The following is a 57,671-nucleotide window of genomic DNA, read 5'->3' on the forward strand; positions in this document are numbered from 1 at the left end:
TTTTCATTCGGCGCACTTTGCGCGGCTCTGGCGCTTTCTGCGATGTTCCTGCCGTTTATATGTCTTTCTGCCGTGAATATTGTTTGTTGGCGGTTCTGGGCGTTCGCGTGCGCTTCTGGCTGTTGTTTTATGGCTTGGCGGCTTGTTTTACGGTGGTATGTCTCTTTTATGCCGCTGTTTGCGCGCTTTGTGCGTGGTTTCGTTGGTTTCCTTCTTTTATCTGTCGTTTTATTGTTGTCCGGCGGTCGCCGTTTTTGCGTTTGTTGTGTGCGGCGGTTTCTGCGCTTTGTCCGGTTGTTTTTGACGGCGGTTTGTTTGTTCAACATTTCTGTGCTGATCGTTTCTTTTTGTCGTTGGTTTGTTTTTTTTGCGCCAATTTTTCTTTATTGTTGATGTCCGTTTTTATATTTTTTTCTGCCGTTGAATGTTGTTTGTTGGCGATTTGTGTTTTTACATTTCCGCATTATAAATCGGAGTTTCTCTCGGCTTAACGGTTTGTTTTGCGTAATATGTCTTTCTTTTCTGTTGATTGCGCATTTTTGTCTTTTTTTTGTATGCTTTGTGAGTTGCTTGTCTTTTTTTTCGCATTTTCTGCTGTGGTTTTCTTTCTTTTGACGCTTTTTCTCCTTTTCTTCCCTGTCTAAAACAGAATTGACCGGGGGCTTAGCCCGTGCCGGAGCGGCGCGCAGGCGTTGAAAAAGCGGTTTTTTGCCGTGTGCTGTTTTTTTTGGCGGTTGAGATTGGCGGTCGGCGGACTATGGTCTTTTTTTTTCTGTCGGGTGGCCGCTTTTTTAATGGAGCGGAAGCGGAACTGCGCAGGGACGGTGTGGCGGTGTTTGTGGGGCCGTGCGCTTTTTGCCTGTTTTTTCGTGTGGTGCGCTCCTGCTTTTTATTTTGGTTTTTGCATTTAACTTTCTGTTAAAAAAGTGCTTTTAATTTACAATTCGGGGTTGCAGGGATATAATATTTGTATGACAGATTTACTTACTGATTCAGAATTTGAAAAATTTCGCAAAATTATTTACGACAAGAGTGGTATTACTTTTTCGGCAACAAACCGTTCGATTCTTGATTCGCGCTTAAAGGAAAAATTGCGCGAAAAAAATCTGGCTTCGGTTCAGGATTATTATAATTTGATTATGTCGGATGAAGGCGAAATGAAGACGATGCTCGATTCTGTTACGACTAATTTGACTCGTTTTTTTAGAAATCAGCCGCATTTTGATGCTCTTGTTCATTATGTAATTCCTCATATTATTGAAGAAAAAAAGAAAACTGGTGGAACTGTTATTAAGATTTGGAGCGCCGGCTGTTCTACTGGTGAAGAACCTTATACGATTGCAATGATTTTAAAAAGTCTTTTGCCTCCGCCTTATACTTTCCAGATTACGGCTTCTGATATTTCTTTGAAGTCTCTTATGGTTGGTCAGCAGGGATTTTATCCGGAATCTAGAATTCAGGGAATTCCTTCAGAATATTTGTCAAAGTATTTTATTAAAACCGAAAACGGTTATCAGGTTTGTAAGGAATTGATTTCTACAATAAAATTCGACTACCACAATCTTAGAAACGATTCTGGTATGAGAAATCTTGATATTGTTTTTTGCCGTAACGTTTTGATTTATTTTGACGAAGCGGCTCAGAAAGCGTGTATTGACAGATTTTGGGACGCTATGGGCAAAAAATCTTATCTTTTTATCGGTCATTCTGAATCGCTTTTTGGAATGGATACGAAATTTGAATTTTTAAAGACAGACTGGGCTTGTCTTTATCAGAAAAATTTATAGAAAAAAATATTTTGCTTAGATGAATTTGATTTGCGGCTCTTTGTAAATATATTTTTGTTTGAGCGCGCATTTCTTTCGATTTTGTTATGGGAGATTTAAAAATGGACGACATTTCGGTTTTGGTTTGTGATGATTCTGCGTTAATGAGAAATGTTATTTCGCGGGTGATTGACAATACTCCTGGAATGAAAGTTATTGATAAAGCGATGAACGGGCAGTTCCTTATAAACAAACTGGAATATACAAAGCCTGATGTTATTATTTTGGATATTGAAATGCCTGTTATGACGGGAATTGAATATCTTCGCTATCGTAAGGAACATGGTCCTGATATTCCTGTAATCATCTTGTCTTCCATTGCTGAAAAAGGTGCTGCCGTAACCATGGAAGCTCTTGAACTCGGTGCCTGCGATTTTATTACCAAGCCAAACGGTTCTGTTTCTGTAGATATTAACTCTGTTGCTGACCGTCTGATTGAAATGATTGCTTCTTATGGCGGAGCTCAGGCGCGTTTTAATGGAAAAAATGTATACAGCACTGATTTTTACATTCGCTTGAATTCGGAGCGTGCGATTGAAAGAAAACTTCATGAGGCTCTTGGCGATAAAGCTAAAGATGTCGTAATTCCTCCTCCGAAGCCGATTCCTATTCCAAAAGATTTTGAAACTTCTATTCCTCGCGAAAAGAAAAACATTGTTGCTATTACTCCGTTGCATGCTCCTGGAAAAATTAAGCTGATTGCGATTGGAATTTCGACTGGCGGACCTAATGCGTTGCGCGAAGTTTTTGCAAATATTGATCCTAATGTTAAGCAGCCGATTATTGTTGTTCAGCATATGCCTGCTGGTTTTACAAAAGAATTTGCTGCAAGCCTTGACAGAATTTGTCCTTTGAGCGTAAAGGAAGCGGAAGATAAGGATATTCTTGAAGAAGGGCATGTCTATATTGCTCCGGGTGATTTTCATATTGTGGTTGAAAACAACGGTTTTGGAAAATATCAGATTCGTACAAACCAGCTGCCTCAAAGAAATGGGCACAGACCTTCGGCAGATGTTATGTTTGAGTCTGTTGCAAAGGTTTTTAAGTACAATGCTCTTGGTGTAATTATGACCGGCATGGGAAAAGACGGCGCTGTTGAACTTGCAGAAATGCGTAAGCAGGGTGCGTGGACTTTGGGACAGGATGAAAAATCTGCCATTGTTTATGGAATGCCACGTGTTGCATGGGAACTTGGCGCTGTTCAAAAACAGGTTGCCTTGGACAAGATGGCTGAAGAAATAAGCAGCCTAGCAATTTCAAATTATTAGAATGAATATTTAAATATTTAAAATTAAAAGAAGAGCGGTGATTGAGTTTTGAGCAATTTTAGCGCAACATTCACCGCTTTTTTTATATTTTTTGTTTTATGATTGGCGACAATGGTATGAATGTTGCCCTGCTAAAGATAAAAACTGCCAGTTCGCCTAAGAAAAATGCTGCGATTCCCGCTAAAAACCTTATAGTTTCGCTAAATTGAATATTTGCCGGAAAATTTGTCATTTTAAACAGGGCAGGGGCAAAAATAAGTCCAAGAATGCAAAGTGTTATGGGCAGGAAAAGTGCGCAAAGTCCCTGCAAAATTCTGACTGGAGTTTTTAATGCTATGCGGACGATATTTCCTTCTTCGAGGTTAAAATTCTTTACGTTTAGAGCTGTAAATGTCTTTGCGCTGTGCCTGCATGTCCTTATCGAAGGGCAGTTTATGCAAGCTGACGAAAAAACTGAAGCCAATAAGACTTTTTGAGAATTTTGCGAAACAGTAATGACCCTGGCAAAATTAAGCATTTATCTGTCCAAAATTTTTGATTGCTTTTAACTGCTCATCGCAGAGTTTGTAGCCGACTTTATTGCCTGTTTCTTCGTATGTGTCGCGTAAGTTAAAGAGCGCGTCGTAATAATACGGATCGATTGTAATTGCCTGTTCAAAGGCTTCGGAGGCGTTTTCGTATTTTTCGAGATTAAAGTAGATTACGCCGAGTGTGTTCCAAAGCCGTGAATTGTTGCAGTTGTTTTCCAATCCTTCATGGCAGAATTGTAATGCTTCGGTTGTAAGGCCAATGTTAAAATCAATTAAAGCAAGCATTTCTATTACCTGATCATCTTCGGCTTCGATTGAATAGGCCTTGTCCAAAGATTCTTTTGCACGCAAAAGGTCGCCTGTGTCTCGGTAAGTAACGCCAAGATTATACCAAAGGCGGTAGTTGTTTTTTTCCAAAGTGATTGCCTTTTGAAAACATGCAATCGCTTCTTTATATTCGCCGTTGGCTGCAAGTTTTATTGCCTGAGAATTAAGTTGTGAAACGTTTTCTTTTTTTGCCGGCATATTCGTACTTCCGTTTTTACTGTGGTTAACGCATTGAATTGAAAAGTTCTTCAATCAAGGTGCCGATTTCTGTTTTTGTTCCGTAAAGCAGTGCAAGTTCCTGGCTTTTTTGTGTTACAAGCTCAGAACCTTTTTTTGCCGCCTGCTCAACCGCTCCGCTCTGTGTTAAAAGCTGAATCGCTTTTTCGACGGCTGGACTTTCAATTCCTTTATTTTTTGCCTGTGTAAAATATTGGGCAAGTATTTTTTCGTCCTGTGGATTTTTTTGCAGATGAAGAAGAACCGGCAGAGATTTTTTGCCTTCGACAATATCATCTCCGCGTTTTTTGCCTGGATTTCCGGTTGTAAGGTTTTTTACATCGTCAATAATCTGGAATGCAACACCAATGTCCTGAGCGATTTTTCCAGCTTCTTCGATTTCTGAATCAGTTCCGCCACCTGCAAGAATTCCGAGTTTGACCGCAAGTCGTGCGAGTGTTCCTGTCTTGTTACGAACCATGGCTGTATATTCTTCGATTGAAGGAATTAAGTCCGGATTTCTGTGCCATTTAATGTCCATTGCCTGGCCGAGATGCAAAAGGCGCAGTTCTTGCAGAAAAAGTTCGTAGAGGCGAAGTTTTTCGTCTGAAGAAAGATTTAACGCTTTTATTGCAGTTGTTGCTTCAAAATAAAGCCAGCTTCCTGCGTTTATGGCAACGTCCATTCCGTAAGAAATGTGCGCGCATGGTTTTCCGCGGCGTGTGTCTGCTCCGTCTTCAATGTCATCGTGAATAAGGCTTGCAGTGTGTGCAAATTCAACAAGCGGAGTTAAACCGTAGGCTTTTGTTAAATCTACATCTGTTTTTTTTGCCTGGGCTGTCATTTGCGCGCAGAGCACGAGAAGCAAAGGACGCCATCTTTTTCCGCCAAGCGAAACCAAATGTGCGCAAGGCTGTGTTAAAACCGAAATATGCTCCTGATTTATGCACGAATCTATTTTTCCGAACGACAGTTCTTTCCAGCTGTCATTAAGTTCTTGCGGCAGAAATTTTTGTAGAGAAAGCTCAATTTTTTCAAGGCGAGATGTAAATTCTTGTTTCATAATTTTATTATAACTCAAAAATCATATTTTGTGTACGAGTGATTTTGAATGCGTGAAGGATTGGAAGGGCGGCTTATAAAGCCGTTGCGGAACGAAGTGGAGCAATGGAGGCGGAAGCCGGAACCCTGGAAAGCCTGACGGCAATTTTTTGCCGGCACGCCCTTAAAAATCCAAAAAAAAGCAGTAAACTTTCATTTACAAAACAGTAAAAAAATGAGTAAAATTTGCCGATTAAGAAATATGGCATCGAACAGTTATGAAAAACCGGATTTTTGGTCGCAAAAAGCTTTTTCGGAAGGGTATTCTGCGCGTTCGGTTTATAAATTAAAAGAAATTGACGAAAAATTTCATATTCTCAAAAAAAACAGCACGGTTTTGGATTTGGGTGCGGCTCCTGGAAGCTGGACGACCTTTTTGCTTAGAAATTTGAGTCCGGAAAGCAAGGTTGTTTCCTGCGACTTGAATCCTCTTGCAAAAGATGTAAAGGGTGACAATCTTGTTTTTATCCAGGGCGATTTGACTGACAAAACTATTTTGGAAACTATAAAAAAAGAAGGTCCGTTTGATCTTGTGGTTTGCGACGCTGCTCCTAAAACAACAGGTAACAGAATTGTCGACACTGCGCGTTCTCAGGGACTTGTAAAAATGGCGATTTATTATGCCCAGACAATGTTGCGTCCGGGAGGAAATTTTGCGGTAAAGGTTTTTCAGAACGGAGACCAGCAGTCGCTCTTAAAAATGATGCGCGAAGTTTTTACTTCTGCAAAAGGTTTTAAGCCTGTTGCCTGCCGTGCCGAAAGTTTTGAGACTTATCTTATTGGAATAAATAAAAAAAATGTTTAAGGCCGTTTTTTTATTTGCAATTGCGTCTGATAATTGCATTGCTTGTATTATAGACAGGATAAAAAATGAAATTTAAAAATATTGATTTTGCTGGTTTTAAAAAGAAAATATTTAGCATGAAAACTCTCGCCTGTTTTTCTGTCGCCGCAGCTTCTTTTAGTGTCGTTTTGACGATCGGACTTTTTTTGCAACCTGAAGAGCAGGAAGAAAACGGCCAGGGAGGTTTTGAAACTCCAGGGTTGCCTGTTGTTACAGAAAGCGAGGTTGCCCTTGTCGAAGAAGAAAATCTTAACTTGAGCGAGATTTGCTACACTTCTTACCGCGTGCATTCTGGAGATATGATTAGCGTTATTGCGTCAAATTTCGGAATTACGGAAGATACCATAATTTCTGTAAACAATATCCGTTCTTCCAGACTTTTGCAGATTGGAACTTATTTAAAAATTCCTTCGATTCCCGGAATTCTGTACACTGTGCGCAAAGATGGCGAGACTTCTCTTTCGATTGCTGAAAAATATAAGATTGACAATGCAAAGCTCTGCGCAGTAAATAAGGTTTCGGAAAGCGACTCTCTTTCTGCCGGAACAATGCTCTTTTTGCCGGATGCTCATCTGGATTGGGTTACCCGTCAGGAAATTAACGGAGATTTGTTTAAAAAACCGGTGCATGCAAGATGGTATCTGTCTTCCGCTTTTGGATGGAGAAAATCGCCTTTTACAGGAGCGCGTTCTTATCACAGCGGAGTAGATATGGCCTGTCCTCAGGGAACAAGAATCTATGCGGCAATGGACGGAAAAGTTACATCTACCGGTTTTAACAACACTTACGGAAATTACGTGATTGTAACCCATCATTCTGGTTATAAAACGCTTTACGGACACATGAGCGCAATTGCAGCTGTAAAAAATCAGTACGTAACACAAAATTCTGTAATCGGCTATGTAGGAAGCACAGGTTTGAGCACAGGACCGCACCTGCATTTTACGGTTTTTAAAAACGGCAAGCAGATAAATCCTCAGAATTTGTGGAATTAGACGGCAGCTTTTCCGGCTTTTCGCCCTTCCGCTATTCGCTCCATTTGAGCGGCACTGAGCCGCTCAAACTGACGGGGCTACAATCCGGGCTGTGGAAAACTTTTTTTATAAAATCAAAAAATCTGTAAAATAAAGCCTTTGAATTTTCTGTAAAATCAAAATCGAATTCAATTTTTCTAAAAGTTCTGAATTTATTTTTTCTTCGTTTTTTTTAGCCAGTTCTTCGGCTGTCTGTTCAGAAAAATAATTGAGTATTATTTCGCGCATTTTTTTCAGATTCCGGTCTAGTTCTTCGTAAAAAGTATGGTCGTCACTGTATTCGATGTATGGCGTTATAAGCACGATTTTTGTTTTTCCGTTTTTGCCGGGTTTTGTTGCGGCGCGTAGTTTTCCGATTTTTGTAAAGGCCTTGCTTTTTTGAGAAGAAAAACTTTTAAATTCTGCCTGATTTAAAAATATTTTTTCGCTGTCTTGCAATGCGTCTTTAGTTTTGCTTTTTGAGCGCAAAATTGAGAAAATAATTCCTGTCAAAAAAACAATCGCCGCGAGAAAAACTAATATTCTTGTTAAAATTTTATTCAATCTGTCCATTTTATTCTTTTGTTTCTGAGCCGGCATTTAATTCAAAATATGGCTCTAAAATTGAGTAAAGCCTGTTTTTTATTCTTTTTAAATTTGGAGAATTTCCGTTTGTTTCTGTCACAAAAATTGAATTTTCGTAAGTTTTTTGTTCTTCCTGCGAAACAGAAAATTTCTGCCCGATTCGCGCCTTTACGTGGATTCCGTCGGTAAGCCATTCCTCAGTGAGCAAGATGCCGTTTTTGCGTATGTCGTTTAAAAGCGCGTGTTTTTCTGTTGGAATTATCAAGTTTTGGACTTTGCCTAAGAGGCTGTCGCAGATTTTTTGAGTGAGCTGCTCAAAACCGTCATGATTTAAGGCGCTTATTTTTACCGCATTGCTGAATTCGGCATAAAGCCGGACTGCCTGCGGACTTTCCGCTTCGAGAGAATCTGTTTTGTTCAGTACGATTATTCGCTTTACCTTATCTGCTTTTATTTCTTCAAGAACAGAAACGACTGTTTTATACTGTTCAAAAACATTCGGATCGCTAGAATCAAGAACGAGAAGCTGCAAATCTGCGTTTTTTGCTTCTTCGAGGGTGGATTTAAAGGCGTTTACGAGAGAATGCGGCAGGTTTGAAATAAAGCCGACTGTGTCCGTAAGAAGAATTGAGCCGCCTTCTTTTAAGTTGAGCCTTCTTGTTGTTGGGTCAAGGGTTGCAAAAAGCTTGTCTTCGACAAAAACTTCGGCTCCAGTGAGTGCGTTGAGCAGGGTTGATTTTCCGGCATTTGTGTAACCGACTATTGCACAGGACGGACATGGCGTTCTGTCGCGTTTTTTGCGCTGTGTCTGGCGGTCGAGCACAACCTGGGAAAGTTCTTTTTTTACAAGTGCAATCTTGTCGCGAACCTGTCTTTGATCGAGTTCGAGCTGGGTTTCGCCGCTGCCTTTTGAACCGTAATTTCCGCCTCGTTGTCTTGCAAAGTCTCCGTACATGTGGGCAAGCCGCGGAAGTGAGTATTCGAGTTTTGCAAGCTGCACCTGAAGAACGGCTTCTTTTGTCTGCGCCCGTGCGGAAAAAATCCGTAAAATGACTTCCTGCCTGTCAAAAACTGCAAGTTTTGAAAGTTTTTCCCAGTTGCGCTGTTTTCGCGGTTCAAGAATGTAGTCAAAAATTATTGCATCTGCCTGAAGCTCTTTTGCAAGTGCGCAAAGTTCCTGAGCCTTTCCTGAGCCGATTCCATAGGCTGGAGAAGGTTCATAGCGCGTCAAATTTACGCTTCTGACTGTTTCTATTCCGAGTGTTTTACAAAGACCTTCGAGTTCTGCAAGCGGAACTTCCGGCTGGCCAATAAGCAAAGCTTTTATTTTTTGATTCTGTTCTTCTTCAATTTCTATCATGTTCTAGCGTTTATAAAATGCGAATTTTATAACAAAAATAGTATAAAATATTTTGTAAAAACAGTGAATTCCTTACTTTTTTTTGCCGATTTTAGATAGAATAGAGAAAATATTTTTTAATTTGCAGGTGAAATTTTGACTTCGAGTCAGAAATTTTCTGTAAGTTTGCTGATTTCTGTCGTAATTTTTGCTTTTTTTTCGGTGATTACACTTTCTGGACAGTTTGATTCTATTGAAGCAAAATTTTATCAGCCGGCTGTAAGAAAACCGATTGAACAGAAAATCAGGGAACTTTCGGAACAGGAAAAACAATATAATCAGATTCTCTTTGAGCGTTTTGCTTCTTTTGCTTCGGACGATTCTGTGCTTTCTTTTACAAAATCAGTTTCGTCGGACGAGGAAGTAAAGTCGCGTGCTTTGGCTTGTGCAAAGATTTTTTCTTCGTCGCCTTATTTACAGGGAATTCGCATTGTTGATTCTAACGGCCGGAAAATTCATTACAGCAGTTTTGAAAGCGACAAAAAAAAACAAAACGAACGCTCGACGGTTTACGAAGATTATTCGAATTTTGTAAAAAACGGGCAGGAAGTTGAATTTGAGCTTTTGGATTGCAAAAACGGCCGGAAATTCAAGATTTTTAATGATTTTGAAAAAAAACGCATAATTTATTCGTTGCCCTTTATTGGAAAAGATAATTCTGGAAAAATTTCGCAGCAGGCAGACGTATTTTTTTATTGCGGAACCGAAGATTTTCTAAGATTTTTGTATTCAAAAAATAAAATCAGTCTTTCGGAAAAAGATGGAGCGGAATATCTTTTTACAGGCAATTCTGATTGCGCAGGTTATATTTTTGGACTTCCTTATTCAAATTCTGAGCTTTTGGGAAACGGTCTGGAAGCACTGCGCGAAAATGTCCGTAAAAAGGTTTTGAATTTGGCTGAAAACAGGCGGACTGAACTTTTTGAACAGAATGTTGGTTTGACAGGAACTTATCTTCTTTTGGATAAAACTGAAGATTCAAGCGAGCAAATTGATTCTGAAAAAAAAGAATTTTCGACGGAAAATGCAGAAGAAAATAAAGAGCCGCTTTCTGCAAGCTATAATTTTGCGGTTTTTACGAAGATTGTGGATTTGGGCGAAGAAAATTTTAGTTTTCTCTGTTTTGTTTATGACGGTGGAATGTTTAAAATTTCCCTCGAGCTTCGTATTCTTTTGTTATCTCTCGTTTTTCTAACCTTGTTTTTGACGATTTTTTTGATTTTAAACTTAAAACGTGATGATTTGAGCGTGATAAAAGCGAGAATAAACCGTTTTCAGAAAATTTTTGCCGAATCGTACGAAAATTCCAAAGAAAAACTTCCTGGCGAAGAACTAAAAAAACGAAAAAATGAATTAAAAGAAGAAATTAAAAAAAGCCTTGGCCGTCGCGGAAAAAAATATCCCGCCGAAATTGATGCGCTTTTTGAAAACGGCTGGGCAGAGCTTTTTGAAACAACAATTTTTTCAGATTCCCCGAAAAATTCTCAGTTTCAAGAAAGCGTAAAAATAGACAGCACCGAATTAAAAAATGTTCTCGAAGAAATTTTGGGCAGCGGACAACTGAGCATTAACGTAAAAAATCAGGAAAACGCAAAAAAAAGCGATGTCCAGAAGAGTTCAGACGAGATTGAGCCGGTTGAAGAAGCCGAAATCGTAGATGATGTTGAGCCGGTTGAAGAAGTTGAAAGCGTAGATGACGTTGAACCGGTTGAAGAAGCCGAGAGCGTAGATGATGTTGAGCCGGTTGAGGAAGCCGAAAGCGTAGAAGATATTGAACCAGTTGAAGAAGCCGAGAGTGTAGATGATGTTGAAACGGTTGATGAGGCTGAAAACGTTGATGATGTTGAAGCGGTTGATGAGGCTGAAGCCGATCGTGTAGCTGCAATTGAACCAGTTGAGGAAGCCGAGAGCGTAGATGACGTTGAGCCAGTAGATGAAACCGAGAGCGTAGACGAGATTGATCCGGTTGACGAAGTTGAGAGCGTAGATGATGTTGAAACGGTTGAAGAAGCCGAGAGCGTAGATGATGTTGAGCCGGTTGATGAAATCGAGAGCGCAGACGAAATTGAGCCGGTAGATGAAACCGAGAGCGTAGATGAAATTGAGCCGGTAGATGAAATTGAGAGCGTAGACGAGATTGAGCCGGTTGATGAAGCCGAAAGTGTAGCTGCAATTGAACCAGTTGATGAAGCCGAAAGCGTAGACGAGATTGAACCGGTTGATGAAACCGAGAGCGTAGATGAAATTGAGCCGGTAGATGAAATTGAGAGCGTAGACGAGATTGAGCCGGTTGATGAGGCTGAAGCCGATCGTGTAGCTGCAATTGAACCAGTTGAGGAAGCCGAGAGCGTAGATGACGTTGAGCCGGTAGATGAAATTGAGAGCGTAGACGAGATTGAGCCGGTTGATGAAGCCGAGAAAGTAGACGAGATTGAACCAGTTGAAGAAGCCGAGAGTGTAGATGATGTTGAAACGGTTGATGAGGCTGAAAACGTTGATGATGTTGAAGCGGTTGATGAAATCGAGAGCGTAGATGACGTTGAAACGGTTGAAGAAGTTGAGAGCGCAGACGAAATTGAGCCGGTAGATGAAATCGAGAGCGTAGACGAGATTGAGCCGGTTGAGGAAGCCGAAAGCGTAGACGAGATTGAGCCAGTTGATGAAACCGAGAGCGCAGATGCTGTTGAGCCGGTTGATGAAACCGATAGCATAGGCGAAACCGAGAATGAAGACGACACTGAAATTCAATTTGCTGATGGCGAAAAACTGGATTTTAGCAGTCCAAAACCAAAAAAATTGGATTCTGATGAAGACTTTGAGTTTGCAGAAGATTTTAAGGTTGGTAAAATAGATTTTTCATTTTTGGACGAAGACGAAGATAATAGCGAAGAAGAACAAAAAATGCAAATACCAGAAGACGAAATTGTAGAACAGCAGGAAAAAACTGACTTTATAGAAACATCAGAAGATTCTCAAGATTTGCCAGAAACTGAAAAAGTTGAAGAAGTTGAAGAAGTTGAAGAACTCGATACCTTAGAAACTCTTTCTAATCAGGAAGCGACACGTCCGTTTATGTTTGCTGGATTTGCTCAGTCAAAAAACAATATTACCGACTTAACTTCGATAAACTCAAAAGCTATTGTTGAAAGTGAAGATGGAACGTTCCATATAGAAGGCGAACCTGAAAAAACAGATTACGTTCTTGACAGAAATTTGGAAGAACTTGTTGAATCAGTGATTTGGAAAAAATAAAATTCTGACACTGTGGAGCGACCGTACTTTAATCCATCTGTTGAAGTTCTATTGCAATTTCTTCCATTTCGCGGTCTGTCATTGCAATTGTTTCGGCAACGCGGAACAACTCTCTGCGTACGCTTTCCGGAACTTTTGTCGAGGTTTTGTAGTGCAGTTCATGTTCAAGACTTGCCCAAAAGTCCATTGCAATTGTGCGGAGTTGAATTTCGACTTTTACATTGTGAGTTGTTTCCGAAAGATAAACTGGAACTTCAACAACAAGATGAAGGCTTCTGTAGCCGCTTTCTTTTGGATCTTTTATGTAATCTTTTTCTTCGATTAAACTTATGTCCGGTTGTTTTAAAAGAATGTCGCGGACTTTGTAAATGTCGGAAATATAAGGGCAGATTACTCTAATTCCTGCAATGTCGTTGAGATTTTTTGTCATTGATTCAAAGTTGAACGGCAGATGTTTTTTTTCGAGTTTGCCAACTATGCTCTGCGGACTTTTGATTCGAGTTTTTACGGTTTCGATTGGATTTCTGCGTCCAGTAACTTTATTTTCTTTATTTAGAATGTCGAGTTTTGTTTCAAGCTGCTTTGTTGCGCTTTCGTAAATCATCATTATCTGCTGAAACTGGATTGCGATTTTGTAAACATCGTCCGGATTCGACAGAGTTTTTTCTATTATTTCAGGAAACTTATTTTCTTCCTCAGTCACATTTTGCATTATTTTACCTTTTTTAAGCTTTAACTCTAAAATAAAATATAATGATGAAAGTTACTTAAAGGCAAGTTTTTTGCCGAATAAATCTTCTCTCCGAGCTTTGCTTCTTTTTTAAAGTCCCAGAAGTTCTTTTGCCGTTCCAAATGCCGTATTCTGTTCGAGTTTTGCTCCGCATTTTTGAAAAAGAGGGAGCAGACTGTCCGTAATTTTTTTATTTTGCTCGAAAACTTTTTCGTTTTTTGAACCATAAACGAGAGTCAAAATTAAAAAAACAAGTGGAGTTACGTTCGAAGTTTCTGTTTTTTCTGTCATCTGCGGTTTTGCAATTTCTGGAAAATCTGTCAAAAACATTTCGAGCGTATTCCAGCTGTGAAAACTTATCAGCCTGTAAATGAACGTGTTTGGAATTGAAGTCTGAACTTTTGTTCCGTCTTTTTTTGTAAATGAAAAATCCGCACGTCCATTTGCCTTGTTTGTGGCGGCGCCTTTTTGAATTAGCTTTTTTGCAGTTTCTGCATCGTCGGTTTCGGCGGCGAGATAAAGCGCGGTGTTTGACATTTTTGCGCCGGAATTGATTTTGAATTCGTCTGGATTTTTTATTGAGCCGATTATAAAGTCAATTATTTTGTTCAACTCATTCAGCTTTGATTCAATTTCCTCGTCGCGGCAATAATATGCGTAGAACATGATTTTTCCAAGTCCTGATTCTATGTAAGTTTGTTTCATGCTGTGGCTTACTGTCAAAAATGCTTCTTCCAGCCGTTCTTTGCTTGCGTGGCTCAGGTCAAAACTTGAAAGCAGCTGGTTTGTTCGGAAATCTGCCATTCCTTTTGCATAAGAACTGCTTCCGCCTTTTATTGTTGATTTTGTCTGGATTGCAAAGTAGAGAGGGGAGATTCCTTCGATTAGGCGTGTGTTCAAATCTTCGTTTTTTGCCGCTGTTTTGAATTTTTTAAGGTCAGGATTTTGAATTGCTGACAAAAGCTTGTCTTTTGTGTTTGGCTTGTAGTCGGCAATTGCTTTTTCTTCTGCCAGTTTTTCGTTTTTGAACATTTTTGGCGCAAACTGAGTCCAAAACTGCTCTTTTTCATTGAAATTTTTGAAGAAGTTTTCGTCCAAAGGAGCGACCATTTTTTTAGAAACACCGTATTCCCAGACTTTTAGAGCCTGTTTTTTATTTTCCGTGTACATAAAAAAGGTAAATGCCTGCTGGACAAATCTTCCTGTGTATTCTTCTGCCTGAGAAATTGAATCGAATGCGTTTTTGTAAAATTCTGTGGCAGCGTTAAAGTCGAGTTCTGCTGTTGCGACAAAAGCCTTTAACCAGTTTACAAAAAAATCTGAACGTGCAGGCGCAATTTCTTTTGTCTGTTCATAAAATTTCTGCATGTCCTGGTTTTTGTAAATGTATTCTTGCATGACAGAGCGCCAGATATAAACGAGAGTCTGTTCTTTTGCAAGCTTGTATTCAAATGAATTTTCGATTTTTTCCGAATTTGAATTTTGGGTCTGTTTTTCAGTGTTTTTTTCAGCTTTTGTCATTTTTCTACCTGTTCTTGTAAACTTCTAAAAAGTGGGTTTTTAGAGATACATTTTATTTTTTTTCTGTAACTTCTTTTGCGCGGTTTAATGCGGCTTCAATATTGTCAAAAATATTTTCACGGCCGATTTTGTCTGCCATGCCGGTTTTTTCGCAGAGCATGTAAGGCTGTGTGTGAATTCCTGAGAGAATTATCTGAATTCCCTTTCTGTCGCAGGCCGCTTTTGCCTGTGTAAGAGCACGGATTCCGCCGGCGTCGAGATAGAGCGTATTTCTCATTCTAAAAATAATTGCTTTGACGTCTGCCCCGGCTCTTTCCATTGCAAATTCGAATTTTCGTACTGTTCCAAAGAATAAAGGACCGTCAATTTCGTAAACCATTACGCCTTTTGGAAGCTCAATATGTTCTTCGCTTCCGTTTCCCTTGATTCCTACGACAACTGTGCGGCTTCCTGACTGCACTTCCGACAAATCAATCATCTTTTTGATAAAGAAGAATGCCGCAAACATAAGTCCGACACCGATTGCATAAGTCAGGTCGACAAAAACTGTAAGAAGGAAGGTTACTGCAAGGACAGTAATGTCTGATTTTTGGCCTTTTATGAGCGAACGGATTGCTGGAATTCCTGCCATGTTCCACGCTACCTGCATTAAAACTGCTGCAAGAGCCGCCATAGGAATATATTCAACATATTTTCCAAAGCAAACCATAATCAGAAGAAGAACGACTGCATGAACCATTCCTGCAACTGGAGTTCGTCCGCCGTTGTTGATGTTTGTTGCTGTCCGGGCGATTGCTCCTGTAGCTGGAAGACCACCAAAAAGCGGACTGAAAATATTTGCGATCCCCTGGCCGATAAGTTCGTTGTTTGAGTCGTGTTTTGAGCCGATCATTCCGTCTGCAACAACTGCGGAAAGAAGGGATTCAATGGCTGCCAGTACTGCAATCGAAACTGCCGTAGGAAAAACAGTTTTTATCGTTAGTAAGTCGAGGGCTGGAAGTTTTGGAGATGGAAGTCCTGAAGGAATTTTATATCTGTCGCCGATTAAAACTGTCTGTAAACCGAATTTTTTGTTCAGAAAAATGTGAATTACGGTTGCAAGAATAATCACGATTAAACTTCCAGGAACTTTTTTTGTAACCTTTGGCCACAAGAATATTGTCGCAAGGCTTACGGCAGCCATTATAAATGAATACCAGTTTATTGTGCTGAGAGAAGACGCGTAAACAAGAATTTTTCCGGAAAAGGTTCCAGGCATTTTTGTGTATTCGTTTCCCAAAACCGTCATTGGAAATTCTGGAGAAAGTCCAAGAAAGTCGCCTATTTGGCCTGTTGCGATTGTGACTGCAATTCCTGCTGTAAAACCGACAACAATCGTATACGGAATGAATTTTACAAGTCCGCCGAGTTTAAATGCTCCGAGAAGAATAAGAATAATTCCTGCCAAAACTGTCGCGGTTGCGAGTCCTGAAAATCCAAGTTGCGGATTATTTACGATTGCATAGATGATTACGGTGAATGCGCCTGTCGGACCGCCAATTTGAACTTTTGTTCCGCCAAATGCCGCAATACAAAAGCCTGCAATGATTGCCGTATAAAGTCCAGTTTCCGGACTGCATCCTGAAGCAATTGCAAAAGCGATTGAAAGAGGAAGCGCTACGATTCCAACAATGATTCCTGCAATAAAATCTTGCGAGAATTTTTTGAGCGAATAGCCTTTTAGAGAGTAAAGCAGCTCTGGTTTGTACATCTTTTTCTCCGTGAATAAAAGTCAATGGATTGAAGGGCATCTCCAAAAAATAAAAACTGGCGGTTCCCTTGGTTTGATTGAGATTTATTGAATGAATTTGTTTGTGAAAAATATAGAACATTATTGCGTTTTTTGCGTTTATTTTCAATTCATTGCAATTTTTTACTGTTTTTGTACGGTTTTGAAAAATTGCAATTTTCAAATCTTCCCAGTACAATTTTCTCGTTATGAAAAGTTGCGCAGAATTTTTTTTATTTTCGATTTTCTGTTTTTCTTCACTTTTTTCGGGCTGTAAAAAATATCCTGAAATGACGCTTGAAGAAATTGATGCCTTTCGCTCAAGTGCTTCCGACGGAATCCTCTCAAAAACAATCAGTAAACCTTTTAAGGATGAAGGCTGGAAAATCGGTAAAAACGGCGGAGTCTGGAACGGAACAATTTCTGCCGATCCAAAAAGCTTTAATCTTTTGATTGCAGAACGCGACGCCTCAACTTCCGGAATTTTAAGTTATCTTACGGACAGCCTTGTCGATTACAATTATGTAAAACGTGAATGGCAGGCCAGGCTTGCAGACTTTGAAATTTCTACTGACGAAAAAAATGGAACTCTCGACGTAATCTACACTTTGCGCGATGACATTTTCTGGAGTTTCTACGGCAATTCGCAGCAAAAAGTAAAAATCACCAGCGATGATGTTGTTTTTTGGTACGATGAAATTTATGGTGATGAAGAATGCGCTTCGTCAGCGTACAATTCGCGTTTTATGGCTATGCCAGACGGAAGCGAAAAAGAAATCACGATTGAAAAAATTGATTCACGAAAATTTGTTTTTCATTTTCCGAGAATTGTGGCGGAGCCGATTTTAGCAACAAATATGAGTTTTGGACCTGCGTTTATTTACAAAACGGCAAAGGATAGTGGCGGAGTTTCTGCTCTAAGGCAGATTTTTAGCGTTGCGGACGATCCAAAAAAAATTCCTTCATGCGGAAAGTATTTTTTGACACAATACACGCCTGGACAGAGAATAGTCTATGAAAAAAATCCTGATTATTGGGAAAAAGATGCCGAAGGCAAGCCGATTGTTTATCCAGACAAAAAAATCTGTCAGATTGTGGCGGACAACAATACTTCATATCTTTTGTTTAAGCAGGGAAAAATTGAAGAATATGCGCCAGCTCCCGAGCAGCTTGAAAATCTTGTAAATGGAGCGGACAATTTTGGCGAAAACGGATATTCTGTTTTTTCGAGCGCAGGAAATCTTGACGCCGCATTTTGGACTTTTAACCAAAATCCACAGAATTCTGACAAAAAATACTACGGATGGTTTACAAAGAAAGAATTCCGGCAGGCAATGAGTTGTCTTTTAAATCGTGAACGTATTATAAGACAAACTTACCGTGGACTTGCAGAGCCAAAATATTCATTTTTTCCAGCGGCAAATAAATTTTATAACGAGGAAATTTTCCTTCAATATAGATTTAGTCACGCTCATGCGCAAAAACTTTTAGAAAGTGCCGGCTTTAAAAAGAAAGACGACGGTTTTTTGTATGACCAGAACGGAAATAAAGTTGAATTTGATTTGACGATTGTTTCTTCTAGCAACACTTTGTCGGATATTGCGCAAATAATTGTAGATGAGTGCAAAAAGGAAGGAATTGAGGTGAATGTGCGTCAGACGGATTTTCAGCGTCTCGTCGAGCAGCTTACGTCAACTTACGACTGGCAGAGCCTGATTATTGGTTTGAGCGGCGGAACAATCTTTCCAACTCAAGGGTCGAATGTCTGGCTTAGCGGCGGAAATCTTCATATGTGGTATCCACTTCAAAAAACGCCTGCAACCGACTGGGAAAAACGAATTGACTGGCTTTACAACGAAGCGTCTTGTATTGTTGACGAAAAAAAAGCAAAGCCGTACTGGGACGAGTACCAGAAAATTATTCTTGAGCAGTGTCCTGTAATTTATCTTGTGCGTGGACGTTCGTTTTATGCGCTGAATAACCGCTGGGATATGAGCAATGTTTATTTTGACAATGTCGGCGGTGCCGAAACAACGCATATTTTTTTAAAGTGATTGGCATAACTGATTGCCAAAATAATGACGAAATGGATTTTTACAGGTATACTGATTTTGTTTTTATTTTTTTGCATTTTTAAGGAGGCATGATAAAAATTACATCCCTGTAATTTTTATCATTACAGTTTGTTCAAGCGTTGCTTTCACAAACTGTGATTCTCGCCATCCGTGGCTCGCCGCTAACGCGGTGTTTTATTAAGGAGATGCACCTATGTTTAAAATTTTGATTACGGTTATAAAAATTTTTGCCTGGATGTTCAAGCGGGAAAAACTTCGGCATCAGTGTTTAAAACTCGAAAAACAGGGAAAAATCGCAGAAATGGATGCGATTCTGGCGGATATTGTTCCTCAGTGGGCGCGGTTTATTTGCGAAATTACAGGAACTAAGGTTGTCGTAAATGGACTTGAAAAACTTCCTGAAGATTCGGCCGTGGTTTTTATTGCAAACCATCAGGGATATATGGATATTCCTTCGATTTATGGTTATATTCCAAAATTTATTTCGTTTGTTTCAAAAAAAGAAATTGGTTCAATTCCGCTGATAAAAGACTGGATGCGCTTTTTGCACTGTACTTTGATGGACAGAAAAAGTCCGCGCGCTTCGGTCAAGGCTATTCGCGATGCTGCGGAAAATGTAAAAAAAGGATATTCGCAGGTGATTTTTCCGGAAGGAACCCGTTCAAAAGGCGGTCTGCATCATGAATTTAAGGCAGGAAGCTTTAAACTTGCCTTTTTGTCGCAGTCGCCGATTGTGCCGTTGACAATTGAAGGCTCATATAAGGTTTTTGAAGAAAAAAAGACGATAAGCCGCGGAAATACGATTTATATAACCGTACATGATCCAATTCCGACCGCGGAGCTTTCGCGCGAACAGCAGGCTGCACTTCCAGAAAAAATTGAAAAGATTATTTGCGAACAGCTTAAGCCTGCAGAAAAACTTTATATCGAATCTCATTCTAAATAGATTGAGTTTTTGCGGGAGATTTTTGTGAAAAAATTAAAAGTTTTTTTTGAAGCTGCATGTTCTTTAAAAGCAAAATTTCCGCTCGGTTCTTTTATTTTAACGCGTCTGGTTACAATGCTTGTAATTCTTTTTTTGCTTGGCTGGGCGCTTTTTGCGTTAATGGCGCTTGCGCCAGGCGATATTGTCGATCAGATGATGCAACAGCAGATTATGAGCCAGACTTCTGGAACTGGCGGAGCAAGCACCGCAAACAACAAAGTTTTTAACGAAGATCAGATGGCGATTTTGCGCTCGGAAATGGGGCTGGATCAGCCGTTTACGATTCAATATTTTAAATGGCTAAAACGCGTTATTGTAAATCATGATCTTGGAGTAAGCCTTATAAGCCGCGCTCCGGTGAGTTTTTTGATAAAAAGCAGAATTGTAAATTCGATTATGTTGAATTTGATTTCGCTCGTCTTTATTACGATTTTTTCGTTTTTGTTCGGAGTTTATTTTTCGAGCAAGGCAGGAACTAAAACGGACGTTGCGGCGACTTTTTTTGCGCTTTTTTTTCACGCTTTTCCGGGAATTCTTCTTTTGATTTTGTTTCAGCTTTTTGCGTCGGCAACTTCGCTCTTTCCAGTAACTGCCTATCCAGACTTTCCTTTTTCCGACGCTCCTGGAAAATTCGTTTTTAGCTATGTTCATCATATTTTTTTGCCGCTTCTGGCTTCGTTTTTGGGCGGAGTTGGTGGAACTATGCGCACAATCCGCTCGACAATGCTCGATCAGATGGGACTTCCTTACATTATGGCAATCCGCGCCCGTGGAATTTCTGAGAGGCGTGTTTATCTTGCCCATGCTTTTAGAAATACTCTCAATCCCTACATAACCGGAAGCGCAAACCTTCTTGCCGGACTTTTTTCTGGTTCTCTCGTTCTCGAAATTATTTTTTCTTATCCTGGAATCGGCCGTCTTATGTACGAAGCGGTCATGCAGCAGGACGTAAATTTGGTTTTGGCAAACAGTATGTTTATTTCGGCTCTTGTTTTGGTCGGAATGGTAATAAGCGACATTTTGCTTGCTGTCGTTGATCCTAGAATCCGTTATGGAAAAGAATGATGAAAAAACTTTTTGATTACATAAAAGTCCGCCCTCTCGCCCTTGTTTCCGTGATTTTTATTTTGATTTTGTATCTTTTTATGATTTTTGCGGAATTTATCGCTCCTTATTCACCTTCAAAGAGTTTTGAAGAAGGAACATTTCATCCTGCAAATGTTGAATTTTCAAAAAAAGGTCTTGTCGCACGCGAATTCCGCGTTTTAAATCCATCTTCGTGGCAGTACGCAAAAGTAAAGGGAATAAATCACAAAATTCAATTTTTTGTAAAAGGCGAAAAATACCGTCTTTTGGGAATTTTCCCGACAGAACGCCACCTTTTTGGAGTTCAGGCAGATGAATTGACCGGCGAAACTTATCCTGTTTTTTTGTTCGGAGCAGATAATCTTGGGCGCGACATGTTCAGCCGGATTGTTTACGGAAGCCGGATATCTCTTACAATCGGTTTTGTTGCGAGCGCAATAAGCCTTTTTCTGGCGATTGTGTTTGGAGGTTTCGCAGGATTTTTTGGAGGAATTGTCGACTGGACGGTAATGCGCTTTTCGGAATTTTTTATGCTTATTCCGAGCCTTTATTTGATTTTGTTTTTGCGTTCACTTTTAAACGGAAGCATGGATTCTGGTCAGAGTTATATGATAATCACTTTGATTTTGAGCCTTGTCGGCTGGCCGGGCAGTGCGCGCACTCTTCGGGGAATGGTTCACTCTATAAAGCGTGAAGAATTTGTTCAGAACGCCCAGCTTGAAAAAATTCCTTCGATAATAATTATTTTTAAGTACATAATTCCTCAAATTTCGAGTCTTTTGATTGTAAGCACAACTCTTTCGATTCCAGGTTTTATTATGAGCGAAACAACTCTTTCTTATCTTGGGCTTGGAATTTCAGATCCTGCTGTAAGCTGGGGCTCGATGATAAACCGCGAAATTTCAACCCTGTCAAATCTTAAAAATTTTCCGTGGCTTTTGATTCCTGTTTTTTTGCTTTTGGGCGTAACACTTGCATTCAATTTTTTTGGAGATGCGCTGCGGGATTATTTTGATCCGTACAGTGTTGTTTTTAAAAGAAGAAAAATTCGTTCAGAAAAATCGAAAGAAAACGGACAAAAAAATGAAGTTTTTAAGGGCGATGAAAAAAATCTTCTCAGCGTGCGAAATCTTCGGGTTGAATTTTTAATTCAGCGTGGAAAGCAAAAAGTGAATGTCCAGTCTGTGCGCGGAGTTTCGTTCGACGTAAAAAAAGGCGAAATCTTAGGAATTGTAGGCGAATCTGGTTCTGGAAAATCGGTTTCTACAACCGCAATTACGGGGCTTTTGCCTTTAAATGCCAGTGTTTTTGGACATATTTATTTTAATTGCAGAAATGATGAAGAGCTTTGCCGCAAAATTTTTGAAAAAACTCCCAAAAAAGCAGACGGCGCTTCGGACGGATTTATCGACCTTGCGGCTTTGAAAAATTCCCAGATGAGGTTTATCCGCGGACAAAAAATCGGAATGATTTTTCAGGAAAGTTCGCGGGCCTTTGATCCTCTTCAAAATATCGGCTCGGTCTTTTTTGAAACCCTAAAAAATCTTGATCCAAAAATTACAAAAGAAGAATCTGACGAAAAAGCCTGTTCCCTTCTTGAAGAAACTGGAATTACAGATGCAAAAAAACGCTTGAAAAATTTTCCGCATCAATTTTCCGGCGGACAACTTCAGCGAATAGGAATTGCGCTTGCGCTTGCTCAAAATTGCGAACTTTTGATTGCGGACGAACCGACAACCGCTCTTGACGTTACGATTCAGGCTCAAATCGAGGAACTTTTGCGCACCTTGAATAAAAACCGCGGACTTTCAATTATTTTTATAAGCCACAATATTGAACTTGTTGCCCGGCTAAGCCATAGAATGATTGTAATGTACGGCGGAAAAATCATGGAAAGGGGAGAAAGCCAGACAGTTTTTAATTCGCCAAGGCATTCTTACACAAAAGCTCTTCTTGCTTCGACTCCGCATTTTGGAATGCATTATTCTGAACAAAAACTTTCGTCAATTCCGGGACGCGTGTCTGATCCTGCAAGGCCTGAGCCTGGCTGCCCGTTTGCTCCACGATGTTCGTTTGCAAAAGAACAGTGTAAAAATACGGAATCTGAGTGTTATGTTGTTTTGTCCGATGGAGAAAAGTCAGAATGAATGAAAAATTTTCAGAAAAAAAAGACAATATTCTCGAAGTAAAAAATCTGACGAAAAAATTTTCGCTTGAATCAGGCTTTTTTGCCAGAAAAGACAGGTTTGTTTATGCGCTTAACAATGTGAGTTTTGAAATTGAACGCGGAAAAACTTACGGTCTTGTCGGCGAGTCCGGCTGCGGAAAGTCTACGGTTGCAAAACTTTTGGTCGGAATGTACAAGGCGGACAGCGGAAAAATAGTTTTTAAAAGTTCAGAAAATCGAAAAAACGAAAATGAGAAGAATTCTTCAATGATAAAATATATTTTTCAGGATCCTGCGCGTTCATTAAACCCGAGGATGACAGTTTTTTCGATTTTGACAGACGGCTTAAAACACGAAAAAAAAGGAATAAAAAAAGAAGAACTGAAAAAACTGGCGGAAGAAATTTTAGAGGAAGTTGGTCTTGTTAAATCTGACCTTGAGCGCAGGCCTTCGGAATTTTCTGGTGGACAGAGACAGAGAATTTCTATTGCGCGCGGACTTTTGATGCAGCCGCAACTTTTAATTTGTGACGAAGTTGTTTCTGCGCTTGATGTTTCGATTCAGGGACAGATTTTAAATCTTTTGCAGGAAATCCGCTCAAAAAGAAATTTAAGCTGTCTTTTTATTGCCCATGACTTGCGCGTAAGCTGTTATTTTTGCGACAAAATCGGCGTAATGTACCGCGGTGTTTTGGTTGAAGAAGGAAATGCCGAAGACTTTTACAAAACGGCATTGCATCCGTATTCAAAACTCTTGTTTGCCGGAGCGGAAGGCGGAAAAACTTCGTTTAAAAATGAAGGCGAAGTAAAAAGTTCTCTGGAAGCTTTGGAATGCTGTCCTTTTGCTCACCGCTGCCCAAAAAAAACAGAAAAATGTCAAAAATCTTTGCCGGAATGGACGGTTTTGGAAGACGGACACAAGGTCCGGTGTTTTTGTCTGTAAAAAAAATTCTGCTTTAAGGAAAATCTTAGCCCGGATCGGAACGGCGTAAGTTTTTGCGGTGATTGAGCTTTGCGAAATTGCCGCAAAAATGCAGCGAAAGCGGAACCGTGCAGAGCCGGATTGACCGAAAATGCGCTCCAAAATTTTGATAATTTGACCTTTTGCCGTTTTTGTAAGATAATTGTTTCTATGGAACAGGACGAAATTTCAGAAAACGAACGCAAAGCGCTGCTTGATGACGGTTTGCGCGAAATGTGTAATTTAATTGCAAAAAACAATGATCCACAGACAATTTATGATTTTTTCGGCTGCCTTTTTACTCCTGCAGAAATGAGGGATTTTGCGACTCGCTGGCTTTTGGTTAAGGAAATCGACAAAGGCACTACACAACGCGAAATTGCCAGAAAATTTGGAATGTCGCTGTGCAAAATTACGCGTGGTTCCCGGGAATTAAAAAAACAGAATTCGGCTTTCAGGCGGTTTCTGGAACTTGCAAAAAAGTTGTAGGTTTTTCCTGATTTAGTATTCAACTTCTCTTAACTTCAATTTTTTTCTTCCGATAATTAAACAAAGAAATTTTTACTTGGAAATTACGGGAGACAGCATGAAAAATTTAAAAATATTTAGTTTTTTTGCCTTGTTTTTTAGCTTTGCTTTTTTCTCATGCAATTCGACGGCAGTTGAAAAAGACGAGTCTGTTCAAAAATTGCTGAAAGAAGGGCGTTACGAAGAAGCAAAAGGGCTTTTTATTACAAAAACCGACATCAACGCTCAGGATAAAAACGGCGACACTGCGCTTCATGTCTGCGCACGGATTAACGAAGCTGATTTGATTGCTTTTTTTGCCTTTAAAAATGCCGACACGGAAATTGAAAATGCGGACGGCGATACTCCGCTTTTGGTTGCGGTAAAAAATGACAATATTGAATCTGCAAAAATTTTAATTCAGATGGGAGCCAATATTTTTGCAAAGGATGCCGCTGAAAATTCTGCACTCCAGCTTGCGCTCGCAAAAAATGAACTTTGGTACGAAGTAATGATTACCGAAAAAACCGGGCAGATTCGCGCTATAAATGGAGATTCGATTGTCCATTATTTTGTGCGGACGGACGACGAAAAGGCAATCGACTTTTGTATTAAAAAGCAGCTTCCGCTTTCTGTAAAAAACAACGAAGGCGATACTCCGCTTTCTCTGTGCTATAAGCGTGCAGACGAAACTGTTCCTGTCAGAATTGCAGCTGCGCTTTTGCAGGCTGGATGCGATTGTGAGCGAGGAGACTTTGCTTATTTTGAAGATTCTGTGCGTACTCACAACACGATGCTGCGTTTTGCCGACGGACAGACTCCTCTTCATCTTGCGACAATTCTTGGTCATACGGGAATTGTAAATTACTTTCTCAACGAAAAAACTCCTGTCCGGATTTCGGATATTTTGCAGGCTCAGGATATTGCAGGTTCAACTCCATTGCACGAAGCTGTTCGTTATGGACGCGTAGAAATTGCAAAGATTTTGCTCGATGCCGGTGCGAAGGTTGATGCCATCGATGCTGTCGGAAAATCGCCTTTCCTGCTTATAATTCCTGCGGAAAAACAGCTTGAAATGTACAATGTGCTTTTGGCTGCGAGTGCCGATGTTACTCAAAAAGATATGTATGGCGATACTGTTCTTCATGTCTGCACAATGGCTGCTGTAAAGACAGATGTGCTTTCTGTCCTTATAAACCACGGCGCGCCTGTAAACGAAAGAAACAAAAAAGGTGTAACTCCGCTCAGCCTTGCAATCGAAAAAAACAATACTGAACACGTGATTTTTTATGCCCGCGCAGGTGCCGACATAAATGCAGAAGATATGGAAGGAAACACACCTCTTACACTTGCGCTCGAAAGTCCTTCGATTGATATGCTCAAAACTTTGATTACTCCTCAGAACGTGCTTTCTAAGGACAGTGCCGGAAATACTCCTCTGCACATTGCGCTTATAAAAGACAGTCCGTTCGACTACATAAAATTTCTCGTGGAAACTGGAGCGGATGTAAACGCGCGTAATAAAGACGGAGATTCTGTTCTTTTCCTTGCTGTCCGCAAAAATAAAAAAGATGTCGGCGACCTTTTGCTTTCAAAAAATGCCGATATTTTTGCTTCAAACACAGAAAACAATTCTCCGCTTCGCATTGCCCTTACTCAGGGTGGAGAAGTGCAGGACTGGCTTATTACCAGCCAGACATTGAACGCTTCTGACGGTTCTGGCAATTCTCCTCTTCATTATGCATGCGAGTGGAAGCTCGACGAAGCTGTTTCTGCCCTTATTCAAAAAGGCGCAAATGTGAATGCTGTAAATGCAAATGGAGAATCCGCCCTCTTTGCAGCCGTAAAGGCTGATTCACCTTCGACAATAAATATTCTTGTCGAAAACGGAATTATTACGGACACCCGTTCAAACCTTACACGCGATCATCTTGGAAACACTCCGTTGCACTATGCTGTAAAATGGAACAGTCTTCAGGCTGCGCAGTCAGTAATTTCTCTTGGATTCGATGTAAACTCTCAAAACCTTTCTGGAAAAACAGCCTTGAGCGACTGCTGCCGTTCGGACAAGAAGCAGATGGCAGTTCTTCTTATACAAAACGGAGCAAACGTAAATTCTACTGATGTGACTGGCCGTTCTGTTCTTGTAGACGCAATCCAGAGCGGAAACGAAGAAATGGTAAACTTATTGCTCGAAAAAGGAGCAAATCCGCTTATTCAGGAAATGAACGGACGCAATTCGTTCCATGAAGCGGCCTTAGGCGGAAATATAAAAATCATAGATTTGATTCGCTCTGCAGGCGGAAACCCTCTCAGCCGCGACACTTACGGCGACAGTCCGTTCAGCTTGGTTTTGAATTATGATGAAACCGTTCTGAGGGCTGTGCTCGGCACAAACCGCAACATTGTCGATTCTGACGGAAATACTCCGATTCACATTGCCGTAGAAAAGAAAGTTTCTGCACAAAAACTCGATACACTTATAAAAATGGGCTATCCGGTAAGCCAGCGCAACGGAAAAGGCGTAACTCCGCTCAATATGGCGATTACTAACGGTCAAAAAAGCCTTGCCCTTACTTTGATTGAACGCGGAGCAGACCCGTTTGCGGCAACAATAACTGGCGACAACGCCCTTACAAACGCATTTAAAAACGGAAATGTCGAAATCCTTGATGCAATCTGTAAGTACAATGCGCGCAAAACCGACACCGCCGGCGACTCAATCCTGCACTATGCGGCCAGACTTGCAAACGACGTTCAGGTTCGGCATCTTCTTGAGCTTGGACTTGACCGGGCTGCAAAAAATCTCAGTGGCGAAACTCCTTCAAAAATGGCTGCCCGCTGGAATAGACCTGCAATTGCAGAATTGCTAAAATAAAGAATCTTAAAGCAAAAACTCCAGAAGTTCATTTTGGGCTTTTGGAGATGCTTTAAAATCTGATTTTCGAGGTTTTTTGCTTATGACACAGACAAAATCGCTCCGCTTGACAGTTGCGGAAAAATCACAGTTTTTAAGCCGTTGCTACGGCTGGATGGCATTTGCGCTTTTTTTGAGCGCAGTTGTCGCATATTTTACGGCCGCAAACCTTTTTACCCAGACATTGGACGGACACATGCAGCTTTCATATCTTGGCAAAATGCTTTTTGCAGGACGTGGAATGGGATTTATGCTTTTGTGCTTCCTCGAAATCGCAGTCGTAATTTTTTTAACAGCAAAAATCCGCACAATGAGCGTTTTTACGGCAAGATTTTCTTTTATACTTTATTCTGTTATAAACGGAATTTCGCTTTCCAGCATTTTTGCAGTTTACCAGATTGCTTCGATTGCAAACGCCTTTCTCGCAACATCGGCTACCTTTGTCGTAATGTGCATCTACGGTTCAAAAACAAAATCCGACCTTACAAAGCTCGGCCGTTACTGCGTTATGGGACTTTTGGGAATCCTTCTTGCGACTCTTCTGCATTTTATCTTGGAATTTTTTACAGGAGCGCCGCTTGCTATGCTGGATTTGCTTGTAAGCATTGCAACAGTTCTTGTTTTTACGGGGCTCACCGCTTACGACAGCCAGAAAATCTTAAAAACAGCCGAAAATTCAAAAAACACGGACGATTACAAAAAAGTTGCAATCCTCGGTGCGCTTGAACTTTACCTCGACTTTATAAATATTTTGCTTGCACTGTTAAAACTTTTCGGAAAAAGAAAAGATTAGAAAAAATAGGGCGTTGCCTGCGTTCGCAGGCCGCTCTGTCCAGGGTTCTATTGCTCCACTTCGTTTTGCAACGTGCCTTGCACGCCCTTCCCGCCGCTAACGCATTTTTAAGCCTTATTTGTAAATCAAAAAAATAGCAGGAATCTTTGAAAGTTCAGGTTTTTGAGTTTTTTTCCACTGGGCAATTGTTTTTGTCTTTATAAACTGTTTTTCTGTTGTAATTCCAGCCGCAACGCAAAGTTTTGTTTCTGGGCGGCAGATTCTCAAAATTGCCTCAAACATTTTTTCGTTTCTGTAGGGAGTTTCGATAAAAAGCTGGGTCTGGTCTTCTTTGTACATTCTGTTTTCGAGCTGTTTAAGCTTTGACTCGCGTTCGCCGTTTTTGACAGGAAGATAACCGTTAAAAGCAAAATTCTGTCCGTTAAAACCGCTCGCCATAATTGCCATAATCATTGAATTTGGACCTGTCAGCGGAATTACTTCAAGATTTTTTTTATGGGCAATCTCAACAGCTCTGCTTCCGGGATCTCCTACGGCAGGGCAGCCGGCGTCGCTCAAAACTCCCATCGGTTCGCCTTTTTCAAGAAAACTTAAAATCTTGCTTAAATCTTTTTTTTCGTCTGTGTGCTCGCTTAGTTCAGTAAAAGTACATTCATCTATCGGAAAATTCTTATCAAGTTCAATCAAAAATCTAACTGCGCACTTCCTGCTTTCTACAATAAAATGCCGTATATTTTTTACTGTTTCGATATTTTTTGACGGAATAACGCTTTCAATTTCTGTGTTTTCGCCAAGTTTGTTCGGAATTAAATAAAGGGCTGGTTTCATAAAAAACATTATAAAATTTGCCGAAAAAAATTGCAATTTTAGAGATTTGTAGTAAAAATGATTTACAGAAGAAACCTCTTTATATTTTTTTTGTTCTACAATTGATAATATCGAGAATTTTTCAATAGAAAATATTATAATATAAGGAAACTGTTTTATCTGATTCAGTTTTTATTTTCAGGTAAAAATACAGGAGTTTATGTATGTTAAAAAAAATTATCGCATCAGCCGTTTTATGTGCTGGTGCAGCCTTGTATGCGTATAATCCTCCGGCAGGCGGACAAAATCTTCTTCGCATTTCTTCTCCGGAACTTTTGAGTGAGGGAGCTTCTGCTGCTGGCGGAGCTTTGTATTCGGTTTCTCCGGATTCTGTCGTAAATAATCCTGCTCTTACGGCTTTTGAACAGCGTGCTGTTTTAAATCTTTCAGGCACAATGCTTTTTGACAGCAAGGACGAATCTGATAAATCTGTCGGCGGAGCTTTTGAAGGCGGTATTCTTCTTCCTTCGAGATGGTGCGTTTCTTCATTTTTAGTTCAGGGCGTTTTTGTGCCGTTTTATGACATGCACTTGGGAAATTCTTTTAACTTTACGGCAAATGTAGCAAAAGATGTGACTGACAAACTTTCTGTTGGAGTGAGCGCCGAGCTCGGAGTTTTTTATGGTCATAATTCTGACTGGCGTGGCGGCGTAAATTTGGGCGCTTTTTATGACTTCGGCGAAGCTGGATTTTTTAAAGACATTCGTTTTGGCGCAGTCCTGCTAAATATTGGAAAACAGCTTGGAAATACGACTGTTCTTGGAATTACAGGCAGCGAAGCGTCTGAATGGCCGGGAATTGCAACTCCAAAAATAGGAGCGGCCGCAACCTTCTTTGAGCAAAACAATTTTAAGGCTGGAGCAAGCCTTGATTTTTCTTTTCCTTCGTTCCAGAATTTTGTGTGCGATGCAGGACTCCAGTTGCTTTTTGCTGACGTAATAAAAGTAAGTTCTTCGTGGGAATACGACGCCAGGGAATTTTCTGAGGGTTCAAAAAATATATTGCCTTCTGTCGGAGTAAGTTTCCAGTTCAAATTTAATTCCAAGAACGGTTCTCTTTTGGCAAAAAAAGGCTGGGAACAGAGCGAAATGACTGTAAGCGGTGCCTGGAAGCAGCTTTACAAAAACGTGAATGCAGTCAGCGCCGGAGCAAAAATCAACCTTGGACTTAAAGACACCCAGGCTCCAGAAATTATCCTTTGGGGAGAAAAATAGTTATGAATAAAAAATATTTTTTTGCAGCATTGGCACTTGCTTTTTCAGCATCGGTTTTTGCAGAAAAAGGCCCGGTTTATATTTCTCCAAACAACGATGGCGTTCAGGACGTTCTTGAAGTTCCTCTTCAGATAAAAGAAAAACGCTACGTGACCGAATGGAGTTTTACCGTAAAAAACGAAAAGGGCGAAGTTGTCCGCACAATCGGCAATAAAGAAAAACGTCCTGAAAAACTCGGACTCAAAAAGTTTTTTAAGCAGCTTGTTGCTCCAAAAACTGGTGTGACAATTCCAGAAACTGTAGTTTGGAACGGCGTCATGGACAACGGCGAAACCGCTCCAGACGGAACATATTACTATTCTTTCAGCGCAACAGACGACAACCAAAACACTGCTTCTACAAGAGAATTTGTCGTAATCGTTGACAATACAGCTCCAGAAATTGACCTTGTCCAGCCAAGCCAGGATGCAAAAATCTTTGGTGAAGGAGCAAAATCTGTTCTTACAATAAAACAGTCTGGTTCACTTGAAGATTTGTGGACTGGAACTTTTTACGATTCTGTCGGAGTTCCTGTACGCGTGTTTAAATGGACAGAAAGCGAACCGTTGAAATTTGATTGGGCCGGAACTGACGGCAACGGTGTTTTTGTAAAAGACGGCGTCTATTCTTATAGAATTACTGCAACAGACCGTGCAGGAAACGTTTCTGCGCCGGCTATGATTTCAAATATCATTTATTCCGCAGAAAAACCTGCTGTAAACATTACTCTCAGCGGAAACAGATATTTTTCTCCAAATGGCGATGGCGTAAACGATGCTGTTTTATTCAATGTAAAAATTCCTGCTCCAAATCAGGCAAAAACTGGAAACAAACTTGTTGAGTGGAAGGTTGCAATCGAAGACAAGAACGGAAACGCGATCCGCACTTATTCGGGAACTGACAATCCTCCGGAAAATATTGAATTTGACGGAAAAACTGACTCTGAACAGGTTGCTCCAGAAGGAACTTACTATGCGAAGGTTACGGCGAAATATCTCAACGGTTTTGAACCTGATCCTTTAAAGTCTCCTGTATTCACTCTCGACAACACCGCTCCAACTGCGACTGTAACAATAAAAAATTCAACTTTCTCTCCAGACGGAGATGGCAATCTTGATTTGCTCGAAATTGCACAGGCGACAGTAAGCAATTCGCTTTCGCCGGTTTCGGACTGGACAGGAACAATTTTTGATTTAGAGGGAAATGTCGTAAAGAAGTTTGAATTTGGTTCATATTTGCCGGAAAAATTAAACTGGGACGGACTTGATTCAAAAAATATTCTTTCAAAAGACGGAAATTATAAATACGTTTTGACTGCAAACGATGCCGCAGGAAATTCAACAAAAATCGAATCTCCTCACTTTGCGCTTGATACAAGCAAAACCGAACTTATTCTTACTGTAAGTCCTGCCGCATTCAATCCGGCTTCGGCAAGCGTAAAATTTGTTCCGGTAGTAAAGAGCGGCGAAGTAGAGCATTATTCTCTTGAAATCCATGGCGAAAACGGAGAGCTGGTTTGGGCTCAGAATGCACAAAAATCTCTTCCTTCAGAAATAAAATGGAACGGTCTTGCCTCGAACGGAAGCCGCTGTGCAGACGGAAGTTATTCTGCAAAACTTTCTGTAAAATCTAAAAACGGTTCCGAGGCTTCTGCTTCAAGCCAGCCGTTTACAATTGACAGCATTGCGCCTTCAATCGAAATTTCTGTTCCTTATACAGTATTCTCCCCAGACGGAGACGGAAACAGGGATGTTGTTCCTGTGACTGTAAATTCATCTTACGAAGAAAAATGGACTGCAAAAATTGTTGATTCAAAGGCCACTGTTGTAAAATCTTACGAATGGAAGGGCAAGGTTCCGAATTTCGAATGGGATGGAACGGACGACAGCGGAAACAAGGTTGTGGACGGTCTTTACAAGATTGTATTTGCTTCGGTTGATTCCGCAGAAAACCGTGCCGATGCAGAAATTGCCGGTCTTAAAGTTGACAAGCGCGAAACAAAGGCTTATGTGACTGCTGATCTTGAATACTTTGCTCCAAACGGAGATGGAATTGCCGATATTCAGAAATTTACTGTAAGAACGAGTGTTGCCGATGGAATTTCTGAATGGAAATTTGCAATTACAAGCGCAGAAGGCAAGGTTGTAAGACAGTGGACAAACGAGCAGTCAAAAGATTTGCCAGCCGTAATAAATTGGGACGGAACCGATGCTGACGGAAAAGTTGTCGAAGGCGTATTTACCGGAAACCTTTCAATTTCTTACGAAAAGGGAAATATTGTAAATGCCGTTTCATCTGCATTTATCTGTACTGTAACTCCTCCTCAACTTTCTGTAAAAACAGCGCCTCGCTACTTCTCTCCAGACAATGACGGCGAAGACGATGACCTTTACATTCAGCTTAAAGGAAACAGCACTGTTCCATTAAAGAACTGGTCATTTGTCGTAAAAGATCCAGAAAACGGAAAAATATTCTGGTCTGTAAACGGAAAATCAACGATTACAGAACGGCTTGTATGGGACGGACGCGGAAACAACGGTGAACTTGTTCAGTCTGCAATGGATTATCCTTATGTATTTACAGCAACCGACACTCTTGGCATGACAAGTACTGTAGAAGGAAAAATCAGCGTAGACGTTCTTGTAATCCGTGTTGGCGATGTTCTCAAGATGGCAGTTCCATCAATCATCTTCCGTTCAGACGCAGCAGACTTTAAGACCGAAGATGAGCTAAAAGGCGGAATTACACTTGCTCAAAAGACAAACAACGAACGCGTTCTTAAGAGAATTGCAGAAATTTTGAACAAATTCAAAAATTACACTGTAACAATCGAAGGTCATGCAAACAACGTTTCTGGAACTGAAGCAGAAGAAACTCAGGATACTGTACAGTACGGAAAAGCCCTTAAGCCTCTTTCTCAGGAACGTGCAGAGTTTGTAAAAGAACAGCTCAAGAAAAACGGAGTGGATTCTGCCCGTCTTACAGCTGTCGGCCGCGGTGGAAGTCAGCCAGTTGTTGCAAGAAGCGACAAAGACAACTGGTGGAAAAACCGCCGTGTTGAATTCATTCTTAACAAATAAAATTTAAACTTATACAAAAGCGGACTTGTTAAAAACTAAGACTTGCAGCGATTTTGGTAAAAAAAAGCCAATCGCTGTTAAAAATAAAACTTGTTTGACAGTCCGCTTTTTTTCTGGAAAAAATTACAAAATGTGCCTGTCCTTAAAAGAAAAAATCATTTTACTTGCTGATAAATATGAAACTCCTGAATTTTTGCAAAAAGATCCATCTCAATTTATGCATAAATTTTTGCCTCAAAACGGTGGAAGTGTAAGAGATGCGGAAGTTGTCGCTTTTTTGTCGGCAAATCTGGCGTTTGGAAGGCGGGATCAGATTCTTTCTCACATTCAAATTATTCTCGACAAGATAAAAGAATCAAAAAAATCTCCGGCTCAATGGGTTTTGGACGGAGAATATGAAAAAATTTTTGATGAAAGCAAAAAGTCGTTTTACAGAATGTACACTTTTTTGGATATGAAGAATTTTTTTAGGAATTTACAGATTTTTTTAAGTCAAAAGGAAACTTTGGGCGATTTTTTTAAGGAAAAATGGGAAAATTTAATAAAAAATATTCAAAACAAAGAAGAGATTTTTCTTCATTCTGTTATTGCAGAAAGTTTTTGCGGTGAATGTGCCTTGATTTGCCGTTCAAAAAATGGAGCCGCAAAAAAATTGAATATGTTTTTAAGGTGGATGGTTCGCGAAAACTCGCCTGTTGATTTAGGTTTGTGGAAATGGTACGACAAAAACAGGCTTTTAATTCCATTGGACACTCACGTAATGCAGGAAGCCGTAAAATTTTCACTTATCGAAAAAACTTCTTCTGGAAAAATTCCTTCTGCAAACTTAAAAACCGCGGTTGCGCTGTCCAAAAAAATGAGTGAGTATTTTCCGGGAGATCCTGCACGCGGAGATTTTGCACTTTTTGGTCTTGGCGTTGACAATTAAAAAAAATGCCTGTGCAAAAAAGCACAGGCACTTTCTTAAAACTTGTACTCCGAATTTGAGGACGTCTTACAGGACGTTTTTTTTAGCTCAAATCCGAAATGGCAGTATTAAAAACATTTTTTAGAAAATGTATGTCATAAATACACCGCTTGACCAGCACTTGCGGTTTTCGCCGTCAAATGCAGTTCTCTGTTCAAAGTCGGCATAAACTGCAAACGTTGTATTTTTTGAAAAATCGTATGTAAGTTCCGGGCGGAGATTTAAAACATGGCCGCCGTTCCAGTCTTTTGAAACTTTGTAATCAGCCCAGCGGTCGTCTTTTGAACCCTGTGCCCAAGAGCCCCACAAATTGAATCCTGTTTTGTTGTTAATTGCAAAAGAAAGTTCTGCTCCTGTGTACCAGGCAAAATCGTAATGGCTGTTTTCAAAGAAGTTAAAGCCGATTTCCGGGCGGAGGTTGATTTTTGTGTTTGGAATTATAAAGTTGATTGCAGCTCCTAAACCGTAGGCTTCGTCATCGTCTGCGTCAGAAAACAGGGAATCTGCCGCAATGTAAAGGTCAAGAATAAAGTTTTTTGCTCCGATTGTAGCGCCCGAATAGAAATTCGCCTTTTCTTCAAATGCTCCTTCGAGTGTAGCGGCAATGCTGAGCCAGTTTACTGGTGCGACTTGAATACCAAGGTTTACAGCAGGATCGTCTGTGTTGAATCCGTTTGGAATTGCGGCTCCGATCTGAAATTTCAAGTCTTTTGAATTGTAATTGTATCGCACGCCGAGAGCACGTTTGGCGTATTTGTTTGCATAAGGAATGAATCCTACAACATCGGCAGAACCTGGTTTGTCAACATTGAATTTATAAGAACCGGTAGCTTCAGAAGAAGTCTGGAATGCGCTGCCTGATCTGTCATCGTAAGATGTTGAAAAACCGCCCTGGCGGACGTGAGCGTCTGATTCCCAAAGCCAGTTTCCGTAACGAGGAGCCGGACCTACCTGCCAGTTGAGTTTTGTTCCAACGCCTATATCAAAATTCTTTTTAGGATGCCAGATAAAATTTACATAGTAAGAATCCTGAATTGTATTTGAAACATTTGCCTGATTATTCAGAATTGTGCCAGTAGCTGTTCCAACCGCATAAGCATCTGTTGACAAAGTTTTGTCACCTGCATGATATGAAGAGCTTCCTCTTGTGCCGTATTTGAGCGAAAGAGGGTTGCCGTTTGAAGTTCCAAAAACAAAATTATCTACATCGCCTTCGTTGTCGTAATTTGCAAGAAAACTCCAGTTGAGCATGCCTTCAATGGTAAAATTTCCGCGGTCAAATCTTGCCTGGAAAGTATCTGTAAAACCGTAAAATGTCGCGCTGCCGTCGATTGGTGCTCCAAAACCAATCCAGGCCGTGTTTTTCATCTGCTGTGAACTTAAAACCTGTGCGCTTGCAACAGCTGTTCCAAAAATTACGGCAGATAAAACTGTTAAAATTTTCTTCATTTGCTTTTCCTCCGGAATTAAATTAAAAAATAGCATTTTACTCTTGCTGCTATTTTATCGTATTTTAAAATTATAATACTTTTGGAGTTTTTGTGTCTGTTCTATGTATGTTTTCACTTATAATATTTTGTGATATAATCTTTTTCATTATATTTTTAGTAACTGTCGGAAGCCAGTGACGGATTAGGAGATATTATGGCAAAAGAAGAAAAGACTGCGGTTGATCCGCATGCATGTACGCTCGACAAAATCATTTCGCTCTGCAAAAGACGCGGTTTTGTTTATCAGGCTTCGGAAATTTACGGCGGTCAGGCTGGTGCTTGGGATTACGGTCCTTTGGGTGTAGATTTTAAACGCAATATTCAGAATGCGTGGTGGAAAGAAATGACTCAGCTTCACGACGATGTAGTTGGTCTTGATTCTGCAATTTTCCAGCATCACACAACATGGAAGGCTTCTGGCCACGTAGATCATTTTTTAGACCCAATGGTTGACTGTCTTGAATGTCAGGCCCGTCACCGTGCAGATAAATTGATTGAAGATTTTGTTGCCACTAATCCAGACAAAGACCCTGGAAAACCGGTTGATACAATGACTCACGAAGAAATGAAGGCTTACATCGATGCAAACATCGACTGTCCTGCCTGCCATTCAAAAAACAAAAAATACACGGCTGTCCGCGAATTCAACCTCATGTTCAAAACATATCAGGGACCGATTGCCGATGAAAGTCATTTGATTTACCTTCGTCCAGAAACTTGTCAGGGAATTTTTACTGATTTTAAGAACATTGTGCAGTCAAACCGCATGAAAATTCCTTTTGGCGTTGCACAGGTTGGTAAATCTTTCCGCAACGAAATCATCTTTAAAAACTTTATCTTCCGTACCTGCGAATTTGAGCAGATGGAAATGGAATATTTCTGTAAGCCTGGAACAGAAGACGAAACTTTTGAACGCTGGAGAAAAGAGCGCTGGGCATTCTACCTTAAATACGGTATTGCAGAAAATCACTTGAAATGGCATCACCACGACAAACTTGCACATTACGCAAAAGATGCTTACGACGTTACTTACAAATTCCCAATCGGCTTTGAAGAAGTTGAAGGCGTTCACTCAAGAACAGACTTTGACCTTTCTCAGCACCAGACATTCTCTAAAAAAGATATGTCTTACATCGATCAGGAAGACGGAAACAAAAAATATGTTCCTTATGTAATCGAAACATCTGCCGGACTTAACCGCAACTTCCTCATGTTCTTGTGCGAAGCTTACGAAGAAGAAAATGTCGGAAAAGACGGAAAAGAAGATTACCGCACAGTTCTTCACCTCGATCCTCGCCTTGCTCCTGTCACAGTCGCTGTCCTTCCACTTATGAAAAAAGACGGACTTTCAGAAAAAGCAAAGGAAATTCAGCATCTCTTAAAAGAAGATTTTGTTACAGATTTCGATACTTCTGGTACAGTCGGAAAACGCTATCGCAGACAGGACGAAGTTGGAACTCCATTCTGTGTAACAGTTGATTACGACACAATTACCGAAAAGAAAGAAGACGGTTCTGCAAATGAACTTTTTGACACCGTTACTGTCCGCTTCCGCGACTCAATGGAACAGGAAAGAGTAAAACTCTCTGACCTGCACGCCTTCCTTTTTAACGCAATTAAAAATTACAAGCCTGTTGTAAGAGATTAAAAAAAATAGGTTGCTGGAAAAATATTTTTTTTGAATTATGTTTTTCTGACAGCCTTTCTTTCTGTTTTTATGGATTATGTAGCCCTAGGAAAATCTAATCTTCTCGTAAGCCGAACTGCATTGGGAGCAATGGCTTTAGCAAATGTTTCTGACGATGAGCAGGCTTCTCAAATTATAAGCAGCGCTTATGAAGGTGGAATCAATTTTTTTGACACGTCGCGGACAAGCGAAGAAAGCGAAAAATGCCTCGGAAGCGCCCTTCATGGTGCAATCAGAAAAGATATTTTTATGGCGACAAAAACAAGAGCCACTGATTGCGATGAACTTTCCCGCGATATTGAATTGAGTCTTGCCGCCTTAAAAACAGATTATATCGACCTTTATCAATTGGATAATCCTTCTTTTTTGCCAAAGCTTGGAGGAAAAGATAAAATCGTCGAAAAACTTTTGAACCTTAAAAAGCAAGGCCTAATTCACCATATTGGAATTTGCACAGAAAATTTTGACATGGCGCGCAATTTATTGAATGACGACGGTCCCTGGGAAACTTTGCAATATCCTTTTAACCTTTTGTGTCCTCTCGAAGTTCAGGAACTCGTTCTCGACTGCCGCGAAAAAGACATCGGTTTTATTGCAATGCAGCCGTTGTGTGGAGGCGTTGTCCAAAACATTCCTCTTGCGCTGGGATTTTTTAGCCAGTTTGATTCCGCAGTTCCAGTTTGGGGCGCCCACAGTCAGGAAGAACTGCAACAGATTCTATATTTTACAGAAAATCCGCCTGTAATTGATGAAAAATTTGAGCAGGAACTCGAAAAAGCAAGATTCTTTTTTAATTAGTTCAAATTTTTTCTGTTCTAAATTCTTCTTTATTTTTGAATATTCATCGTTTTGAGTATATCCTGAGTTTCCTGTTTGTTTAAAACCCGGACAATTTTGTTTTTGTCGTTGTCAGTTTGAATCGTAACTGGATTTCCAAAGGAATCCTTTTCGCCAAGAAGGGAAACAATCGGGTTTCCTGGAGAATCTGGACTTGCGTCCGTAACCTGGGCAATTTTTCCGTTGACAAGATAAACCCACGCTCCAATTGGAAAAAGCGAAAGAGAGTAGAGAAGCGCCTTGATTACAGTGTCGTCAAACTGTTTTCCTTCATTTTTAAGAATTTCGACCATGGCGGCGTAAGAAGAGCGGGCCTGTCTAAAATGTCTTGGAGCGGTAATTGCTTCAAAACTGCATGCTACACCGATAATCTTTGCAAAAATGTCAATCTGGCTTCCTTCAAGGCGGCGAGGGTAGCCTGAACGGTTTTCGCGCTCATGATGCTCTAAAATCCCAAGTTGAATTTGAGTTGGAAAATTGTTTTCTTTTACAATGTTAAATCCCAAAACCGCATGTGTCGCGAGTTTTTGTCTTTCAGACGGAGAAAGCCGTCTGTCTGTCATATAAAGCTGCGGCGGAAGGCGGATTTGACCAATTTCGTGCAGAATGCAACAAACTCCCAAATCTACGATTTTTGAAAGAGAAAATCTAAGTTGAAGCGCAATTACGATTGCAATTACGGTCGAGCGCATGCTGTGGCTTATAAGATAGTTTTTTGTAATTGTATCTTGAGAAGGCGTAATTCGCAGAACATAACGGCGGTTTTCTTTTATAAAAATGCACAGTTCTTTGACCGTTTCTGAAAGTTCTGTGTAATTTAAAGTTTTGTGGGTTGCATAGCGCGTATAGACAGCGGTTATATAATTCATGTATTCGTTATAAACCGTTTGAACAACGTCCATCCTCGATTTTTCGTTGTTTGCAAGGCTTAGTTTTGCGTCTTTAATCGCTTTTTTTGCATTTTCGCCAATTTGCGGCTTTTTATCCGAATCGTCCAGTTCAAGATCGTCAATAGAAACGTTTTTAAAATCTTCCGGAGCTGTTTTTACAGGAGCAGAAATTTGTTCAACTCCCTGAGAGCCTTCCGAATAAACGGTTTTAAATCCCCATTCAAGAATCGTTTTTTTTAGCGAATCCGTAAACGGGCACAAAGAGTTTAAAAGCAGAAAATTTTTATCAATTAAAAGGTCGCTGTTAAAAAATGAGTTGTCTTTTATTGTCGAAACTAAAAACGAATTCATATTGATATTATCGGCAGAATTCAGCAGATTATTAAGTTTTTAATGGGTGGCTTTTTGTTCAGCTCCGCTTCACAAAAACCGGGCTGTCCGTGGCTGCGGCGTCTTTCGCGCCTCCGGTGCTTTGCACACGCTTCGCGTCCACTCCCATCCCTGCCACAAAACAAAAAAAAGAGAAGAAAACTTTCACTTTTTCTTCTCTTTTTTTACATGGAAAGCCGGTTATTCGGCGCGTCTTTTATTTTTACAGGGCGTCTGGATGTTTGAAAAGCCTAAAAAGGTTTTTCACGTCCTGTTGTTTCAACCAAAGACATTTAAATTATCGTTCTTTTGTAAATCCGACTTTAGTGTTTTTTGAAAGAAAATCATTTTTTTTGCAAAAATTGTTGATATTGGCGCACTGATTTCATCAATTCTTCGTATACAATCTTTGAACGCGCAAAAACTGCGGAAAATTTGTCTGTTGGTAAAATTTGCGAACTGAAAATTTCGTTGAGTTTTGCTTCAGTCGGAAAAACAAGCGAGGCAATTTGTGTAAACTGAGAATTTCGCAATTCAAAATCAGTTTGCTCAAGAAGTTTTAGAGCCTTTTGAATTTTTTCTGCAGAAAGATTTTTGTCGGAAATTGTTTTTTCGCAGGTAAAAAATGCTTTTTTTGCAAGCGAATAAAGGTTTTCAAGGCCAGTTTCGAGTTCTTCAAATACAGCGTTAAAATTCTGCAAAAGCTTTTGCTGTTCGCAGTCCGGCCTTTGAGATTTTTTTTCGGCTTCAAAAAACTGTTTTCGGAGGCTAATTTTTTCCTCCTGTTTGAGCAAGGTCTGGACATCTGCGCAGTAAAAACCTGGAATTTCAAGGGAAGTTTTGCTGAGCGAAAAAGAGGCCGTTTCCGGATATTTTTGAGCCTGGCTTTCAAACCACCAGGCAAACATCTTCATTTTTGAATCCGTAACGATTGTGTTTTTTTCGTAATCTTGTCCTAAAACAGGGTTTGCCGCAAAAATTGAAGTTGAAAGCATTTTTTCGGCAGAATTCAACCTTGTGCTTGAAAGATGCGCTTTTTCTTCAAAAAGAGAACCTCTGATATGTGTAATTTTTTTTGGATAACCCAAATCAAGTCCTGCGCAATAAATTTCTTTTGCTCCGGTTATCCTGCAAAAATCCCAGGCCGTTGTGGCAACTGAGCCTCCGCTTCCAAGTTTTCCTTTTTGACCGAGTTTTTTTTCAAAATACTGGCCGAGCGGAAAAAGCGATGAGCACAAGACGGTTTTTCGGCAGTTAAAGCGGTAAACTGGCGGGCAGACGGCGGATTCTGTAATCAAAACGCTGGACTTGCTTTTTAGACCTGCAATGTGCCTGTATGCGTAGTATTGCGGATCTGTAAGGACAATAAAATCGGGCTCGAACCCTGCTTTTAGGCAGGCGCTCAAGGCAGTGTCGACAGCAACTGTCAGACAGCGTTTTTTTAATTCTTTTAAAAAAGGCAGAATTTCTGAAAGTCCAGGACCTGCGGCAATCAAAAGACAGGGCAGGTCTGGCGGACAGGCATTTTTGTAAATGTTTATTCCGTCCAAAGCAGCCAAAAACGGCAGGTTAAAGCAGGAATTTCTTAGCCAGAGTTTTGAAAATTTTTCGAGCGTAGAAGTGTTTATTTTTTCTTTTTGCTGATTGCGCTTAAAAAGAGAATGAAGGGATTCAAAATATTCTTTTGAATGTTGTGTCTGCGCCTTGTTTTCTATGAGCGCCGTGTGCGAAAATGGCGCAGAATGTTCTGTCAGCGTAATTACATCGTGGAGCTCTGCCTGCAAAAGAACAATCAGTTTTTTGTGCTTAAACAGTGGTTCAAAATCTGTGTATTTTAAGGCTGCAAAAAAATATTCGGGTTTTGGTTCTACGATTATTATCGAGTCTTCAGGAAAATTTTTTGCCCATTCTAAAGGGGCATAGCCAAGTCCCATCGAAAAAAAAACGGCGCATTCTGTCTGTTCTGTTTTTGCATTTTTGACGGCTAAAAAAGCTTCTTTTTTTGGCGCATACGACGAATGAAGAAAAATTCCGTTTTCTTTGGCGGTAAGTTCTCCGTTTTTTGAAAGAACAACTTGCCAAAAATCAAAATCAGGTTCTTTTTGTTCATTTAGAGGAAAAGTTTTTTCAAGTTGTTCTGCTAGAAAACAAAAACGCGCCTTAAAAAGAGAAATGTTTTTATTCCAAAAAGAGTTCAATTTCGGTGTCCTGTGTGAGCGGAACTCCAGGTTCAGGCGTCTGATCTGTAACCCAGCCTTCGCCGTTGATTTTAATTTTTAAATCAGAACGGTTCAGCAATGGCAGGAGATTTCTTTTTGAAAGCCCCTTAAAATCTGGAACAGTTTTGTCGATTTGAATTTCCGCATCGTTTTGAATTTTTATAAGTCCTGAATGTGCAAGGCTTGCTGCTCCTCCGCGGCTCATTCCCAGATGGTCGATTATTACGCTTGCCGCTTCGCCGATAACAGGAGCAACAATTCGTCCGGCGTAAGTCTCTCCTTTTGCCTTTTCAATTACAATATAGAGTATTACTTCCGGATTTTCGGTCGGAAAAATTGCAATACAGTTAGAGATAAAGTCTGTTTTTGAATATCCGCCGTTTACCGGATCGGCCATTTGTGCAGTTCCAGTTTTTACTCCGATTGAAATATCGCTCAAATTTGCTCTTGAGCCGGTTCCTGTCTGTGCGACAGTTTGCATGCAGCTCAAAATGTATCTTGAAGTCTGCCCGTTTATTATCTGCGGTTTAAAATTTGGAGAGTGGGTGTATTCTTCAACTCCTGCCTGATTTGTAATTTTTTTGATTAAAGTAAGCTGAACAGGAATTCCGCCATTTGCAATTGCAGTTGCGGCTTCGACCATTTGCAGCGCACTTACGGAAATCTCCTGTCCGATTGCAATTGTCGGTTTTGAGCGGGCAGACCAGAATCTGTCGCTGGTATTGCGGACTGCTCCTGCTGTTTCTCCGGGAAGTTCTATTCCAGTTTTTGAACCAAAGCCAAAGCTTCTAAGTCTGGACAAAAACTGTTCGCTTTCAATTTTTTCGGACATTTGCGCCAAAGCATCGTTGCACGAAAATTTGAGCGCTTCTCTGGCGGTAATCCATCCGTGGTGGTCAAGACAGGTGATTTTTATTCTTTCGCCGCTGGATGTCTTTTTTTCGTAAATGCCATCGCAGTAAAAAGTATCGTTTTCAGAAATCGCGCCTGAGTCAAAAAAAGCCGAAATTGAAAAAATCTTGAAAACAGAACCCGGTTCATAACTTTCGGTTGCCGGCAAATCTTTCATTTGGGCTGGAGTTGCCTTTGAATATTCATTTAAATCTGCAGACGGAAGCGAAATGTAAGAAATAATTTCTCCGGTTTTTGCTTCTGCCGCAACCATCATCAAACTTGCCGCATGAGTCCGTTCAATCGCATTTTGCGCAATTTTTTCCAGTTTGAACTGGAGGTTTGCATCAATCGTCAGATAAATATTTTTTCCTTCAACATCAATCGGGGCGTCTGGATTTACAGGTGGCGAAAGCAGGTTTTGTTCTGTGTATTCAATTCCTGCAAGACCGGTTCCGTCGCTTCCCATGTAGCCGATTACCTGGCTTGCAAGTTCCTTTTCCGGATATATTCTTCCGGGAACTCTGTCAAACCTGACCGCCGAAAAAAGTCCGTTTTTGTCTGTAATTTCTTTTAAAATTTCATAATCGTTTTGGTCGATTTTTTTCTTGAGGTAAACAAAATTTGAATCTGCATTGGCAGAAATTGTGTTTGCCAGCTGGTGCTCATCGATTTTTAGAACTGGCGAAAAAAGTTTTACAAAATTTCCCAAGTCTTTGATTGCAGAAGGCGTTACTCCGACATGATAAAAATTTGTCGGAACAGCGAGAGGTTTTCCGTTTTTGTCTAAGATTGAGCCTCTCTGCACAAGCGGAGAATAAGTTTTTGTTTCCGGTGTTTTTTTTAAGGCAAGAACCGCATACTTGAAGAAAATATAACCTGTAAACAGGGCTAAAACGATGCAAAATATCAAAACTCGCCTTTTGTTGAAGTATCCGTTCATTTGCATAAAACTTTTCCCAACACATTTTTTACGGAAACAAAACCGTAATCACGCGAATCAACCGAAACTTCATAATTGTCGCCGACCGCCAGAATATAACCTTCTGGAACCTGAGCCGCGTCTTTTAGCCGCATATACTGGCTTTCTGTAAGCGGAATTTCATTGTCTCCAACTTTTACAGTATATATTGGATTTGATGAATATTCTAGTGACTGTCCTTCGCAGGCAACGCACCTTTTTACGACTATTTTGTTGTTATATAAATAAATGACAACATCACCAGCCTTAGGCTCCTTCCATTGGACTAAAAGCGAATTTGAGAAAGGCTTGATAATTCCGTAAGCGAGTTTGTTTACAACGACAGTTGATTTGTCGTGAATTGCGCTTTCCATGGAAGTTCCAGAAACGTGGAGAATTTCAACTGCAAAAAGTTTTACGATAAAACCCAAAAAAAGACCGCAGCAGGTTATAAAAATTATAGATTTATTTGTTGAGGATAAATTTGACTTAGACATCTTTTTTCTAATATAACGAATTTTGCGTTCCGATAATAGACGTATGCAGATAATCAGTTATGTTGGCAGCGCTCCAAAATCGAGAAGTTCTGCCAGAACCAAAAGTTTACTTTTAAAATTCAGAAGAAAGGCTTTTAAGTTTTCGGAGTTTGAACATTCTAAAAAAGTTTTTTCAGGAGCACGCGCTGTTCCATCTTTTTCGTTTTCTGTTCCCTCTGTAAATTTCAGGAGTCTGATTCGTCCTGCACGCTTAAAAAGAATCTGCTTTTTTTTGTTGCTTTGTCTTTTCGTTCCTTATTTTTCTGTAAAAATTTTAAACTATTCTCAGGCTTTTACAGGTCCTTTGGAAATGGGAGAAACTTTTTCTAGCGAAATTGAAAATTTGAACAGCGCAATGTCAAAATTCGCAATGGCTTGTTCAGAAGCAAGTTTTGACGAAAACGGAAATGTTCTTTCTGACGATGGAAAAATCCTTACGCCAAGTTCTGTAGGACTGGCAAAGGCGATTTCTTATCAGTCATACAAGGTAAAGAGCGGAGATACAATCAGTTCAATTGCCTTGAAATTTGGCCTTACAAATATTTCGACTTTGATTTCTGTAAACGGAATAGACAATGTCCGGACTCTTATGGCAGGACAGAAAATCCGTGTTCCAAATCAGGACGGAATTGTTTATACGATTTCAAAAGGTGATTCTTTAAATTTGCTTTCTGTAAAATACCATGTGAGCGTTGAAGAAATTCTTGATGCGAATGAGCTTACAGATGAAATTCTTTCAGTTGGAAAAGAACTTTTTATTCCCGGCGCAAGAATGGATTCTGCGTCCCTCAAAAAAGCTATGGGCGAACTTTTTATCTGTCCGATTTCCCAAAGCTATAAAATTTCAAGTTATTTTGGCCATCGTGCTGATCCTTTTACCGGAGTCCCTTCAAACCACACTGGCGTAGACCTTGCCTGTCCGACTGGAACTCCTGTAAATGCCACAATGAGCGGAAAAATTGTTCAGCTTGGCTGGAGCAATATCTTCGGAAATTATGTTATAATCAATCACGGAAACGGTTATCAGACTCTTTACGGCCATATGTCAAAAATTTTGTGCCGGAACGGTCAGAATGTGAGCCAGGGAACGAGAATTGGACTTGTCGGTTCAACAGGATATTCAACTGGACCGCATCTGCATTTTACAGTCTACAAAAATGGCCGTCTTGTAGATCCTTTGTCATTGCTGAAGAGGTAAAAAAAATGAAAGCGGTTTGTGTTTGCGGTTGCTGCGGAAGAACTATTGATAAGGAATTTCTTTATTGTCCATGGTGCGGTCAGGAAAAAATGCACGATAAAAAAGATTCATTTGAAGCGATATTCAAAAATCTTGAAGAAAAACAGGCGGAAGACAGGGCAAGACGCGTTGTTGCTCTTGAACAAAAACTTGACGCCCTTGACCGCGACCTTTCGATTCTGGCTCTGAGCGTGGAGATGGCCAAGTGAAAAACTTAAAAAAAATTTTGTCAGCCGTTTTTTTTTCAATCTCATTTTGCGCTTTTTCAGAAATTTCATTTGAAAATCCGGAAATAAACTCTCAGGATAAAATTCTTTTTACAATAAAACAAAGCATTACCGGAAGCCCGTCTTATTCAACTGCTTTTTCTGCCGATGCAAAAACTCTTTTGCCTGCAAAAATTTTAACCTGCTATCCGGAAAAAATGGAATTGCTTTCAAAAGGCTCTGTCTTGCAGGTTAGAAACAGATGGGGAACTGCAAGGTATTCATTTTCGGATTCGACTCTTTCGTGGACTTCCCGTGCGGATTCAATTCCAGAAACTGCGCAGATTTTAAGTCCGCAGATTGCAAGTCCAGACGGCAAATGGCTCTGCTACATAAAAAAAACTGGAATTGCAGAAGGTGAGCTGATTTTAAAAAACGCCTCGACTTTGCAAGAAACTGTTTTGGACAAGAATGCGCAGCCGAATTACGAGAAAATTCCTGTAAAATGGAATTCGGACAGTACAATTTTTGTTTACGAAAAAAACGGCAATGTTTATTTTTGTGAACCGAAAGCCGCCTTTCAAAAAGTCCAGCTTGCCGAAAAATTCCGCTTAATCGGCCGCGGAAACATAAATTCTGTCTGCTGGGCAAATTCAAAAAATTTGATTTATATTGCACGCGATTTAATTTATAGAATAAGTTCAAATGAACTTTATACGCGCGGTCTTTATTCTTCTGTAATCGAACCGGGAACAGTCTGCGGCCGTCTTCCTGTGGTTTTTGACGAAAAACACGATGAATTTTCTGTAAACTCAAAGGCTTCGGCTATTATTTTCATTCAATCTAAAAAAATCATAAATCTTTTTAAATTGAACGAGTCCGGCTTTGAATATGTAAATCCTGTTGTTTCAAAAACTGTGACTGGAGCCGGCGGAACTGTAACTGCCTTAAAAGTTTTTTGGACAAGCGACACAAAATGCGTTTTATGGCTCAGCTTGCTTTCTTACGAAAACGGTGCGCAAATATCGGCATTTTACAGCCTTGGAAATGAATTGAAATTCCTTTCTTCGACAGATTCTGTAATCGAACCTCAGCTGTCGCCTGACGGAAAAAAAATCTGCTTTGCAAAGGAAAATTCTCTTTTTGTTTTTGAAGCGAATACCTGGACGGAAGTTGATCATCTTTCCGGAGAAAAAATTGTTTCGTTTGTCTGGGGCACGGATTCTTCAGTTTATGCTGGCGGAGAATCTACCGTAAAAAAATGGCAGCTTGGTTCCGAAATCGAAAAATCCTCGCTTTTGTTTCTTTCCGCCGCGTCAAAAGTTTTTTGGAAATCTGACACCGTTGTTTTTGCTGCAGATGCCGTAAAAAAAGATGTTTTTTATGAATTTGATGAATTGAAAGGAATCTGGACAAAATCCAGCGAAACTCTTGCTGCTGCTTCTGGTTCTGTTCAAAACGGAAAATTCCGCGTTTATACAGGAAATGCCGTAAATTCAAATTTTAAAAACGCGCTTTTTGTGCGCACTCTTTCTGGAAAAGCCGTCACAAAAGCTTATTTTCCGCAGACAATGGAAAAAAGACAGGTTCCTGCAAAAATAATTCTTGCAGTCGATGCGCTTGACGATGCTTCAGGTTTGAGTTCGATTCTTTATGTGCTAAAAAAATATAAAATTCCTGCGACCTTTTTTATAAATGGAGAATTTATTCGCCGTTATCCAAAAGAAACCGTTCAGGTTGCAAAAAGCGGTTACGAATGCGGCTCAATGTTCTTTACGGCATTGGATTTGACATCAAAAGATTTTGTTGTTGACGAAGATTTTGTCCGCCGTGGACTTGCACGCAACGAGGATGAATTTTTTCAGACGACAGGAAAAGAACTGAGCCTTTTGTGGCATGCTCCGTTTTATAAGGCTGATTCCGAAGTAAAAAAAGCCGGAAAAAACTGCGGATACTCTTATGTCGAAGCAGGCCGCTTTAGCTTGGACACAATCACTCTCGAAGAAGCAGCCCGCGGAAAACCCGGTTATCTTTCGGCCTTGGAACTGGTTTCGTTTTATGCTCAAAACCTTGTGGACGGTTCTGTAATTCCTGTAAGCACAGGCCTTTCAAAAGGCACAAGAAGCGACTGGCTTTATGAAAAACTTGACCTTCTTGTAAGCCTTCTTTTAAGCAATGGCTACGAATTTGTAACTTTTAACGAAATGTTTTAATCAGCGGATTCTCAGACAGACGAGTTTTCCCCAAAATTGTCCCCAAAGTCCCGCTTTTTGCGCGGTTCGGTCGGCAACGAGAGGAACAGTTTCCAGGACAGTGTTTCCGAGTTTGTACTGAATCTGTCCGTAAACGGCTCCAAGTTTTGTTCCACCGTAGATGCATTTTGGAAGCTGAATTTCGGCAGTAACGTTTTCCGCGTCTTCTGCGGCAGTTTGAGAGCTTATGTGCGGAACTGTAACCGCATTTGTCCAGGCAGGAACAAGGTTTACAAATTTTGTCTTTGCTCCTGGGACTGCAACCGGATAATTTTTTTGAATTTTATTTTCTGGAATGTAGTCGGCAAATGAAGAAAAAGCCCATTCCATAAGAGTTGTTCCGTCTTTTACGCGGTAAAAATTTCCCTGTTTAGAGCCAGTTCCCGGTCCTCTCATCGTAACGGACAAAAATCTTACTCCGTTCCGTTTTGCCGTCAAAGCAAGGTTGTAGCCGCTTTCGTAAATAAATCCTGTTTTTAGTCCGTCGCAGCCTTCCATTTTTCCAAGAAGCGGATTTGTGTTTCTCTGGTAAATTGCCGTCGAATCACCTTTTGCTTTTTGCCAGCTCGGAAGATTTTTTCCGAGAGGGTAGAGAATTTCTTTTGCGCTGTGATAATCTCTCAAACTTTCTGGATAGCGGTTTATGTAAATTCTACAGAATTCGGCAAGTTCGCGCGCAGTTGTAACATTTTTTTCTGAATATCCGCTTGGTTCTTCAAAATGAGTGTGAGTCAGACCCAGAATTTTTGCTTCATAGTTCATTCTTGCAACAAAATCTTTAGTACTTCCAGAAATTTTATATGCCAGGGCAAGGGCAGCGTCGTTTCCCGAAGCAACCGCAAGTCCGGTCAAAAGTTCACGGACCGTAACAATCTGCCCCTGTCCCAAAAACATAAGGCTTGCGTCAGACGGCATGTTTATTGCCCAGCTGTTTTCTGGCGGAGCAACAAGTTCGTCCAGAGAAAGGTTTCCGTTTTCGATTTCCTTAAAAACAATGTACATTACAAAGAGCTTTGTAATCGAAGCCGGCGGAATAACCTCATCCGCATTTTTTTCAAAAAGAATGCAGCCGTTTTTTGCATCGACAAGAATCGCCGCCCCGGAATCAACTTCCAGATCTGCCGCTACGATCGGATATGGAAGCGGTTTGAGCGATTCGCTGCGTTTTAAGGAGTAGGTTTGGTCTAAAAAAGCGTTTAAAGAAGAGTTTTGTTCTTCAGAAAGGGGCTTTACGTTCTGTGTTTTAAAAAACGATGCCGACCACAAAAAAAAGATTGCGGTCAAAATGGCAGCTATCAGAAAAGCCGTTCCTAAAACAACGGGAATTTTTTTAGAATTTTTTGGATTTTTTTTGTCAGAATTGCGTTTTTTCAAATCAAAATCGGATAAGTCAACATTAGAAAATTTCATTTTTATATTTTACCGTAAATGTGGCAAAGTGGGCAAATGGGCTTTAAAATTGCAAAAAAAAGACTTCCGGTCATAAATTTTTAACCGGAAGCCTAAAAATTTTTCGGGCGGTTTAACGGGCTGTCCGTACTTCCGCGTTCGCTCCATCCTCCTCGGCTAAAGCCTGCGGTGGATTGCTACGCAAGTACTCCCATCCCTACCGCAAAAAACTATTTTCCAAGACTGTCCATTACGCTCTGTTCGTAGCGGGTCCAGTATTTGTCATAGCTTTCCATTTTTCCGTCCTGATCAACAGTAAACATAATTTTTCCGTCGCTGTTTTCGCCCATTGCATTTTTCGGATGGATAATGCTTGGTGCAAGCTCAGGAATTACCTTTTTAATTTCTTTTGCAAATTCACCTGCAATTACAAAACCGCCGAGTTTATTGTTGTGTGTCGAATCTCCGGCAAACATAAGTTCTTTTGCTTCAATTTTGTTTCCGCAGTCAGAATATGCTTTTTCGTAGAGGTTTTTTGTAATTTCAAAACCGTCAATCAAAAGAATTTTCTTTTCTTTTGCAAGCTGGCGGACAGCTTCCACATAGGCGTTGTTTCTTGTAATCTGGGTTTTTGTCGAAGTGTCTTTTGAGTCGTGGTGAGGAGTAATTCTTCCTTTTCCGTCAAAGTACATTCGGCTTACAGGCGTTACGAGCACAGGAGTTGCACCTGCTTCGAGCGCAACATTTACGTACTGCATAAGATACCATTTATAAGTTCCGCCGCAGTCATAAGAATAGAACGAATTTCCGTATTTTTCAAAATAACTGTCTGGAGTGCGGACTTTTTTGCCTTCATTGATTGGATAAATTCCTTTCTTATTTGGTTCTCCGAGCGGAACGTAGCGGTCTTCGAGGTATCCTGCTCCGTTTGAACAGTCATTGTGTCCAAACTGAATAAAAAGATAGTCGCCCTTTCCAATCTGCTGTCTTATTTTTTCCAGCGAACCTTCGTTTATAAAGTTGCGGCTTGAGCGTCCTCCGTTTGCGTAGTTCTGAACTTCAACAGCGCCGTTAAAGAAGCACTGCAAGAATTCTCCCCAGGCGCCTTCATTTCTTGTCTGACCGTTGTTCCACATTCCGAGAGCAGAATAATCTTTACAAGTCGAGTCAGAAGCAAGGAAAACATTTACCTTTCCTTCTGCACGCGGACGAACTGCCGTTGCTTTTGAAGGAATTGCATAGCCTTCGTTAACTTTTTTATCCAGTTCTACAGTTACGGTTTTTCCTGCTTTGCCTGAGCGGTTCATTGGAGTAATTACAGCTTTTAAGTTGAACCCAGAATCTGCTTTTGAAATAAGATATGTTTTGTCGGCAAAACCAGTGCTTTGTTTTATGAGCGTGTCTTTTTTATCTTTTGTCCTAAACCACTGAATCAGAGAACAGTCTTCGCCCGAACCGTTAAATTCGTAGTGAAGGGTGATTGTGTGTCCAGGATAAGGCGTATTTATGTCATCATCTGTCGTAAAACTTGCTTTTTTGATTTTTACATCAGACGACTTTGGTGCAGAATAAGATACAGGTGTCCAGCCGATAAAATAATTTGAAGGACTGTAAGCTCCTGCATCCGTAATGATTTTTCCGCCGTCGCGGTGGCTTACATCAACTCCTGCATTGTCCCACATTGAATTATATTCAAAGAAATTTGCATTTTTAGGATTGTTTCCGCTCATGCTTGTCCAGCCCTGCGGATTTATAATTCCTTCGTATGCAAAAATCGTATTTACAAATGCAACGCTTGCCTTTGGTCCCCATGGTCTTCCAAAGTATCCTGGAGACTGCATATTGTTCTGGTCTGCATTGATTACGCAGTTATAGAACAGATATCCTTTTTCTTTTGCGTTGCGGGCTGCGGTTAAATATCCGCTGTTTTTTGAATCAGAATATCCTGCCCAAACAATCTGACAGTTTTCAAAAACAACATCGCCGTCACCAAAAATAAAGTCGGTATTGCCTTCAATATAGCAGTTTTTGTAATACTGCCTTGAATCTGCTCCTGTGTAGAGAGTGTCCTGAGAACCAAGGAATTTACAGTTTACAAATTCAGCCTGATCTGCTTCTGTGCAGATTGCTGCAGCGCGCTCTGTCGCCGCCTTTGACTGAACATCGGAATTGAGCTTTCTTACAAACGCAATCGTAGTTCCGTCTGGTTCTACACCGTCCTTTAATTCTTCGGCGGTAACATATTTGTTAAACGAAGTTTCAAAAGTGATTCCTTCTGCGCGGAAAAATTTTGCATCTTTTTTTACGTAAGTTGCAACTCCCCACTTTGCTACGCTTTTCTTTTCAAATTTGTCATAGGCTCTCTCTTCATCGTAGTAGCCGTTTAAATCTGCCGAGTAATAATTGTAGCCGATTCCATAATACCAGGTGAGTTTTACTTCCTGGGCTGGAGTGTCATTTTTCAGGGTAATGTACGGAGTGTCGATTATAACTTGGTCGCGGTAAATTCCTGGAGCAATATGGATTGTAATTCTGTCGGCTTCTGATTTTGGAGCCATTGCATGAGCGGCTTTTACAGCCTGTTTTACAGATGAATAGTCCTGTTTTTTGCCTCCAACGTAAATGTCTTTTTTGAGAGGAATTTGATTTACTGTCTTGTCTTTTGCGCTCATCAAAATATCTTTTGTTACGTTTGAGCCGGAAACCGAGATGTGGTTCATTGTCGAAGTTTTTTCAGTTTCGCACAAAACTTCGTAATTTCCGTCGCGGAGTTTTGTTCCGTAAATTCCGTTTGCGGCCGCTCCAGTATAAGTGTAGCCGTCTTCAAGATTTTTGAACGAAATCGAAGAAGGCATGATTGAAGTGTCGCCGATGAATTTTCCGTTTACGTCGTAAACAGGCTTTAATTCAACTTGAATATCCTTTGTAAAAGCAGCAGTTCCTTCAAAAACTGTGTCTTTTGCTACTGTGTAATCGTTTGCGCCTTCGAGAGAGACTGCGTATTGAACGGCAGGCTCAAGTTCGCCCTTAAAAGAAAATTCTCCGTTTGTATTCTGGATTTCGATTTCTATTGGAAGATAAAGAGAATTTGCAGGAGGAGTCATTACGAGTTTTGCGGATGATGAAGAAAAATCTTTTGCAAAACCGCTGATTTTACCGTCGACAATGTAAGTTTTCATTTCTGAAGCGGCAAGGTCTTTTTTGAGGGAAGCCTGCGCATCCTGAGAAATTGAAATCTGTTTTGTGTCTGCCGAAATTCCAAATCCTTTAACGCCTTCCAAAACCGCAGTAAATGTAAATCCTGCCGGAAGACGTGTTGTGTAGCTTCCTCCAGAAATTTTTGCCGGAAGCTGCTGTTTTGTTTCTGAAACGACGAATTTTAATTCGCCTTTTGAAGGAAGTCCTTTGATTGAACCGTTTACATTTACGCCAGGAGTGCGTGTAATGCGGTAATAAACCGGTTTTGCGCTTGTCGCTTCGCAGTAAACTTTATAAGAGCCGTCAGAAACCGCAATATAAGACCATCGTCTTGACTCTCCGTTGAGCCATGCAGATTCGTCCTGAATGCCGTTTTTTTCGCCAGATTCGTTTACAGATGCAAAGTGGATTTTATCTTCTGAACCGTTTGAAGCCCGTCCGTAAAAAGTAACGATGTCACCAGCCTTTACGTTTTTTAAAAGCAGGTAGCGTCTTGCTTCTCCGCCTTTTCCGTTGCAGTAATAAATTCCGTCAGAAATGTAGCCGTCGCTAAATTCAAAAGAAGAATAGCCCTGGGTTCCGTAATTTTTTGAACCATTGTAATAGGCACGGTCATTTTTGTCGGTTTTTAAAGTAAGATCGCCAAAGGTGTATTCACCGGCTTCGAATTTTCCGTCTGCGGCAAGTCCCGAAAGATTGTCCAAATCGGAAATTTTAATGTGATTGACGGCATTTTTTTCTTCAACGCCACCAAAATCCCAGACATCAACTTTACGGGTCTGGGCAGATACCGAAACAGCTGCAAAAAAAGCCAGAACCGTTGCGGCAATTCTGAAACATTTTTTCATAATAACTCCCATTTTTTTATAAAAAATTTGCACTATAATTGTAACAGTGTTTTTATAAAAGTGTAGTGAGAATTATGATGAATTTTTGAAAAAAACGGTGGAACTTATATTCTTCCGGCTTGGTTTTGCAAGAATAAATCACATAGAGTGACAGCCGTCATAGCCTCGATTACAGGAACAATTCTCGGGCAAAGACAGACATCGTGGCGTCCTTCGATTTTGAGGTTTTCGTTGTGAAATTTACCGTTTTCGTCAATAGAAACAGTCTGTTGTTCTTTAAAAATAGAAGGAACTGGTTTTACGGCAACTCTGAAGAAAATTTCGTTTCCGTTGGAAATTCCGCCTAAAATTCCGCCAGCATTGTTTGTTAAAAATTCAACCTTTGAGCCGTCAGAATTTGCGCGCATAATGTCGTTATTTGTGCTTCCTGTTAAATCGGCGGCTTCAAATCCTGCGCCAAATTCAATTCCTTTAACTGCGCCTATGCTTAAAATTGCGTGTGCCAAAAGCGCGTCGAGCTTGTCAAAAACACATTCTCCCAAACCTGCCGGAAGTCCTGTCACACGGCAGGCGATTATTCCACCGGCAGAATCTCCGTTTTTGCGGAGTTCTTCGATTTTTTCGTTCATTTTGGCCGCTGCGTAGTTGTCCGGGGCACGAAGCGCATTCTGTTCAATCTGCGAAAAATCTGTTTTTTGAATGCTGATTCCTGCCGCACGCTGAGTGTAAGCGGTAATTTTTATTTGCGGACAGAAGTGTTCAAGCACCTGTCTTGCAACTTCTCCTGCGGCGACGCGGACAGCGGTTTCTCTTCCAGAGCTTCGTCCGCCTCCACGGTAATCTCTAAAACCGTATTTTAAAAAATATGATAAATCTGCGTGCCCGGGTCTAAATGTATTTGCAAGGTTTGAATAGTCTTTTGAGTGCTGGCTTTCGTTGCGGATTATAAAGCCTATGGAAGTTCCTTCTGATTTTTCTTCAAAAACGCCGCTTAAAATTTCTATTTTGTCGGATTCTTTTCGGGCGGTGACAGAAGCGTTTGCCTGTCCGCCTGCGCTTTGTCCTGGCTTGCGCCTGTCGAGCGCCGCCTGAATTTTTGTCTGGTCGATTTTAATTCCTGCTGGAACTCCGTCGATTATTCCGCCGAGCGCAGAACCGTGGCTTTCGCCAAAAGTTGTGATTTTGAAAATTTTACCAAAAGTGTTTCCAGACATAGTTTTTTTGCTCCAAATTTTATTTCGTAAGAATAGCATAATTGAAGATTTTGGGCAAAGAAAAAAACAATATATAAAGCACACGGGTGGCCTTATAGCCCGGATTGGAACCCCGGAGTTGCCGTAAGGCAATGAGCGGTTAGCGAAGGGTGGAAAGCCGGTTAGAGGGAAGATGTGCTCCAAAAATAAAAAAACGGCACCTGAAAATTCAGATGCCGCTGTGTTAAATATTAAAGTGGAATGTTTCCGTGTTTTTTGAGAGGTTTGTCCGAAACGCTCTTATTTTCGAGAAGTTCAAAACTGCTTAAGATTCGGGCGCGGGTTTCCTGTGGTTCAATTACGGCGCTGATGTAGTCGCGCTGAGCGGCAATTGTCGGTGTCATAAATGTTGCACGGTATTCCTGGCCTTTTTCCTGCACGAGCTGGGCATTGTTCGGATCTTTTAATTCCTTTGCATAAAGGATACCGATTGCTCCTTCTGCTCCCATTACGGCAATTTCTGCTTTTGGCCATGCGTAAACAAAGTCTGCGCCAAGGTGTTTTGAGCACATTGCAATGTATGCTCCACCGTAAGCCTTGCGGGTAATTACTGTAACTTTTGGCACCGAAGCTTCTGCATAGGCATAGAGAATCTTGGCTCCGTGACGGATGATTCCCTTTTGTTCTTCCTGTGGACCAGGCACAAAACCAGGCACGTCTACAAAGGTAAGCAGTGGAATGTCGTAGGCGTCGCAGTAGCGCACGTGACGGGCAATTTTGTCGGAAGCATCGCAGTTGAGGATTCCTCCCAGGTTGCCCGGATTGTTTGCAACTACGCCGACCGTCTTGCCTTCGATTTTTGCAAAGCCTACAACTGCGTTTCCTGCAAATTCTTCTGTTGATTCAAAGAAACTGTCATCGTCTACAACGCGGTTGATTACTTCGCGGATATCGTAGCCTTTTGTGCTTGCTTCTGGAAGAACAGAGTTGAGTTCAGCAGATTTTTTTTCTGTATATTTAAAGTCAACTTTTTTACCAAAAAGAGCCTTTTTTTCTTTTGGTTCAAAAGGAGTTTTGTCGCCGTAATAGTGAGGAATATAATCGAGGAGTTTGCGTACTTTTTCGATACATTCTGCTTCTGTCGGGCAACGGTAGTGTGCAACGCCTGATTTTTGAGAGTGAATTGCAGCGCCACCCAAATCTTCCGATGTAATGTCCATAAACATTACCTGTTTTACAACTTTTGGTCCTGTAATGTACATTTCAGAAATTTTATCAACTGTAAAAATAAAGTCTGTAAGTCCTGGAGAATAAACTGCGCCGCCGGCACAAGGTCCTGCAATTACAGAAATCTGCGGAATTACACCGCTTGCGCGTACGTTCTGACGGAAAATTTCGCCGTAACCGCAAAGAGCGTCAACTCCTTCCTGAATACGGGCACCGCCCGAATCGTTGAGTCCGATTACAGGACAACGGCATTCAATTGCCTTTGCAATGAGCTCTGCAATTTTCTGACCGTGGACTTTTCCTAAAGAACCGCCCTGTACTGTAAAATCCTGTGCATAAACTGCAACTTTTTTTCCGTTTACTTTTCCAAAGCCTGTGATTACGCCGTCATAAGGAATTGTTTTTTTATCCATTCCAAAACTTGTGCACTGATGCTGAGCATCTGCATAAATTTCCATAAAACTGTCTTTGTCGCAAAGAAGGTTGATTCTTTCAATTGCGTGAAGTTTTCCTTTTGCGTGCTGTTTTTCAAGATTGTAGTCAAAAGCCATCTTAATGCCTCGCTTTGTTAATATCTAACTAGGAGAATACGACATTTTGTCAATAAATGTCAATATGACAAAAAGAAAGAAAATGTCATTTTAAGAAAAAGAACAGAATGTTTGCAATTTTACTCAAATTCTTTTGCAGCCGAACTGTTGTACTTTTTTATCATATACGGAACTTCGTCTTTCAGATCCATTTCTGACGGCACAAAGTCGTATTTTTGGCGCAGAAGTTCTGCCGCTTTTTTTACGTTTTCCCCGGTTTTTTCAAGACAGTCCAGATAGTCTTTTTTGTAATTTTTTACGCTGTAGGAATTCCGGAATGTTTTTCCAGTGCCGCTGATTTTTCTTACAATCCAGCGCTTTCCGTTCCACACAAGATGGACATTTTCTGTCGTTGTCAAAACCGTAATTATCGGTTCGCCTTCGTTGTAAATCAAATTGTAGCTTACTTCGTGGCTTATTTCGTCGCCTTTTTTTAAGGTTTTGCCGTTTTCTTCTTTGAGCGGAGTTTTTTTGTCTTTCCTTTTTGGATAATCAAAGTTTGAAGAGGTTTGAATTCCATCGACCGTCAAATTTGTAATTCCATATTGCCAAAAATCAGTCTTTCCTCTAAAAAACAGCCAGCCGGCAGGAGTTAAGGTTCCGTCTTTTTCGTCCATTGCAAGCCTCTGTTTGTTTGTAACGTAAAATCCCGAAACCTGCTGAATAAGGCTTTTTGCTTCTTTTCCTTTTGCAATTTCCTGAATAATCGTAACGTCAGCCTTGTGAATTCCTGTCAAAAGAGTCTGCACTGTCTGTTCGGAGGTAAGTCCCATGCTCGTTGCAAGTTTCTGGTTTTCTTTATTAAAACTGAACGCAACCGAAAAGCCTGCAATTACCGCAAAAACGCTTCCCCAAATTTTTTTTGAATTTCTTTGATAAAAACGTCCTAATTTTATTTTTTGTGCCTGTTTTTTTATGAATTCGCTGCGCCGCTCTAAAAATTTCTGGTCGCCTTGATTTTGAGAAAATCCAGACTTAAAAAAATCTTCCAAAAGTTTTGAATTAAATTCCATGGCTTTTTTTAGAATTTCAATGCGCTTTTTTTCGGTTTTTTCGTTTACAAAACGGCGCTCGCCAGGAATAATCCGTTTTTTTCGCTTTACGCAAAGCCCGGCATCCACCGACAGCGCAAGTTTTTCGGTTACGGCAGGAATTTCGTATTCAACAGGAATAAAATTCGAATCCGTAATATCCGCCTGCCTTTTTTCTAAATTTTCCTGACAAAAAGCATATTTTTTTGTGATTGCCCGGTAAGCGAGGGCGGCCCTTGTAAAAATCGCCGCTTCCAGACCTTCAAGTCCGCGGTGAACAAAAATTCCCTGGAACTTTCCATAATCTTTTGAATTTTCTGCACAACGCTCAAAAAGATTTCCAGGAAGGACAACCGCCCAAAAACTTCCATTTTCCTGTTTTTCAGAAACCAGAATTCCCTGTGCGCCCGGAAAAATCGTCAATTTTTTTGTTTCGTCTTCATTTTGATTTTCGTCAAAACCTGCATTTTTGAGAATTTCGTCCATCGCCTTAAAAACCGCAATAATTTTTTCGCTGCAGTTTTCTTTGTCCACGGTTTGTTTTTGGTCTTCAAAAATCCTAAAAAGCGGCTCAAAAACCAAT

The 57,671-nt window shown here is 40.5% G+C and carries 41 protein-coding genes (1 of these 41 running past the window's edge); 22 read left to right on the top strand and 19 right to left on the bottom strand.

Features of this window, described 5'->3' with window-relative positions; genetic code table 11:
* From B5D47_RS11395 to B5D47_RS01930, 3 genes are all read left to right on the top strand, one after another.
* A partial coding sequence (locus B5D47_RS11395) for a hypothetical protein (RefSeq protein WP_159443466.1) occupies nt 1-491 on the top strand: 491 nt, incomplete at its 5' end.
* Between the two features lie 480 nt (nt 492-971).
* Nucleotides 972-1,787: a CheR family methyltransferase gene (locus B5D47_RS01925; protein ID WP_078930147.1), complete on the top strand. Its 816-nt coding sequence runs from the start codon at nt 972-974 to the stop codon at nt 1,785-1,787.
* 101 nt (nt 1,788-1,888) lie between these two features.
* On the top strand, nt 1,889-3,094 hold the full coding sequence (locus tag B5D47_RS01930) for a protein-glutamate methylesterase/protein-glutamine glutaminase (RefSeq protein ID WP_078930148.1): 1,206 nt from the start codon (nt 1,889-1,891) through the stop codon (nt 3,092-3,094).
* 82 nt (nt 3,095-3,176) lie between these two features.
* Here the strand turns inward: B5D47_RS01930 and B5D47_RS01935 are convergent, their stop codons facing one another.
* The 3 genes from B5D47_RS01935 to B5D47_RS01945 are packed head-to-tail and all read right to left on the bottom strand — an operon-like array spanning nt 3,177 to nt 5,230.
* Nucleotides 3,177-3,611 carry a SoxR reducing system RseC family protein gene (locus B5D47_RS01935; protein WP_078930149.1) on the bottom strand — a complete coding sequence of 145 codons (435 nt, stop codon included), beginning with the start codon at nt 3,609-3,611 and terminating at the stop codon, nt 3,177-3,179.
* Nucleotides 3,604-4,149 carry a tetratricopeptide repeat protein gene (locus B5D47_RS01940; RefSeq protein ID WP_078930150.1) on the bottom strand — a complete coding sequence of 182 codons (546 nt, stop codon included), beginning with the start codon at nt 4,147-4,149 and terminating at the stop codon, nt 3,604-3,606. Before B5D47_RS01940 ends, B5D47_RS01935 begins: the two co-directional genes overlap by 8 nt.
* 25 nt (nt 4,150-4,174) lie before the next feature.
* Complete coding sequence (locus B5D47_RS01945; protein WP_078930151.1) at nt 4,175-5,230, bottom strand: FPP/GGPP synthase family protein; 1,056 nt, start codon at nt 5,228-5,230, stop codon at nt 4,175-4,177.
* A gap of 240 nt (nt 5,231-5,470) precedes the next feature.
* Here B5D47_RS01945 and B5D47_RS01950 point away from each other — a divergent pair, with 240 nt between their 5' ends.
* Both B5D47_RS01950 and B5D47_RS01955 read left to right on the top strand, forming a co-directional pair.
* Complete coding sequence (locus B5D47_RS01950) at nt 5,471-6,073, top strand: SAM-dependent methyltransferase (RefSeq protein WP_078930152.1); 603 nt, start codon at nt 5,471-5,473, stop codon at nt 6,071-6,073.
* A 65-nt stretch (nt 6,074-6,138) separates the two neighbouring features.
* Entirely contained in the window at nt 6,139-7,107 is a 969-nt protein-coding gene (locus tag B5D47_RS01955; RefSeq protein ID WP_078930153.1) for a M23 family metallopeptidase, read from the top strand.
* 105 nt (nt 7,108-7,212) lie between these two features.
* On the opposite strand, the gene B5D47_RS01960 is transcribed toward B5D47_RS01955, so the two are convergent.
* Together B5D47_RS01960 and hflX are read right to left on the bottom strand one after the other, a co-directional pair.
* Nucleotides 7,213-7,689, bottom strand: a complete 477-nt coding sequence (locus B5D47_RS01960) for a flagellar basal body-associated FliL family protein (RefSeq protein WP_159443467.1) — start codon at nt 7,687-7,689, stop codon at nt 7,213-7,215.
* Nucleotides 7,690-7,699: 10 nt separating this feature from the next.
* On the bottom strand, nt 7,700-9,070 hold the full coding sequence (hflX, locus tag B5D47_RS01965) for a GTPase HflX (RefSeq protein ID WP_078930155.1): 1,371 nt from the start codon (nt 9,068-9,070) through the stop codon (nt 7,700-7,702).
* Between the two features lie 135 nt (nt 9,071-9,205).
* On the opposite strand from hflX, the gene B5D47_RS01970 reads away from it, so the two are divergent.
* Nucleotides 9,206-12,361: a DUF4573 domain-containing protein gene (locus B5D47_RS01970; RefSeq protein ID WP_078930156.1), complete on the top strand. Its 3,156-nt coding sequence runs from the start codon at nt 9,206-9,208 to the stop codon at nt 12,359-12,361.
* Nucleotides 12,362-12,389: 28 nt separating this feature from the next.
* Here the strand turns inward: B5D47_RS01970 and B5D47_RS01975 are convergent, their stop codons facing one another.
* From B5D47_RS01975 to B5D47_RS01985, 3 genes are all read right to left on the bottom strand, one after another.
* Nucleotides 12,390-13,073, bottom strand: coding sequence for a GTP pyrophosphokinase (locus B5D47_RS01975; protein ID WP_078930157.1), 684 nt, complete (start codon nt 13,071-13,073; stop codon nt 12,390-12,392).
* 108 nt (nt 13,074-13,181) lie between these two features.
* A complete protein-coding gene (locus B5D47_RS01980) occupies nt 13,182-14,612 on the bottom strand; it encodes an ankyrin repeat domain-containing protein (protein ID WP_078930158.1) in 1,431 nt (476 codons plus the stop codon).
* A gap of 52 nt (nt 14,613-14,664) precedes the next feature.
* Nucleotides 14,665-16,362: a SulP family inorganic anion transporter gene (locus B5D47_RS01985; protein ID WP_078930159.1), complete on the bottom strand. Its 1,698-nt coding sequence runs from the start codon at nt 16,360-16,362 to the stop codon at nt 14,665-14,667.
* Between the two features lie 227 nt (nt 16,363-16,589).
* Here B5D47_RS01985 and B5D47_RS01990 point away from each other — a divergent pair, with 227 nt between their 5' ends.
* The 8 genes from B5D47_RS01990 (at nt 16,590) to B5D47_RS02025 (ending at nt 27,870) form a co-directional block, all read left to right on the top strand.
* Nucleotides 16,590-18,434 carry an ABC transporter substrate-binding protein gene (locus B5D47_RS01990; protein ID WP_078930160.1) on the top strand — a complete coding sequence of 615 codons (1,845 nt, stop codon included), beginning with the start codon at nt 16,590-16,592 and terminating at the stop codon, nt 18,432-18,434.
* Between the two features lie 214 nt (nt 18,435-18,648).
* Complete coding sequence (locus B5D47_RS01995; RefSeq protein WP_078930161.1) at nt 18,649-19,401, top strand: lysophospholipid acyltransferase family protein; 753 nt, start codon at nt 18,649-18,651, stop codon at nt 19,399-19,401.
* A 24-nt stretch (nt 19,402-19,425) separates the two neighbouring features.
* The gene (locus B5D47_RS02000) at nt 19,426-20,505 is read left to right on the top strand and encodes an ABC transporter permease (protein WP_234969874.1); all 1,080 of its coding nucleotides are present in this window, start codon (nt 19,426-19,428) and stop codon (nt 20,503-20,505) included.
* Nucleotides 20,505-22,673 (top strand): dipeptide/oligopeptide/nickel ABC transporter permease/ATP-binding protein, encoded by a 2,169-nt coding sequence (locus tag B5D47_RS02005; protein ID WP_078930162.1) that lies wholly within the window; start codon nt 20,505-20,507, stop codon nt 22,671-22,673. Before B5D47_RS02000 ends, B5D47_RS02005 begins: the two co-directional genes overlap by 1 nt.
* Nucleotides 22,670-23,635, top strand: a complete 966-nt coding sequence (locus B5D47_RS02010; protein WP_078930163.1) for an ABC transporter ATP-binding protein — start codon at nt 22,670-22,672, stop codon at nt 23,633-23,635. Before B5D47_RS02005 ends, B5D47_RS02010 begins: the two co-directional genes overlap by 4 nt.
* A 189-nt stretch (nt 23,636-23,824) precedes the next feature.
* Nucleotides 23,825-24,142: a Trp family transcriptional regulator gene (locus B5D47_RS02015; protein ID WP_078930435.1), complete on the top strand. Its 318-nt coding sequence runs from the start codon at nt 23,825-23,827 to the stop codon at nt 24,140-24,142.
* Between the two features lie 97 nt (nt 24,143-24,239).
* Complete coding sequence (locus B5D47_RS02020) at nt 24,240-27,038, top strand: ankyrin repeat domain-containing protein (RefSeq protein WP_078930164.1); 2,799 nt, start codon at nt 24,240-24,242, stop codon at nt 27,036-27,038.
* A gap of 82 nt (nt 27,039-27,120) precedes the next feature.
* On the top strand, nt 27,121-27,870 hold the full coding sequence (locus B5D47_RS02025; protein ID WP_078930165.1) for a Bax inhibitor-1/YccA family protein: 750 nt from the start codon (nt 27,121-27,123) through the stop codon (nt 27,868-27,870).
* 114 nt (nt 27,871-27,984) lie between these two features.
* On the opposite strand, the gene B5D47_RS02030 is transcribed toward B5D47_RS02025, so the two are convergent.
* The gene (locus B5D47_RS02030) at nt 27,985-28,698 is read right to left on the bottom strand and encodes an SAM-dependent methyltransferase (RefSeq protein WP_078930436.1); all 714 of its coding nucleotides are present in this window, start codon (nt 28,696-28,698) and stop codon (nt 27,985-27,987) included.
* Nucleotides 28,699-28,901: 203 nt separating this feature from the next.
* On the opposite strand from B5D47_RS02030, the gene B5D47_RS02035 reads away from it, so the two are divergent.
* Genes B5D47_RS02035 through B5D47_RS02045 form a run of 3 tightly spaced genes read left to right on the top strand, consistent with a single transcriptional unit; the run spans nt 28,902 to nt 33,998 of the window.
* Nucleotides 28,902-29,951 carry a PorV/PorQ family protein gene (locus B5D47_RS02035; protein ID WP_078930166.1) on the top strand — a complete coding sequence of 350 codons (1,050 nt, stop codon included), beginning with the start codon at nt 28,902-28,904 and terminating at the stop codon, nt 29,949-29,951.
* 2 nt (nt 29,952-29,953) lie between these two features.
* Entirely contained in the window at nt 29,954-33,070 is a 3,117-nt protein-coding gene (locus B5D47_RS02040) for a FlgD immunoglobulin-like domain containing protein (protein WP_078930167.1), read from the top strand.
* 25 nt (nt 33,071-33,095) lie between these two features.
* Nucleotides 33,096-33,998, top strand: a complete 903-nt coding sequence (locus B5D47_RS02045) for a TIGR02757 family protein (protein WP_234969875.1) — start codon at nt 33,096-33,098, stop codon at nt 33,996-33,998.
* 120 nt (nt 33,999-34,118) lie between these two features.
* On the opposite strand, the gene B5D47_RS02050 is transcribed toward B5D47_RS02045, so the two are convergent.
* Nucleotides 34,119-35,486, bottom strand: coding sequence for a hypothetical protein (locus tag B5D47_RS02050; protein ID WP_078930168.1), 1,368 nt, complete (start codon nt 35,484-35,486; stop codon nt 34,119-34,121).
* A gap of 195 nt (nt 35,487-35,681) precedes the next feature.
* On the opposite strand from B5D47_RS02050, the gene B5D47_RS02055 reads away from it, so the two are divergent.
* Both B5D47_RS02055 and B5D47_RS02060 read left to right on the top strand, forming a co-directional pair.
* On the top strand, nt 35,682-37,175 hold the full coding sequence (locus tag B5D47_RS02055) for a glycine--tRNA ligase (protein ID WP_078930169.1): 1,494 nt from the start codon (nt 35,682-35,684) through the stop codon (nt 37,173-37,175).
* Nucleotides 37,176-37,205: 30 nt separating this feature from the next.
* Nucleotides 37,206-38,012, top strand: coding sequence for an aldo/keto reductase (locus B5D47_RS02060; RefSeq protein ID WP_234969876.1), 807 nt, complete (start codon nt 37,206-37,208; stop codon nt 38,010-38,012).
* A gap of 29 nt (nt 38,013-38,041) precedes the next feature.
* Here the strand turns inward: B5D47_RS02060 and B5D47_RS02065 are convergent, their stop codons facing one another.
* The 4 genes from B5D47_RS02065 to lepB form a co-directional block, all read right to left on the bottom strand.
* The gene (locus B5D47_RS02065) at nt 38,042-39,292 is read right to left on the bottom strand and encodes an HD-GYP domain-containing protein (RefSeq protein ID WP_078930170.1); all 1,251 of its coding nucleotides are present in this window, start codon (nt 39,290-39,292) and stop codon (nt 38,042-38,044) included.
* A gap of 362 nt (nt 39,293-39,654) precedes the next feature.
* Complete coding sequence (locus B5D47_RS02075) at nt 39,655-41,508, bottom strand: motility associated factor glycosyltransferase family protein (protein ID WP_078930172.1); 1,854 nt, start codon at nt 41,506-41,508, stop codon at nt 39,655-39,657.
* A complete protein-coding gene (locus tag B5D47_RS02080) occupies nt 41,489-43,333 on the bottom strand; it encodes a penicillin-binding protein (RefSeq protein ID WP_327192130.1) in 1,845 nt (614 codons plus the stop codon). The genes B5D47_RS02075 and B5D47_RS02080 overlap by 20 nt, the downstream gene beginning before the upstream one ends.
* A 26-nt stretch (nt 43,334-43,359) precedes the next feature.
* Nucleotides 43,360-43,878 carry a signal peptidase I gene (lepB, locus tag B5D47_RS02085; RefSeq protein WP_078930173.1) on the bottom strand — a complete coding sequence of 173 codons (519 nt, stop codon included), beginning with the start codon at nt 43,876-43,878 and terminating at the stop codon, nt 43,360-43,362.
* A 43-nt stretch (nt 43,879-43,921) separates the two neighbouring features.
* On the opposite strand from lepB, the gene B5D47_RS02090 reads away from it, so the two are divergent.
* Genes B5D47_RS02090 through B5D47_RS02100 form a run of 3 tightly spaced genes read left to right on the top strand, consistent with a single transcriptional unit; the run spans nt 43,922 to nt 47,573 of the window.
* Nucleotides 43,922-45,115, top strand: a complete 1,194-nt coding sequence (locus B5D47_RS02090) for a M23 family metallopeptidase (protein WP_078930174.1) — start codon at nt 43,922-43,924, stop codon at nt 45,113-45,115.
* Between the two features lie 5 nt (nt 45,116-45,120).
* A complete protein-coding gene (locus tag B5D47_RS02095; RefSeq protein WP_078930175.1) occupies nt 45,121-45,363 on the top strand; it encodes a hypothetical protein in 243 nt (80 codons plus the stop codon).
* Nucleotides 45,360-47,573 carry a polysaccharide deacetylase family protein gene (locus tag B5D47_RS02100; protein WP_078930176.1) on the top strand — a complete coding sequence of 738 codons (2,214 nt, stop codon included), beginning with the start codon at nt 45,360-45,362 and terminating at the stop codon, nt 47,571-47,573. Before B5D47_RS02095 ends, B5D47_RS02100 begins: the two co-directional genes overlap by 4 nt.
* On the opposite strand, the gene B5D47_RS02105 is transcribed toward B5D47_RS02100, so the two are convergent.
* The 5 genes from B5D47_RS02105 to B5D47_RS02125 form a co-directional block, all read right to left on the bottom strand.
* Nucleotides 47,574-49,022 carry a D-alanyl-D-alanine carboxypeptidase family protein gene (locus B5D47_RS02105; RefSeq protein WP_078930177.1) on the bottom strand — a complete coding sequence of 483 codons (1,449 nt, stop codon included), beginning with the start codon at nt 49,020-49,022 and terminating at the stop codon, nt 47,574-47,576.
* Between the two features lie 209 nt (nt 49,023-49,231).
* Nucleotides 49,232-53,047, bottom strand: coding sequence for a pectinesterase family protein (locus B5D47_RS02110; protein WP_159443468.1), 3,816 nt, complete (start codon nt 53,045-53,047; stop codon nt 49,232-49,234).
* Nucleotides 53,048-53,151: 104 nt separating this feature from the next.
* Nucleotides 53,152-54,261, bottom strand: a complete 1,110-nt coding sequence (gene aroC / locus B5D47_RS02115; RefSeq protein ID WP_078930179.1) for a chorismate synthase — start codon at nt 54,259-54,261, stop codon at nt 53,152-53,154.
* A 230-nt stretch (nt 54,262-54,491) separates the two neighbouring features.
* Entirely contained in the window at nt 54,492-56,018 is a 1,527-nt protein-coding gene (locus tag B5D47_RS02120; RefSeq protein WP_078930180.1) for an acyl-CoA carboxylase subunit beta, read from the bottom strand.
* Between the two features lie 119 nt (nt 56,019-56,137).
* A protein-coding gene (locus B5D47_RS02125) for a hypothetical protein (RefSeq protein WP_078930181.1) crosses the window boundary here: on the bottom strand, nt 56,138-57,671 show its 3' portion. 224 nt of this gene lie beyond the right edge of the window; the window shows 1,534 of its 1,758 coding nt (coding positions 225-1,758); the start codon falls outside the window, past its right edge — the gene reads right to left on this strand; its stop codon occupies nt 56,138-56,140.

This window comes from Treponema berlinense, from assembly GCF_900167025.1.
Taxonomy (GTDB): domain Bacteria; phylum Spirochaetota; class Spirochaetia; order Treponematales; family Treponemataceae; genus Treponema_D; species Treponema_D berlinense.

Excerpts from the sequence above, each read along its gene's own strand:
- B5D47_RS01925 (WP_078930147.1), top strand. The coding sequence starts at position 972 with ATGACAGATTTACTTACTGATTCAGAATTTGAAAAATTTCGCAAAATT.
- B5D47_RS01930 (WP_078930148.1), top strand. The coding sequence starts at position 1,889 with ATGGACGACATTTCGGTTTTGGTTTGTGATGATTCTGCGTTAATGAGA.
- B5D47_RS01935 (WP_078930149.1), bottom strand. The coding sequence starts at position 3,611 with ATGCTTAATTTTGCCAGGGTCATTACTGTTTCGCAAAATTCTCAAAAA.
- B5D47_RS01940 (WP_078930150.1), bottom strand. The coding sequence starts at position 4,149 with ATGCCGGCAAAAAAAGAAAACGTTTCACAACTTAATTCTCAGGCAATA.
- B5D47_RS01945 (WP_078930151.1), bottom strand. The coding sequence starts at position 5,230 with ATGAAACAAGAATTTACATCTCGCCTTGAAAAAATTGAGCTTTCTCTA.
- B5D47_RS01950 (WP_078930152.1), top strand. The coding sequence starts at position 5,471 with ATGGCATCGAACAGTTATGAAAAACCGGATTTTTGGTCGCAAAAAGCT.
- B5D47_RS01955 (WP_078930153.1), top strand. The coding sequence starts at position 6,139 with ATGAAATTTAAAAATATTGATTTTGCTGGTTTTAAAAAGAAAATATTT.
- hflX (WP_078930155.1), bottom strand. The coding sequence starts at position 9,070 with ATGATAGAAATTGAAGAAGAACAGAATCAAAAAATAAAAGCTTTGCTT.
- B5D47_RS01975 (WP_078930157.1), bottom strand. The coding sequence starts at position 13,073 with ATGCAAAATGTGACTGAGGAAGAAAATAAGTTTCCTGAAATAATAGAA.
- B5D47_RS01980 (WP_078930158.1), bottom strand. The coding sequence starts at position 14,612 with ATGACAAAAGCTGAAAAAAACACTGAAAAACAGACCCAAAATTCAAAT.
- B5D47_RS01985 (WP_078930159.1), bottom strand. The coding sequence starts at position 16,362 with ATGTACAAACCAGAGCTGCTTTACTCTCTAAAAGGCTATTCGCTCAAA.
- B5D47_RS01990 (WP_078930160.1), top strand. The coding sequence starts at position 16,590 with ATGAAAAGTTGCGCAGAATTTTTTTTATTTTCGATTTTCTGTTTTTCT.
- B5D47_RS01995 (WP_078930161.1), top strand. The coding sequence starts at position 18,649 with ATGTTTAAAATTTTGATTACGGTTATAAAAATTTTTGCCTGGATGTTC.
- B5D47_RS02005 (WP_078930162.1), top strand. The coding sequence starts at position 20,505 with ATGAAAAAACTTTTTGATTACATAAAAGTCCGCCCTCTCGCCCTTGTT.
- B5D47_RS02010 (WP_078930163.1), top strand. The coding sequence starts at position 22,670 with ATGAATGAAAAATTTTCAGAAAAAAAAGACAATATTCTCGAAGTAAAA.
- B5D47_RS02015 (WP_078930435.1), top strand. The coding sequence starts at position 23,825 with ATGGAACAGGACGAAATTTCAGAAAACGAACGCAAAGCGCTGCTTGAT.
- B5D47_RS02020 (WP_078930164.1), top strand. The coding sequence starts at position 24,240 with ATGAAAAATTTAAAAATATTTAGTTTTTTTGCCTTGTTTTTTAGCTTT.
- B5D47_RS02025 (WP_078930165.1), top strand. The coding sequence starts at position 27,121 with ATGACACAGACAAAATCGCTCCGCTTGACAGTTGCGGAAAAATCACAG.
- B5D47_RS02030 (WP_078930436.1), bottom strand. The coding sequence starts at position 28,698 with ATGAAACCAGCCCTTTATTTAATTCCGAACAAACTTGGCGAAAACACA.
- B5D47_RS02035 (WP_078930166.1), top strand. The coding sequence starts at position 28,902 with ATGTTAAAAAAAATTATCGCATCAGCCGTTTTATGTGCTGGTGCAGCC.
- B5D47_RS02040 (WP_078930167.1), top strand. The coding sequence starts at position 29,954 with ATGAATAAAAAATATTTTTTTGCAGCATTGGCACTTGCTTTTTCAGCA.
- B5D47_RS02050 (WP_078930168.1), bottom strand. The coding sequence starts at position 35,486 with ATGAAGAAAATTTTAACAGTTTTATCTGCCGTAATTTTTGGAACAGCT.
- B5D47_RS02055 (WP_078930169.1), top strand. The coding sequence starts at position 35,682 with ATGGCAAAAGAAGAAAAGACTGCGGTTGATCCGCATGCATGTACGCTC.
- B5D47_RS02065 (WP_078930170.1), bottom strand. The coding sequence starts at position 39,292 with ATGAATTCGTTTTTAGTTTCGACAATAAAAGACAACTCATTTTTTAAC.
- lepB (WP_078930173.1), bottom strand. The coding sequence starts at position 43,878 with ATGTCTAAGTCAAATTTATCCTCAACAAATAAATCTATAATTTTTATA.
- B5D47_RS02090 (WP_078930174.1), top strand. The coding sequence starts at position 43,922 with ATGCAGATAATCAGTTATGTTGGCAGCGCTCCAAAATCGAGAAGTTCT.
- B5D47_RS02095 (WP_078930175.1), top strand. The coding sequence starts at position 45,121 with ATGAAAGCGGTTTGTGTTTGCGGTTGCTGCGGAAGAACTATTGATAAG.
- B5D47_RS02105 (WP_078930177.1), bottom strand. The coding sequence starts at position 49,022 with ATGAAATTTTCTAATGTTGACTTATCCGATTTTGATTTGAAAAAACGC.
- B5D47_RS02110 (WP_159443468.1), bottom strand. The coding sequence starts at position 53,047 with ATGAAAAAATGTTTCAGAATTGCCGCAACGGTTCTGGCTTTTTTTGCA.
- aroC (WP_078930179.1), bottom strand. The coding sequence starts at position 54,261 with ATGTCTGGAAACACTTTTGGTAAAATTTTCAAAATCACAACTTTTGGC.
- B5D47_RS02120 (WP_078930180.1), bottom strand. The coding sequence starts at position 56,018 with ATGGCTTTTGACTACAATCTTGAAAAACAGCACGCAAAAGGAAAACTT.